The sequence below is a fragment of the Saccharothrix sp. NPDC042600 genome, assembly GCF_040647305.1.
GTDB lineage: Bacteria > Actinomycetota > Actinomycetes > Mycobacteriales > Pseudonocardiaceae > Actinosynnema > Actinosynnema mutabilis.
This window is the reverse complement of the sequence record NZ_JBEZBW010000007.1, coordinates 55762-108692: the sequence shown is the minus strand read 5'-3', so window position 1 is coordinate 108692 and position 52931 is coordinate 55762. Positions and strand designations below refer to the sequence as shown.

The following is a 52931-nucleotide window of genomic DNA, read 5'->3' as shown; positions in this document are numbered from 1 at the left end:
CTGGTACTACTTCCGCGCCCAGTTCCTCACCCAGGACGGCACCAACGCGTTCGGCTACTTCCACCCGGTCGGCCCGAACCCGAGCACGTCCTTCTGGGACTACATCTGCATGCGCACGTGGCTGGAGAACGCCTGCCAGTTCAAGTTGGAGGACACCGACGAGCGCGGCTGGTCGAAGTGGCTGATCCGCGCCGACGGCAACCACTTGGCCCTCAAGGCGACGTTCTGGTACTACCGCGCGTCGGCGTACACGGCGCGGTTCGCCATCGTGGACGGCTTGCTCTACAACGACTACAAGGGCGGCCCGGCGGGCGCGGTGTGGGACGAGACCCTCGTGAGCCCCGCCTACTACGTGGGCCAGAACCTCGGCGACCGCGTGAACCTCACGCAGTGCCAACTCGTCCCGGTGGGCGCCCAGGCCGAAGCCGCGGCGCCGGCCGCCGCCGGCGCGGTCACCCCTTCCTGAGCACCTCGATCACGGCGGGGTAGTCCGCGCCGCCGTGCCCGGCCGCCACGGCCCGTTCGATGAGGCTCTTCACGTAGGTCAGCAGCGTGGCGTCGACGCCGCGGTCCCGGGTCGCGTGGACCAGGTGGTCGGCGGCGGAGATCTGCATGTCCAGCCGGGCCTCCCGACTGGTGAAGTCGCCGCTGTCCACCTGGTCGGCCATCGCGGGCAGGAACGACGCCACGGTGCCGAGCATGCCCTGCGCCATGGGCAGGAACGCCTTGGCCGGCACGCCCTCCCGGTCCACCAGCGCGGTCGCGGTGAGGTAGCCGGTCAGGGCGGCGTACATGATCGTCAGCAGCGCGGTGTCGAACAGCGCCGCGAAGCCGGGGTCCTCGCCGACGAAGGTCGCGGTGCCCAGCGCTTGGAGGACGTCCTCGTGCTCGGCGTAGAGGTCCGCCGGGCCGGAGTAGAGGATCGTCGCCGCCGGTGTGCCCACGGCGGGCGGCGTGGTCATGATGCCGCCGTCGAGGTAGCGCCCGCCGCGCTTCCCGACCTCGGCGGCCATCTCGCGCGCCTGGTCCGGGGTGCCGGTGGTGAGGTTGACGACGACCTTGCCGGTGAGGTCGGCGGGGAGGGTCTGTTCGACGGCGCGGTAGTCGAGCACGCACACCACGACGATCGCGCCGGCGTCGACGGCCTCCGCCGCGGTGCGCGCGCGGGTCGTGCCTTCGGGGCCGGGGCGGTCCGATCGGGTCCACACGGTCGTGGGGTGCCCGGCGCGCTGGAAGGCGGTGGCGAGTGCCGTGCCCATCAGGCCGAGGCCCAGCACGGTCACCTTCTCTCGTTCGTTGGTCACGGCTTCATCGTCGGCGCGGGCGCTTAGACTGATCAAGTACGCACAAAATGGTGACCACTTACCTTTGTGTAACCGGGGGGCGGTTCAGCGGTGGTGCGGAAGCGGCCTTACGTGTGCGGGATCGACGCGGCGCTGGACGTGGTCGGCGGCAAGTGGAAGGTGCTGATCCTGTGGGCGTTGTCCACGGGCACCAAGCGGTTCGGCGAGGTGAAGCGGGAGCTGCCCGGGGTGAGCGTGAAGGTGCTCACCGAGCAGTTGCGCGAGCTGGAGGCCGACGAGATCGTGACGCGCCACGAGTACGACGAGATCGTGCCGCGGGTGGAGTACTCGCTGACGGAGTTCGGCCGGTCGCTCAACGAGGCGCTGGGGCCGTTGGGCGCGTGGGGCACCCGGCACCGGGCGCGCATCGAGTCGTTGCGGGCTAACGCTTGACCCGGGCGTCGTAGTCGCGGCGCGCCCGCTCCACGGCGTCGAGGTTGACCGACCACTCGGCGATGGTGGCGAACAGCGGCGCGAGGCTGCGCCCGAGGTCGCTGATCTCGTACTCCACGCGCGGCGGCACCTCGGCGTGGTAGGTGCGGGTGACGAGCCCGTCGCGTTCCAACTGCCGCAACCGCTGGGTGAGCACCTTGGGGCTGATGGTCGTGATCCGCCGTTCCAGCTCCACGAACCGCTGCCGGCCGAACTCGTTGAGCGCCCACAGGATCGGCGTGGTCCACCGGCTGAACACGAGGTCCACGACGGGGGCGATCGGGCAGGCGAGTTCGGGCGCGACGTCGCCGCGCAGTGTGTTCCCGGTCACTTCACCCGTCACTTTCCTCTAGGTACCTACTAACCCCAGGATAGTAGCTTCGCCCCTCGGAAGATCCAGGACGTTCGAGGGAGTCGAAGATGATCGTGGTGACCGGGGCGACGGGCAACGTGGGCAGGCCCCTGGTGGAGACCCTGGTGGCGGCGGGCGAGGAGGTCGTGGCGGTGTCCCGCGGGACCGGCCTCGACGGCGTCCCCCACCACCGCGCGGACCTGACGGACCCGGCGTCGCTCGCGCCGGCGCTGGCGGGCGCGTCGGCGGTGTTCCTGCTGACGTCCCCGGACTACCTGGGTTCCGGCGCGGCGTTCGGGGACGTGGTGGACGTGGTCCGGGCGGCGGGCGTGCGCCGGGTGGTGCTGCTCTCGTCGCAGGGCGTGGCGACCGGAAGGCACCCGGACGGCATCGAGGAGGCGGTGCGGTCGTCGGGTCTGGAGTGGACGGTGCTGCAACCGGGTGCGTTCTCCAGCAACGCTTTCCAGTGGGCGCACCCCATCAGCACGTCCCGCACGGCCGCCGCCCCGTTCGGCGACGTGGCCCTGCCGGTGGTCCACACGTCCGACATCGCGGACGTGGCGGCGGCCGCGCTGCGCTCCGAGTCCCACGCCGGCCGGTCGTACGTCCTGACCGGTCCGGCGGCGATCACGCCCCGGCAGCAGGTGGCGGCGATCGGTGAGGCGTTGGGCGAGCCGGTGGAGTTCGTGGAACTGAGCCGGGCGGAGGCGAAGGCGGGGATGCTGCGGCACATGCCGGAACCGGTCGTGGAGACGACCCTGGACCTGCTCGGCACCCCGACGCCCCTGGAGCAGTCGGTGAGCCCGGACGTGGAGTCGGTACTGGACCGCCCCGCCCGGCCGTTCGGGGACTGGGTGCGGCGCAACGTGGTGGCGTTCAAGTAACCGGCGAAGACCGTCACCACCAGCGGCCGATGGTGGTGACGTCCGCGCCGACCCGGCGCACGACCGTTCCGGCGTCGTGCAGGGAGCCGGTGAGGTTCGCACCGCGCAGGTTGGCGTCGGTGAGGTCGGCGCGGTTGAGGTCCGCGCGGAACAGCCGCGCGTCCTGGAGGTCGGCGACGATCAGGTTGGCGTCGCACAGTTCCGCACCGGCCAGGTTCGCCCGCACGAGGTGCGCGCGGGTGAGGTCCGCGTCGCGCAGGGAAGCCCGCGAGAGGTCGGCCCCGCTGAGGTTCGCGCGGGCGAGGTCGGCCCCGTCGAGCGCCGCGTAGCTCAGCCGCGCGTCGGCGAGGTCGGCGTCGGCGAGCGTCGCGCCGCGCATCGGCACCCCCGTGAGGCGGGCGGACCTGAGTTTCGCCCCGCGGAGGTCGACGTGGGCCAGCTCGGCGCCTTCCAGCTCGGCGTCGCTCAGGTCGGCCGCCGCCAGGTCCGCGCCACGCAGGCCGGCTCCACCGAACCGCACGCCCCGCGCCACGACCCCGCGCAGCACCGCGCCGTCCACCCGGGTGTGGGTGGCGTCGCTGCCGGTGAGCACCGCGCGTTCCAGGTCGGCGCGACGCAGGTCCGCGCCGACGAGGGTGGACCGCGAGAGGTCGGTGTCGGAGAGGTCGGCGGCGGCGAGGTTCGCGCCCTTCAGCCGCGCTCCGGCCAGACACGCCCCTGTCAGGTCAACCCTGGTGCCGGCGTCCTTGGTGGGATCACGGCGGCCCAGCACGCTCAACGCGGCCTGGATGTCGGCGGCCACCACCTCCGGGCACACCGTGGTGTTCGTGCGGATGAACGCCGACAGCACCTCGATGATCGTGGGCTGGTCACGCGGCGAGTCGAGGGCGAGCCGTTCCAGGGCGTAGATGCCGCCGAGTCGGGCCTGCACCCCATCGGGCCCCTGCTGCCCGAGCTGGTCGACCGCCTCGGTGTAGCGCTCGGTGAACTGGCTCTGCTCGGCGACCGCGTTCTGCCGGTGCGCCGCCGCGACCTGGTCACGGGTGGCGTTGAGCGACAACCCGGTGAAGACCACGGCGCCGACCGCGGTGATCGCGGTGACGGCCTGGGTGACAGCGGCCAGCCGTCCGGCCGTGCGCGCACGCCCACCGGACGCCTCCCGAGGGGCGCGTCCGGTGGCGCGCCGAGCGCGACGCGGGTGGCGTACCGCGATCGCGGGCCGTCGGGATGTGCTCACACAAGAGATATCGCGGTACGCGGCACCGTGCTACGGAGGAATCAGTCCGCTTAGGACCTCGATCGTGGCACGTCAACCGGCGATCGTGACGCCCGCCCAGTAGACCGGGGTGCCGGCGCGCAGCCCCCGGTGGTCGCGGATGACACCGAAGTCGCTGGTGAAACCGCTGCCGTCGGCCAGGACTCCCCGCAGGTGGAGCACGGTCTGACGGGCGGTCCGCCGGACCCCGACGACCTCCGGCCGAGTCTGTCCGGGTTCCCGGCCCATGTTCCGGGCGCTCTGGAGCAGGTTGCGGCAAGTCGCGTCGGCGGCGGCAAGGAACCGGCACAGGCCCAGGTGGTCACCGGACCGCGCCAAGCGGACCGCCTCGTCCAGCACGGCTTCGGCCTCGGCCCGGCTCGGCGGCTCCGCGGAGTCCCGGGCGAACGCCTCGTGGCCGCCCACCACCAACGGCACGCCGAGCAGCACGGCCAGCGCGCGCGAGCGCCGGCGGTTCCGCGGGTGACCCATCCGGAAACCGCCCTTCTACCGAGCCGTGCCTGGTGGGGCCGGTGGGGTTCGAACCCACGACCTGACGGATTATGAGTCCGCTGCTCTGACCAGCTGAGCTACAGCCCCCTGACGTGCGGTTCAGGAGAGTACAGATCAGCCGCCCCCGCGTCTCAGCAACCCGGCAGCACGTGACCAAGCTGTGTGCCGGCCGCTACGGGGCGCCGAGGTCCGACGGGCGGTAGCCGGTCGGGTAGCCGGGGTACGTGCGGTTGTCCGGGTCGTTGGTCAGGCGCGGGGTTCGGCGGGGTGGGAGGTGGCGGACGGCTCGGGCGCGCAGGCGCAGCGCCACGGGGGCCAGGCGGGTCACCAGCGCCGGGGCCGGGGTGAAGCCGAAGGACTCGATCATCCGGTCGTCCAGCATCGCCCGCACGGCCGTGGACGTCCACGCGCGCGGCAGCGGGTACCAGGAGCAGAACAGGTCCAGCGTGTACTGGCCGATCCGCCGGTTGGTGTCGCTGTAGCGGAACCGGCTCTCCTCGTACTCCCGCTTGAACGCCCGGAACCCCTCGTACGTGTCCGGCACGCCCCTGATCGCCATCCGGTCGCCCACGGCCCGGTAGAAGTGGTACGCGCCCAGCCGTTCCTGCTCGGTCAACGGCCGCCAGCCGAACCGGTCCAGCCAGTCGATCGGCTCGTACACGAACGTGGACAGCACGTACTTCATGTCGTCGTTGTCGATGTCGTACCGCCCGTGCAGCCGGTTGACCACCCGCAGCGCCTCCTTGCCGCGCGGCGAGTCGTAGCCGTGGTCCACCAGCTCGGCCATGAGCAGGGCCGTGTCGTCGTAGCGCTGCTGCGGTCGGTGCTCGAACTCGCCCGTCTCGGCCAGCAACCGCGAGATCGACGGCACGCAGTAGGTCTTGAACAGGGCGAACTCAAGGGACCGCACGTAGTCCCACGGGAACTCGTACCCCGACGACAGCCGCATGATGCGCTGGTGGTCGCGCTCGGGGTCAAGTGACTCGATCAGGCGTCGGTTGGCGAAGCGGTCCGGCATGGGGCGAAGCCTGCCGGCAGAAACCGGCCCCGAACGTGTGACAAACGGGTGACGCGCGGGTACCCCTGACCCATGAGACGACGAAACCCCAGGTCAGGTGACCTGGGGCTGCCATCGCGCTCCCCCAACTGGATTCGAACCAGTAACCCTTCGATTAACAGTCGAATGCTCTGCCGTTGAGCTATGGGGGAATGTTCGGTTGTCTCGGCCGGGCCTCTCGGCCCGACAGGACGTAACTCTAGCGCATGCGGAAGAGTGCTTGCGAACACCCCCCTCCCTTTTCCGGCAGGATGGGTGTGACCAGGCACGATGGGAGGAGAGGAGACCTCATGAAGGGCATCCTGCTCGGCGCGGCCGTCGGCTACGTCCTGGGCGCCCGGGCCGGCCGGGAGCGGTACGACCAGATCGTCCGCGCGTACCGCTCCCTCGCCGACCACCCGGCGGTCCAGGGCGCGGCGGGGATCGTCCGCGCGAAGGTGAGCGAGAAGACCGGCTTCGGGAAGCCCCGCCAGACCTCGAACGCCAACGGCCACCGCCGCGACCCGGTGATCCCCCGGGCCTGACCCCTCGGCCACCGGTCGAGGACCCGCCGCCCGCCGGGCGCACCCCCAAGGTGCCCGGCGGGCGTCTCGGCGTCAGCGGACGTGCGCGACCGCGAACACCCGCCGGAACGGGAACCACGTCGTGCCGTCCGCCCGCTGCGGGTAGGCCGCGCGCAGGAGGGGCGCCAGGCGCTCGCGGAACCCGGCCCACGCCACGTCGTCCAGGGCCGCGCGCACGGGCCGCAGAGCGGTGCCGGTGATCCACTCCAGGACGGGGTCCGCCCCGGTGAGCCGCTGGAGGTAGGTCGTCTCCCAGGCGTCCACGTCGGCCGCGCCCAACACCTCCGCGTACCCGGCCGGGTCGAGCACCGGCGACTCGCGCAGCTCCACGTGCGGGCACAGCTCCGCCGCCAACTCCCGCACGATCTCGTGCGACGGCCCCGCGAAGTTCCCCGGCACCTGCATCGCGAGCCACGCCCCGGACGGCAGCTCGGCCACCCACCGCCGCAGCAGCTCCTCGTGCCCCGGCACCCATTGCAGCACCGCGTTGGTCACCACGACGTCGGTGTCCTCGGCCGGCCGCCACGCGGCCACGTCCGCGACCCGCGCCGCCAACCCCCGCGCACGCGCCTCGGCGACCATCTCCGGCGACGAGTCCAGCGCCTCGACCTCCGCCGCCGGCCACCGCTCGGCCAGCGTCACGGTCAGGTTCCCCGGACCGCACCCCAGATCGACCACCCGACGCGGCGACCACGCCCCGACGCGCGCCACCAGCTCGTGGAACGGCCGCGCGCGGTGGTCGGTGAACGCCAGGTACTTGGCCGGATCCCACATGGAGGCACCCCCGAATAACAGTACGGACGTACGGACACCGTACGCCTGTACTGCTAGCGAGGGCTAGCCCCGCAGGGCGGCGATCTTGCGGGCCACCTCCGCCGCGATCCCCCGCAGCTGCTCGGTGTCCGCGCCGGCGTCCGGCCGGAACTGGAGCACGAGCCCCGACCCGGGCACCTTGCGCTGCACGAACCACGCCCGCAGGTCGTCCCGCCGCTCGCTGACCTTGATCGACCCGGTCACCCGCGCGTGCACGACCTCGGGCACCCTCCCCGGCGACTCCAGCGCGAACCGCACCGGGTCCAGGTCCCGCAGCACCACGGCGTCCCCGGCGTGGCCCTCCTCGACCGCCTCGACCACGCTGAGCGCGCCGCCGCGCCAGACGGCCTTGCTGACCAGGTGCCACCCGACGCGGCGCGGACCGGGCAGCCACAGCCCCAGCGAGGTCGCCACCAGGAACCCGTCGCCGACCACCGCCGACGCCAGCACGTGCTCGTCGCGCTCCAACACCCCGGTGAACCCGGCCGGCGCGCCCGACCCGAACAGCCGCCGCAGCACACCCCTCACAGCCCGCTCACCGCCTGCTCGCCGAGTTCCTTGTGGTAGGCCTCCAACGCGATCAGGTCGCCGAACAGCGCCCGGTACTCGTCGGCCTCCTCGACCGGCGACACCCGCCGCAGCCGCGACTTGATCTCCACGATCTGCGCGGCCACCAACAGCTGCTGCAACCGGGTCAGCACGCTCTGCACGTACCGGTACTCGTCCTCCGCCCGCACCTGCAACGGCTCGACGGCCAGCTCGGTCAGCACCGACCGCACGACCTGCTGGTGGCAGTTGCGGCTCACCGCGTCCACGAACGCCGGCCCGGACAGGCCGCCGGACGCGCCGCCCGCCTCGCGGATCGCCTGGTGCAGCGCCAGGTACACGGGGTGGGTGAAGGCCTCGTCGGGCAGCGAGTCGTAGTACGGCCCGGCCATCTCCGGCAGTTGCAGCGCGGACTTCACGGCCTCGCGCTGGTGCCACAGCCGGGGGTCGCGCGGGTCGGGCCGGGTCGGGCCGTCCACCTCGACGGCCAGGGCGCCCTGGTTCGGGTCCACCGGCCGCGGCCGGCCCTTCGCGGGAGCACGCCCGTTGGCGACCTCGCGGACCCGCTTGACCACGGTGGCCTCGTCGTCCCAGCCCACCCACCAGGCGAGCTTGGTCGCGTAACCGTCCCGCTTGGCGCGATCCTTGATCTGGGCGACGAACGGCACCATCTTCTTCAGCGCCTCGACGCGGCCGTCCACCGAGTCCAGGTCGTAGGCCAGCAACTGGGTCTTGATCGCGAACTCGAACAGCGGGGTGCGGCGCGCGACCAGGTCCCGCACGGCGACATCGCCCTTGGCCTGGCGCAACTCGCACGGGTCCATGCCGTCCGGCGCGATCGCGATGTAGGTCTGCGCGGAGAACTGCTGCTCGCCCTCGAAGGCCTTGAGCGCCGCCTTCTGGCCCGCCGCGTCGCCGTCGAAGGTGAAGATCACCTCGCCGTTGAGGTCGTCGTCGATCAACAGGCGGCGCAGCACGGTCATGTGGTCCGCGCCGAAGGCCGTGCCGCACGACGCGACCGCCGTCGGCACGCCCGCCAGGTGCATGGCCATCACGTCGGTGTAGCCCTCGACCACGACGGCCTGGCGGCGCTTGGCGATCTCCCGCTTGGCGAGGTCCAGGCCGAACAGCACCTGGGACTTCTTGTAGATCGGGCTCTCGCTGGTGTTGAGGTACTTGGCCTGGATCGGGTCGTCGTCGAAGATCCGGCGCGCGCCGAAGCCGACGACCTCGCCGCCGAGGTCGCGGATCGGCCACAGCAACCGGCGGTGGAACCGGTCGATCGGCCCCTGCCGGCCCTCCTTGGTCAGCTGCGCCTTGATCAGCTCGGTCAGCTCGAACCCGCGCCCGAGCAGGTGCTTGGTGAGCTTGTCCCAGCCGCCGGGGGCGAACCCGCAGCCGAACATCCGCGCGGCGGCCTCGTCGAACCCGCGCTGCGCCAGGAACTCCCGCGCCTGCACCGCCTCCGGGGACGCGAGCTGCTCGGCGTAGAACTCGGCGGCGGCCCGGTGCGCCTCCAGCAGCCGGGACCGGGTGCCCCGGTCGCGCTGGACGGTCGCCCCGCCGCCCTCGTAGGTCAGCTGGATGCCCGCGCGGTCGGCGAGGCGCTCCACCGCCTCCACGAAGCCGAGGTGCTCGATCTTCATCACGAAGGCGATCACGTCGCCGCCCTCGCCGCAGCCGAAGCAGTGGAACGTGCCGTGCGAGGGGCGGACGTTGAAGCTCGGCGACTTCTCGTCGTGGAACGGGCACAGCCCCTTCAACGCGCCACCGCCGGCGCGGCGCAGCGAGACGTGGTCGCCCACCACGTCGTCGATCCGGCTGCGCTCCCGCACCAGCGCGATGTCGCTGTCCCGGATTCGTCCTGCCACGTCGACCGAGTCTAGTGCCGGCAGACTGGGGGTCGTGACCGCCGCCGAAGAGACCCTCGCCGACGACTTCACCGGACACCGGTCGCACCTGGTGGGCGTCGCCTACCGGCTCACCGGCAGCGTCGCGGACGCCGAGGACGCGGTCCAGGAGGCGTGGCTGCGGCTGTCCGGCCTGCCCGACCGGGCCCGGGCGGAGATCGCCGACCTGCGGGCGTGGCTGACCACCGTCGTGGGGCGGATCTGCCTGGACCGGCTGCGCTCGGCGGCGGTGCGTCGCGAGAAGTACGTGGGCCAGTGGCTGCCCGAGCCCCTGGTCACGTCCTCGGAGGACGACCCGCTGGACGCGGTGGTCCGCGACGACGGCGTCCGCATGGCCGCGCTGGTCCTGCTGGACAACCTGACCCCGGAGCAGCGGGTGGCGTTCGTCCTGCACGACGCGTTCGGCGTGCCGTTCGACTCGATCGCCGCGACCCTGGGCTGCACGGTGGCCACGGCCCGCCAGCACGCCTCCCGAGGCCGCCGCGCCGCCGCCGTGTCGCCCCCGCCGCCACGCGTGGCCCTGGACGAGCAGCGGGAGGTCCTGGAGAAGTTCCTGGCGGCCCTGCACAGCGGCGACACCGAAGCGGTCATCAGCCTGCTGCACCCGGACGCGGTCGTGGTCGGCGACGGCGGCGGGAAGGTCCGGACGGCGGTCAACGTGGTCACCGGCCGCGACAAGGTCGCCCGGTTCCTGCTGGGTCTGCTGCGCAAGTACGGCGGTCTCGACCAGGGCGAGCCGGTCCTGGTCAACGGCGACCCGGGCCTGAAGTTCCGGGCCCGGCCCGACCTCGCCGCCCGGGTCAGCACGGTGGTGCTCAAGGACGGCAAGGTGGCCGCGTTCTACGACTTCGCCAACCCGGACAAGCTCAGGCACGTGGACTTCTAGGGCATCGGGACCCGGCACGCGTCGCCCGAGGTGAAGCCCTGGTCCACGATGCCCAGCGCCGAGTTCATGCGGGCCCGCATGTTCTCCAGGGCGATCAGGTAGGTCAGCTCCACCACGCCGTCGTGGCCCAGCCGCCGGTCCAGCTCCGCGACCTGCTCGTCGGTGACGGCGGTCGGGGTGTCGGTCATGGCGTCCACGTAGGCGAGGGCGAGCTTCTCGATCTCCGAGTAGCGGTCGCTGTTCGCGTGGTCGTGGATCTCCTTCAGCCGGTCGATGTCCAGGCCCGCGTGCTTGATCAACATCTTGCCGAAGTCCACGCACCACGAGCAGCCCAGCTTGACCGCGGTCGCGTAGACGACCAGTTCCCGCAGTTCCAGCGGCAGCACCCTGGCCGCGCGTTCGACGCCCATCTCGTGCCGCGCGCTGGCCATCATCAGCTTGCGGTGGTGCGCGGACACCGCGACCGGCTCCGGCACGGCGCCGAACTTGCGCTTGGAGAACCAGTACACGGCCTTGAGCAGCGGGCCGGCCTGCTTCGTGGTGACCGCCGGGATCCTGGGCATGTCCCCTCCTAGTCCTCAAGTGGTTGCACACCGGGGACGGGACAGCCGCCGGGAACGTGACACCCTCGGGTGCCCGGTCCCGGCGTGACGAAGGTCTCAGCCCCGATCAGGGCGCGGCGACCTGGGCCAGGAAGTAGATCGCGCCGGTGCCGGAGTGGCGCACCAGCAGCAGGTGCGGGCGGTCGACGCGGACGGTCCGGGCCGGCGGGTGCTCGACGATCGACGTGAGCCGCATCATCACCGCGGTGGCCGCCGCGCCCTCGAAACCCTGCTCGTCCACGCGCAGCACGGCTTCGTGCACGACCTCGTCCACGCACAGGCGCGGGTCCGGGCTCAGGCCGGTGAGGTCGGCGGCCGGGGTGAACACGGTCCGCACGCCGGTCGCGCGCAACGCGTCGCCGAGGGTCGTGCCGACCTTGAGGTCCAGCTTGGGCAGGAACAGCTCGATCCGCTGCCACTCCAGGGCGGCCAGGACGTCGGGCACGCCGTCGGTCGCGCCCAGGTCGGCTTCGGGCAGCAGGACGACGGCCTCGACGTCGCCGCGCGCGGGCACCGCCACCGCCTCCCAGCCGGCGGTCCGGGCGTACCGGAGGTTGGCCTCCAGCCGCATGGTCGGGACGTCGCCGGCGCCGCGGAACGGGCGCGGCACGGTGTCGTGCTCGGGGAACTCCTCGGTCCACGCGCACTTGAGGTAGAGGGCGTTCACCAGCGCCGACACCATGTCCGGTCGCACGGTGCCCGGTTCGAGCAGCTCGGGGATGAGGTCGCGGGTGGTGTCGGCGACGTCGGCGTTGATCAGCCGGCGGGCGCCCTCGGGGTCGGCGCGGAACGGCGCCGCGGCGACCTTCGCGCCCGGCCAGCCGGACAGGTCGACCAGGAAGCCCTCCTCCAGCGGCAGTTCGTCGCCGGCCCAGAGGGTGTTGGCGACGGCGAACTCCGCGTCGTCGCCGGGGGTGGAGGCCTGGAGCAGCTTGGCGTTGTCCGGTCCCAGCAGGGCGGTCAGCTCCTCCTGCGCGCGACCGCGCGCGGCGGCGGTGAGCAGGCCCAGCGCGCTGGCCACCGAGTACGGCGACCAGCACGCGTTGTGCCGCCGATCGGGCGCGATGGCGTCGTGGAGCCGGAGGGCGAACGTCAGGTGCGCTCGATCAGGCACTGGGTCTCCTTCACCGCTATGGGGTCGTCCGGGATCGGACGCTCGCCCGCGCCGCTCGTCGGTCCGAGCGGGCGGGGGTGGCGGGGTTCGCGGACGCCCGCCGACCCGTCGTCGGGATCGTCCCACCACGGGTCTTCCGGGAAGTCTCCCGCGAACACGGGGTCCCGGCTCGGTCTGCGCCACGGCCACGGTCGGCCCGGCGGTCGTGTGGACTCCTCGGCCATGCACCCGAGTGTGCCACCGGTCACACCGCCGCGGTGGGGCCTTCCGCCTTCCGCCTCAACCACACCGCGTGGCGTGCCAGGCGATGGCCTGGGCGTCGGTCAGCAGCGCCACCTGGTCGATGACCACGCGCAGCCGGGCGGCGTCGTCCGGCGCGGCCTCCCACGCCGGCAGGAAGGCCGGGTCCAGCGCGTCGGGCGCGCGGTCGAGCAGGCCCCACACCAGCCCGGCCACGAGTTCGCGTTGCCGCGCCTGCATCTCCAACCGCTGCGGGTCGCTCATCACGTACCGCACGGCGACCGCCTTGAGCAGCGCCACCTCCGCCGCGACGAGCTTCGGCACCACCAGGTCGGCGTGGTACCGCGACAACGGCCCGTCGCCGTACTCCTCACGGGTCGCGCCCACCGCCGCCGACGCGAACCGGCCGACGAGTTCGCTGGTGAGCCGTTTCAACGCGACCTGCGCCCGCAGCGAGCCGTCGTAGTCGGTGAGGTCGGCGATCACCGGCAGCGTCAGCAGTTCGGCCGCCGTGGCCTCCAACGCCGACACCGGCTCGTCGCAGAAGTGCTTGGCGGCCAACTCCGCGATCGCGGCCCGCTCCTCCGGATCCCCCAGCGAGGACAGGGAGATCCGGTGCGCCAGGACGCCGTCCTCCACGTCGTGCACGGAGTACGCGACGTCGTCGGCCCAGTCCATCACCTGCGCCTCCAGGCACCGCCGCCCGTCCGGCGCGCCCTCGCGGACCCACCGGAACACCGGGAGGTCGTCCTCGTAGACGCCGAACTTGACCTGTCCGGCGCGGCGCGGCCACGGGTACTTGGTGGCGGCGTCGAGGCAGGCGCGGGTGAGGTTGAGCCCCTTGGCGGTCTTGGGTTCCAGCCGGGTCAGGATGCGCAGGGTCTGGGCGTTGCCCTCGAACCCGCCGCAGGGACCGGCGAGTTCGTCGAGCGCGCGTTCCCCGTTGTGCCCGAACGGCGGGTGGCCGATGTCGTGCGCGAGGCCGGCGGTGTCGACGAGATCCGGATCACACCCCAGTTCCTCGCCGATGCCGCGGCCGATCTGGGCGACTTCCAGCGAGTGCGTGAGCCGCGTCCGGGGCACGCCGGTGACCTCGGCCCCCTCACCGGGTCCGACGACCTGCGTCTTGCCCGCGAGCCGGCGCAGCGCGGCCGAGTGCAGCACCCGGGCCCGGTCCCGCGAGAACGGCGTGCGCCGCTCGGCCCGGGAGCCGGGGACGGCGGCCTGCTTCGGACCCTCGGGCAGCAGACGGGCGAAGTCGTGTCCGGTGTAACCGCCGCTCATTCGTCCAGGGTAAGCGGCGACGACCTACAGCGTGATCCCGTCGAACACGTCCACCGGGGCCTTCATCAGGTGGTAGTACAGCAGCGCCCCGGTCTCGCGGCGGATGTAGAACAACTGCGTCTCCCGCGTCTGCACGTTCGGCCCGCTGCGCGTCGGCGACGTCCACGCGTCCAGGCCCTCGTCCTCGGCCATCGTGCGGGCGCGCAGCGAGTGCCACGGGTCGGACACGATCACGGCCGTCTTGAGCGACTTCGCCCGCGCCTGGACGCCCAGCGCCCGGATGCTGCCCAGGGTGTCCGTGCCCTCGCCGACCTCCAGGATGCGGTCGCCGGGCACGCCCTTGGCCTCCAGCCACAGCCGCCCGGCCTGGCCCTCGGTGTAGTTGTCGCCGGGCTGCCGGCCACCGGTCGTGGCGATGAACTTCACGACCCCCTGTTGGAACAGGCGGCGCGCGTGCTCCAGACGGGCCTCCAGCACTTCCGACGGGACCCCGTTGTACTGGGCGGCGCCGAGCACCACGGCCATGTCGGCGTGCGTGCGGTCGTCCTCGCGGGCCACCTGCCACACGCGGAACGCGGTACCGCCCACGACGAGGAACCCGACCACCAAGGCGCCGATGACGGTGCGCTGGACCAAGCGGCGGAGTCGGGCCAGGAAGGTCACGCGGACGATGATTCCACACCCGAACGTGTGCCTGCGAGGATCGCGGGATGCCCGCAGAGCAACCCACCATCCTCGCCACCTCCGGCGGCTACCGGGCCGGCCTGCGCACCAACATCGAGTTCGGTGCCCTGGTCCGCGAAGCCGTCGAACTGTCCGGGGCCACCAAGCCGAAGCTGTGCCACGTCGGCACCGCCTACGGCGACCAGCGCTGGTTCAACGCGGACGTCACCGAAGCCGGCCGGGTCGCCGGGTGGGAGGTCAGCCACCTGAACCTGTTCACCATGCCGCCGACCGACGACCTCGCCGGGTTCCTGCTGGAGCACGACGTCGTCTGGGTCGGCGGCGGCTCGGTCGCGAACCTGCTCGCCGTGTGGGCGGTCCACGGCCTCGGCGACGCCATGCGGCGCGCGTGGGAGGCGGGTGTGGTGCTCGGCGGCGTGTCCGCCGGGTCGATCTGCTGGCACGCGGGCGGCGCGACCGACTCGTTCGGGCCGGAGCTGCGGATCGTCACCAACGGGCTCGGGCTGCTGCCCTACGGCAACGGCGTGCACTACGACACCGAGGCGTTGCGGCGGCCGACGATCCACGCCGCCGTCGCCGCGGGCGAGCTGCCGCTGACGTACTGCACCGACGACGGCGCGGGCCTGCTGTACCGGGGCACCGAGCTGGTCGAGGCGTTGTCGGAGCGGCGGTCCGGCGGGGCGTACGTGGTGCGCCGGGACGACTCTTCAGCAACCGCACAGGAGGATCCGCTCGACATCCGCCGGTTGTGAAAACAACCCTGGGGAGTGTGGTGGGACGGTGGCGGCCGGCGGTCGCGGTGGGCGTGTTGTCGCTGGTTTGCGCGTGCACCGCCGCCGACCCCGTCCCCGCCGCGGTGGACGCGCCCGCGCCCCGCACGCCCGAGTCCGCCGCCGCACCGCCCACCGAGCCCGCCGCCGCCCCGGACCTCGCGGACGCGGTGACGCGGGCGGTGGCCGACACGGGGGCCGTCGACCTGGGACTGGCCGTGCTCGACCTGGCGACGGGCGTGCAGACCGGGTCCCGGGCCGACGTGCCGTTCCCGACGGCGTCGCTGAGCAAGCTGGTCGTCGCGGTGGACGTGCTGGGCGGCGACGTGACCGAGGAGGACCGCGACCTGCTGCGTCGGGCGTTGAGCGCGAGCGACGACGACGCCATGAACGCCCTGTGGACGCTGCGCGACGGGATGGGCGCGGTGGAGCGGGTGGCCGCGGCGGCCGGGTTGACCGCGACGCACGTGCCGGTGGACGCCGCGCAGTGGGGTGACGTGGAGACGTCGGCGGCGGACGTGGTGCGGCTGTACCGGTACGCCCTGACCGCGTTGCCGGAGCCGGAGCGGGACTTCTTCGTGGCGGCGCTGTCCAGCGCCCCGCGGACCGCGGCGGACGGGTTCGAGCAGGACTTCGGGCTGCTCGCGCCGGGCCTCGGGGCGTACGCGAAGCAGGGGTGGATGTGGTACCAGCCGGCCGAGCTGTACCTGCACAGCGCGGGCGTGGTGGCGGGGCGGTACGCGGTGGCGCTGCTCTCGGTGCAGAGCGGGGTGGACGAGGGCACGGCGCGCGACCACGTGACGGCCGTGGCGAAGTCCCTGGCGGCGGCCCTCGTGCCGCACGGGTGACGGCCTCCGGCCCCCGAGTCGATCGTCTCACGGGGCACCGACAAACCGGGGCGGGCGAGTTCCGGGCGGGCGACACTCGGGGCCGGCGAGTTCCGGGGCGGGCGAGACCCAGCGCCGGCGAGTCCTGAGGCGGGCGAGTCCCGGCGCGGGCAAGGCCCCGCGGCCGGCAAGCACCGCAGCCGGCAAGCCCTGCAGCCGGCAAGCCCGCGGCCCGCAAGCACCGCGGCCCGCAAGCCCGCGGCCGGCAAGCACCGCGGCCGGAGAGCCCCAGCGCCGGCGAGCCCGCGGCGGGCGGGTTTCGATCGCCGGTGAGTCCCGGGGCGGCGGGCCCGGGACTCGTGTCTCCTCGGCGTTACAGCCTGATCAGGTCCACCGTGCGGCCGGCGGTGCGGTGGTTGTCGGCCCACTGCTCGATGGCCTGGCGGCAGGCCTGGTCGAGGTGGCGCAGGCCGCTGAGGTCCACGCGCACGTGCTTGGCCGGCGGCAGGGCCTCCAGGGTGTCCAGCAGGCGGGGCAGGCGCAGGAACGTCGCGTTGCCGCGCAGTTCCACGTGCTCGTGGTCCTGCCCGTCCGGGGTGACGGTGACGGTCAGGCGGGACACGTCCCACGCCGTCTTCACCACGGCCGCCAGCAGGCCGGCCAGGGTGCCGGTCAGCAGGTCGGTCACCACGATCAGGCCCGCGGTCAGGACGAGGACGGCGGCCTCGGCGCGGTCGGTGCGGGCCAGGGCCAGCACCCGCCGTGGTTCGAGCAGCTTCCAGCCCGCCTGCACCAGGATCGCCGCGAGCACCGCCACCGGCACGAACGACAGCACGCCCGGCAACGCCACCACGAACAGCAGCAGCCACACGCCGTGCAGCACGCGGGACGCCTTGGTCCGCGCGCCCGCCCGGACGTTGGCCGAGCTGCGCACGATCACGGCCGTCATGGGCAGCGCGCCCAGCAGGCCGCACACCGTGTTGCCCACGCCCTGCGCGACGAGTTCGCGGTTGTAGTGCGTCCGCGGCCCGTTGTGCATGCGGTCGATCGCCGCCGCGCTGAACAGGCTCTCCGCCGACGCGACGAGCGCGAAGGTCACCATCGCGCCGAGCACGCCCGCGTCGAACAGCGAGAAGTCCACCGCCCGGACCACGTCGGACAGCGAGCCGACCCGGATGCGCGGCACCGGCAGCAGCAGGCCGATCGCGCTGGCCACGACCACGGCCACCAGCACGCCGGGCACCTTGCGGAACCGGGTCCGCTGCCACAACGCGGCCACCACCAGCGTCAGCACGCCCAGGGCCACGGCGTACGGACTGGCGGCCACCACCAAGCCCGGCAACCCGGCGAACTTCTCGGCCGTGCTCACCGGCACCGCCGCGCCCGCGAACGGGTAGAGCTGGCCGAGCACCAGGACCAGGCCGATGCCCGCGAGCATGCCCTGCACCACGGCGGGCGAGATGGCGCGGAACCAGCGCCCGAGCCGCAGCAGGCCCATGACGACCTGCAACAGCCCCGCGCCCAGGACGATCAGGCCCAGCGCGGCGATGCCGTGCGCGGCCACCGTGTCGGCGACCAGCACGGTCAGGCCCGCGGCCGGGCCGCTGACCTGCAACGAGCTGCCGGGCAGCAGGCCGACGACGATGCCGCCGACCACGCCGGTGACGATGCCCAGCTCGGCCGGGACGCCGGAGGCCACGGCGACGCCGACGCACAGCGGCAGCGCCACGAGGAAGACGACCAGCGAAGCGCCGACGTCGGGCCAGTAGGAGGACGTGCGCCGGTTCGTGTGCATGATCATCACGTCACGTGCTCCTGGAGCGGCAGGAGGCCGTCGGCGCCGCACGCCGAGACCTCGCCCGTCTCGATGTCGTAGAACCAGCCGTGCGTGCGCAGGTCGCCGGCGACGACCCGGTCCCGCACGAACGGGTAGTCCTCCAGGTTGCGCAGTTGGGCCAGCACGTGGCGGCGGCCCTCCTCGCGCAGGCCCGGCGTGGGCCGTTCCGTGCGGAACGGGGCGTGCGCGGCGAGCCAGCGCACCATGCTGGGCAGGTGGGTCAGGGCCTGCCGGTCGCCGTGCAGCGCGTCGACCGCGCCGCAGTGCGAGTGGCCGCACACGACGATTTCGGAAACGCCGAGTTGCACCACGGCGAATTCGACGGTGGCCATCTCCGCGGACGCGGCGCGCGGGTCGAAGGCGGGGATGACGTTGCCCGCCGTGCGCAGCTCGAACAGGCTGCCCGGTTCGGCCCCGGTGATGGCGGACGGGACGATGCGCGAATCCGCGCAGGTGATGAACAAAGCGGTCGGTGATTGGCCGGCCGCGAGCCTGCGCCCCGTTTCCGGGGACCGCCGCCGCGCATGCGTCCGGGCGTGCTGAACTAGGTGACGGAATTCCACGGGAATCCTCACAGGTCAGTAGTGGCTTGGGATGCGGTTGTGTGAGCGCTGGGAAGCGGTGGGATCAGTTCCGGAACACCTGGAGGACCGGCGGTGTCAGCCGGGTGTGCAGGTGGTCGGGCGCGTCGGCGCGCGGCGCCGGACGGGCGGCGTGGCCGGGCGTGCGACCGGTGGGCACGCGGTCCGGCGGGTTCGGGCGCTGCGCGGCGCCGTGCCGGTGGCCGGAGGACGCGCAGGTGCGGGGCTCGGGAGCCGACCGGCACTCGCGGTTGGGGTCCTCCTCGGACGGGGCGGGCAGGGCCGTGACGGGTTGGAGCCCGGCCACGACGTGGTGGACCGGGCCGGTCGGCGACGGGGTGAAGACGGCGAGGAGCGCCAGCAGTGCGGCGAAGACCGCGACACGCTTCATGACACCCCCCGATGAGTCGCTGCCTCCAGTTTCACAGCGCGGGGTGACATGCGCGTTAATGGCGGTGGGGCTTCGTCAGCTAGAGCAGGACATTCACTCTTATGACCGTGACGCAGGTCATTCGCAAATATGAAAACTACTCAGCGTGACGACCACTAGAGCTGTACGGCGGCGATGGTGAACGCGACGGCGGCACCCAGGCAGGTGATCGCGCGGACGTGGTTCGCCGGCACCCATTCCCGGAGGTATCGCGCCCAATACTCCGTCGTGCCGTGTTGTTCGAGCGCGTTGTTGCGCGGCACGTGGTAAGCGGCGGTGAGCACGATGCCGCCGAGCACGTAGAGGGCCGCGCCCACCCAGCCGGCCACCGTGCCGCCGAACGCCGCCGCGACCGAGACCGCCGCCGTGCCGAGGAACGCGGTGAGGAACACGGGGTTGAGGACGGCGACGTTGATCGCCCGCATCGCCGCGAGCCCCTCGGCCGGGGCGGCGCGGCGCAGACCGGGCATGACCATCGCCGAGAACGCGAAGAACACGCCTGCCATGAGCCCGCAGCCCACGGCCGCGATGATCGTCAAGGTGAACATGAACGACAGTCAAGTGGACGTGGGTGAGACTTTCCATCGCTTATCGGCTCGGATCCATGTCCGTCCGTCTACGCTGGGCGGGTGGACGCACTAGCCGGACTCCTGGACGGCCCTCGCGCGCGCGGGGCGTTCATCCTGCGCACCGTGCTGGACCCGCCGTGGTGCCTGCGCATCGAGGACCGCGCGCCGCTGTCCGTGGTCGCCTTCGTGCGCGGCTCGGGGTACGTGCTGCCCGACGGCGGCGAGCCGGTGCCGTTCCGCGAGGGCGACGTGGCGGTGATGCGCGGACCGGACCCGTACACGCTGGCCGGTGACCCGGGCACGCCGCCGCAGGCGGTGATCCACCCGGGCGAGATCAGCACCACGCCCGACGGCGCGCGGCTGTGCGAGCAGTGGAACCTGGGCGTGCGGACGTGGGGCGGCAACCCGGACGGGTCGGTCGTGCTGCTGTCGGGCACCTACCAGCTGGACGGCGAGGTCAGCCGTCGCCTGCTGTCCATCCTGCCGCCGCTGCTCGTGGTGCCGCCGACGGACCTGCCGCTGGTGCCGCTGCTGTGCGCGGAGGTGGCCCGCGACGAGCCGGGCCAGGAAGCCGTCCTGGACCGCCTGCTGGACCTGCTCCTGATCTCGGTGCTGCGCGCCTGGCTGTGCCGCCCGGAGGCCGACACACCCGGTTGGTACCGCGCCCACTCCGACCCGGTGGTGGGCCGTGCGCTGCGCTTGCTGCACGCCGACCCGGCGCGGCAGTGGACCGTGGAGTCGTTGGCGCGGGCGGCCGGGGTGTCGCGGGCGGCGTTGGCGCGGCGGTTCACGGAACTGGTCGGCGAGCCGCCGATGTCCTATCTGACCGACTGGCGGCTCACCTTGGCGGCCGACCTGTTGCGCGAACCGTCGGCAACCGTGGCGTCGGTGGCACGACAGGTCGGCTACAGCACCGCTTTCGCGCTGAGTACGGCGTTCAAACGGGTGCGCGGCATCAGCCCATCCGAATACCGCGCCACCGCCTAGCTCGGTTCGGCGGCGGCTCGAACCCCGGCCTGCCCGAAGACGCCGGCCTACGCCGCCGCGGACGCCGCCCGCCCGATGGTCTTCCACCTGTGGAACGAGTGGGGCCCGGACGGCGAACCGCGCCTGCCGGAACCCGCCCTGCTCGCGGCACGTCACGGCGGCGGCACGGTCGCCGACCGGTTCGTCTGGACGCCGCTGGGCGCGACCCGGCGCGCCCAGCGGTAGCGGCCGGTCAGCAGCCGATCAGGCGGGCCGCCAGGTAGGACTCCAACTGGTCCATCGACACCCGTTCCTGCGACATCGTGTCCCGTTCCCGCACGGTCACCGCGTGGTCGGTCAGGGTGTCGAAGTCGACCGTCACGCAGAACGGCGTCCCGATCTCGTCCTGCCGCCGGTAACGCCGCCCGATCGCGCCGGCGTCGTCGAACTCCACGTTCCAGTGCCTGCGCAGCGCCTGCGCCAGGTCCTTCGCCTTCGGGGACAGCTCGGCGTTGCGCGACAGCGGCAGCACCGCCGCCTTCACCGGGGCCAGGCGGCGGTCCAGGCGCAGGACCACCCGCTTGTCCACGCCGCCCTTGGCGTTGGGGGCCTCGTCCTCGGTGTAGGCCTCCAGCAGGAACGCCATCATCGGCCGGCCCACACCCGCCGCCGGCTCGATCACGAACGGCCGGTAGCGGGAGTTGGTCGCCTGGTCGAAGTAGGACAGGTCCACGCCCGAGTGGTTCGAGTGGGTGGACAGGTCGTAGTCGGTGCGGTTCGCGATGCCTTCCAGCTCGCCCCACTCCTGGCCGCCGAACCGGAAGCGGTACTCGATGTCCACCGTGCGCTTCGAGTAGTGCGACAGCTTCTCCGCCGGGTGCTCGTAGTGCCGCAGGTTCTCCTTGGAGATGCCCAGGTCGGTGTACCAGCGGGTGCGCTCGTCGATCCAGTACTGGTGCCATTCCTCGTCGGTGCCCGGCTCGACGAAGAACTCCATCTCCATCTGCTCGAACTCGCGCGTGCGGAAGATGAAGTTGCCCGGCGTGATCTCGTTGCGGAAGCTCTTGCCGATCTGGCCGATGCCGAACGGCGGCTTGCGCCGGGACGTGGTCTGCACGTTGAGGAAGTTGGTGAAGATGCCCTGCGCGGTCTCCGGGCGCAGGTAGTGCAGGCCCTCCTCGGTCTCCACCGGGCCGAGGTGGGTCTTGAGCAGGCCGTTGAACATCTTCGGCTCGGTGTACTGGCCGCGGGTGCCGCAGTTCGGGCACGGCACGTCGGAGACGTCGCCCTCGGCGACCTCCTTGCCGGTGCGCTCGGCGTACTCCTCGACCAGGGTGTCCTGGCGGAACCGCTTGTGGCACGAGTTGCACTCGATCAGCGGGTCCACGAACGCCTCGACGTGCCCGGACGCCACCCACACCTCGCGCGGCAGGATCACCGACGAGTCCAGGCCCACGACATCCTCGCGGCCCCGCACGACGGTGTTCCACCACTGCCGCTTGATGTTGTCCTTGAGCTCCACGCCCAGCGGGCCGTAGTCCCATGCCGACCTGGTGCCGCCGTAGATCTCGCCGCACGGGTACACGAACCCGCGGCGCTTGCACAGGCTGACGACGGTCTCGATGCGATCGGCTGCCACGGACACTCCATCGAAGGGGCGGGACAATCGGGGCTTGCCAGCCTAGTCCCCGGCCCGCGCGCTCCATCGGGCGACCGGGCCCCACCTGTGCCTACGCTGCGCGGGTGGCGGACGAGTTGCGCGTGATGTGGGACTTCGCCGACCTGCCGGGCACCGAGGCGCGGTTGCGCGCCCGCCTGGCGGAGCCGGTGGCCGACCCGGAGCGGGCCGAGGTGCTGACCCAGCTCGCGCGGGTCGAGGGCCTGCGCGGCGACACCGCGGCCGGACAGCAACTGCTGGCCGAGGCGGAGGCGCTGGCCCCGCCGGACTCGGCGGGCCGGGTGCGGGTGTTCCTCGAACGCGGCCGGCTGCTGCGCTCGGCGGGCGCGCCGGAGGAGGCGCTGCCGCTGTTCGTGGCGGCGTTCGTGCTGGCCTCGCACCTGGGCGAGGCGTTCCTGGCCGCCGACGCGGCGCACATGGCGGCCCTGGTGGACAACGTCGAGGAGTGGACCGCGCGGGGCGTGGAGGTCGCGTCGGCCTCCGACGACCCGCAGGCCCGCTACTGGGTGGGTCCGCTGCTGAACAACCTGGGCTGGGCGCACTACGAGGCGGGCCGGTTCGAGGAGGCGCTGGAGGCGTTCCGGGTCGCCCTGGCGGCGCGCGAGGAGACCTCCGACGAGGTGCACGAGATCGAGATCGCCCGGTACGCCGTGGCCAAGACGCTGCGCGCGCTGGGCCGCCCCGCCGAGGCCGCCGAACTGATGGGGCACGCCATCGCCGTCAGCCCGCCGGACGGCTGGTTCCACGAGGAGCTGGCCGAGGACTACGCGGCGATGGGCTGGCGCGCCGAGGCCGCCGAGCAGGCGACCAAGGCGTTGGAGCTGCTCGACGCCCACCAGCCGCCCGACCGGGTGGACCGGCTGCACGAGCTGGCTAGCGCGGCGCCGCCGGCCCCGCCGCCTCTCCCAGCCTGACCGTCCCCGCGTCCGAGGCCAGCAGGCTGGTCCTGACCTCGACGGACCCGTCCTCGGCGACGAGCAGGGGCTCGAACGCGGCCGGTTCGGCGACCGCCTCGGACAGCAACGGCACGACGTGCTCGCGCACCTCGAACGGCGACAGCGACCGCCGGTAGGCCACGACCGAGTCGAACGCGACGGTCAGCACGAACAGGTCCGGCACGTCCAGCGCCCGACCCACCTGCCCGCCCCGGCAGCCCGGCTGCGCGGTGAGCAGCTCCAGGGCCCTGGTGGCGCGCTGGGTGAACGCCGGCACGTCGGTTTCGGGGACGGTGAACCTGCACACGAGCAACACGGTGCAAGGATGCCACGGTGGCGGATTTCAAGCGGACCCTGATCCCCGGTCGCGGCCCGTTGGCGAAGGTGCCCGCGCCGGCGGTGTTCCTGCTGGTCCTGGCCCTGTTCGGGGCCGGTGTGTGGGTGCGCGGGCCGGTGGGCGCGGCGCTGCTCGGGGTGCTCGTGGTCGGCGTGGCGGCGTTGCTGGCGGTGACCTGGCGCTACCTGGAGCCCAGCGCCCGCGTGCTGCGCGTCCTGGTGCTCGCGGTGCTCGTGCTCGTCACCCTGTCGGTGCACTGACCGTAGTATTGGTGGTGAAAATCCATACCACGTGGGAGGCGCCGTGACGGTCGAAGTGCGGAGCGAGCACGTGCACTCCCCCACGCGCGGCGCGGCGCAACCGGTCCCGAACAAGCCCGCGCACACCCTGTCCGCCGCCGGTGACCTGCTGCGCGCGCTGGCCGCCCCGGTGCGCATCGCGATCGTGCTGCAACTGCGCGAGGCGGACCGGTGCGTGCACGAACTGGTCGAGGCCCTCGGCGTCGCCCAGCCGCTGATCAGCCAGCACCTGCGGGTGCTGAAGGCCGCCGGGGTGGTCCACGGGGAGCGCCACGGCCGCGAGGTCGTCTACCGGTTGGTCGACGAGCACCTGGCGCACATCGTCGTGGACGCCGTGGCCCATGTCGACGAAGGGCCGCGTGGTATCAACTCAGGAGGACTCGGGACGGAGGAACTGTGACGACGAGCGAGCGCCCCAACACGAACGTGCCGGGGTTGCGGTCCACCAAGCAGCGGACCGCGGTGTCCAAGCTGCTCGACTCGCTGGCAGAGTTCCGCTCGGCCCAGGAGCTGCACGAGGAACTGCGCAAGCGCGGCGAGGGCATCGGCCTGACCACCGTCTACCGGACGCTGCAGTCGCTGGCCGACGCCGGCGAGGTGGACGTCCTGCGCACCGACTCGGGCGAGGCCATCTACCGCCGCTGCTCGGCCCACCACCACCATCACCTGGTGTGCCGCTCGTGCGGCCGGACGGTCGAGGTGGAGGGCCCGGCGGTGGAGAAGTGGGCCGACCGGGTGGCCGCGGAGAACGGCTTCTCCGAGGTCAGCCACACGGTCGAGATCTTCGGCACCTGCGCGGACTGCTCCACCAAGCGCTAGCCCTCGTAGGTGTCCTCCGGGGGCGTGATGGGCTGGACCGCGCTGACCGTGAGGGTCGGCACGTAGGCGTTGTCCTTGGTCGCCGAACCCGCCACCACGCGACCGGTCGCCTCGATCCACTGGTCGTCCGGCAGCCCGGAGAAGTCCTGCCCGACCATCAACGCCTTCACCGGGGCGGCGTCCGCCGCACAGCACGAGATGGTCAGCCGCGCCAGGTAGACGTTGCTTCCCTTCCGCACGACGAACCCGGTCAGGCGCACGGTCCGGTCGTTGAGCGACCCCGAGTCGTCCCAGGCCGTGCGGGTGACGAACTCGCCGATGGTCAGGGGCACGACCTCGTCCGACGGCAGGGGCGCGAAGCCGTTGCTCGCCTTCGACTCCTGCGCGGCGTTGCGGTCCGAGCGGTTCACCGTGTCCGCGCCCAGCGCGGGTGGGCTGATCAGGAAGACCGCCAGCACCGGCAGGAGGAGCATCCACGGGCTGCGGGACGAGCCGTGCTCATGCCCCTCGTGGCCGTGGGACTCGTGCTCCGCCCCATCCCGGCCCCCGCGCAGGTCACGGGCGATGGACACCACCGCGAGCAGGATCATGACCGCGCCCGTGCCGATCAGCCACGGCTGCAGCGACTCCTTGACGTACCGCAGGTAGGTGCCGCTCAGAGCGAGCTTCAGGAGCGCCCCGCCCAGCAGCACCAACAGGATGTTCTGCGTTTCCCGCCTCATAGGAACACCGCTCCCGCCGCCAACGCGCTGGCGATCGCCACCACGAACGTCACCGGCGCGAACCGCGCCGCGAAACCCCGGCCGAACGTGCCCGCCTGCAACGCGATGAGCTTCACGTCCACCGCCGGCCCGACGACCAGGAAGACCAACCTCGGCAGCAGCGGCAACGCCGACATCGACACCGCGACGAACGCGTCCGCCTCGCTGCACAGCGCCAGCACCACGGCCAGCAACGCCATCACCAGCACGCCGAGCACGATCTGCGCGCCCAGCGTCTCCATCCACTCCGACGGCACCAGCACGTTGAACGCCGCCGCGAACACGCCGCCGAGCACCAGGAACCCGCCGGCCTCGACCAGGTCGTGCCGCGCGGTCTCGGCGAAGACCACCCAGCGGGACGTGCCGTCGCGGTCCGGCAACCGCCGCAGCGCGCGTTCCGCGATCCACTCGGCCTTGCCGAAGCGCACCCACAGCCACCCCATGACCACGGCCGTCAGCAGCGAGCCCAGGAACCGGGCGGGCACCATCAACGGCGCGTCGCGGAACGCCACGGCCGTCGAGACCAGCACGATCGGGTTCACCGCCGGGGCCGCGAGCAGGAACGACAGGGCGACCGCCGGGGCCACGCCCTGCTGCATCAACCGGCGCGCGACCGGCACCGACGCGCACTCGCAACCCGGCAGCGCCACGCCCGCCACACCGGCGACCGGCACGGCCAGCGCGGTCTTGCGCGGCAGCAGCCGCCGCAGGGCCGACGCGGGCACGAAAGCCGCGATCGCGCCGCTGATGAGCACGCCGAGCACGAGGAACGGCAGGGCCTGCACGCACACCGCGACGAACACCGTGGAGGCGGTGCGCAGGACCGGCGCGTCCAAAGCGGACACCAGCCAGTCCTGGAACACCAGGGCCACCACGAGCACCACGCAGAGCACCTCAAGCGAGGTGACGCGCAGCTTCGGCGGGGTGCGGCGCGGGCGCGATCCCCGGATCTCGCCAGTGATTGTCACTTTCGAGATGATGCCAGGAACACCCCGCGCCGCCGAACCCCACCTACGTCGGGTTTTCGACATCCTCCCGGAGCTCGGCGATGGTCGAGAGCACGTCCATCGCCGACCGCACCGGCAGCAGCGGCTCGACCACGGCCGACACGCCGATACCCTCGCCGACGACCTCCTCGGCCAGCGCAACGGCCTCGTCCCGCTCGTAGGGGCCGCACACGAACGACGCCCACTCCTCGCCCGCGGACGCCTCGAACGTGATCGCCCAGGGCAGACCCTCGACCTCGGAATCGTCGTCCGGCTCGTACACCATCACGCCGCCCATCAGGCACCGCCCTCCGCGCTCGCCAGCAGCTCCGCGCGCAGCTGGGACGCCGTCGACACGACCAGCATGAGCAGGGTGCTCAGCGGTTCGGGTTTGAGTCCTTCCGCGGGGAACGCGTACCGCAGGGTCACGTCCATCCCGCGCTCGGTGTGCACCACGCCGAGCGTGCCGAACAGGCCCTGACCGGCCCGTTCGGCGGCCGACACGGCCAGGTCGCGGTTCTCGGGCAGGTCCCACGCGACGACGCAGGTCAGGCTGAGCACGGTCAGGCCCTCGGCCAGCCGCATCGCCTGCACCGCGCACGGCACGTCGCCGTGCCGGAAGCTCAGCGCGCCGTCGTCGTCCACGTGCACCTCGTGGAACAGCTCCAGCGCCTCGCGGGCGCTCGTGAGCAGCTCACCGGTGACAGCGGCGTCCGCGGTGTCTTCGGAAGTCACGGGGTCTCCTCTTCGGGCTTGTCCACCGCGCCGCCGAAGCGGCGGTCGCGCCGGGCGAACGCCTCGCACGCGTTCCACATGTCCCGGCGGTCGAAATCGGGCCACAGGATGTCCTGGAACACCAGCTCCGCGTACGCCGACTGCCACAGCAGGAAGTTCGACGTGCGCTGCTCGCCCGACGGCCGGATGAACAGGTCCACGTCCGGCATCTCCGGCTGGTACAGGAACCGGTTGATGGTCCGCTCGTCCACCTTCTCCGGGTTGATCTCGCCGGCCGCCGCGAGCCGCGCGATCTCGCGGGCCGCGTCGCCGATCTCGGCCCGGCCGCCGTAGTTGATGCACATCGCGAGGTTGAGCACGTCGTTGTCCTTCGTGCGCTCCTCGGCGACCTCCAGCTCCTTGATGACGCTGCGCCACAGCCGCGGCCGGCGGCCCGCCCAGCGCACCCGGACGCCGAGCTCGTCCAGCTCGTCGGTGCGGTGGTGGATGACGTCGCGGCTGAAGCCCATGAGGAAGCGGACCTCCTCGGGGCTGCGCCGCCAGTTCTCCGTGGAGAACGCGTACAGCGACAGCCACTTCACGCCCATCTCGATGGCGCCCTTGGCGGCCTCGACCACGACGGCCTCGCCGCGCTTGTGCCCCTCGATGCGGGACAGCCCGCGCTGGTTGGCCCACCGCCCGTTGCCGTCCATGACGATCGCGATGTGCTGGGGCACGAACTCGGCCGGGATCGCGGGCGGCGTGGCGCCGGAGGGGTGCGGTTCCGGTGGCTTGGGAACGCGCTGGACGCGTTCGACCCGCCGTCGGCGGAGCATGGAGGGTCCTCTCGGGGTCTGGGTGGGGACTGCGGCAGGCTATCCGTCCGCCAGCGGGGCCTTGCGCTCGACCAACGGCAGCGAGCGCAACTGCCGCTCCAGGTGCCACTGGAGGTGCGCGGCGACCAGGCCGCTGGCCTCGCGGCGCGGCCCGTGCGGGATGCCGTCCACGACGTCCCACTCGCCGTGCAGCAGCGCGCCGAGCAAGCGGAGGGTGTCCTGGTTGGGTTGGGCGCTGCCCGGCGGGCGGCAGTTGTGGCACACCAGCCCGCCGGCGTGCACGTTGAACGCGCGGTGCGGGCCGGGGTCGCCGCAGCGGGCGCACTCGTGCACGGCCGGTGCCCAACCTGCGAACGCCATCGCCCGCATGAGGAACGCGTCCAGGATCAGCGACGGGTCGCGCTCCTTGGCCGCCAGTGCCCGGAGGGCGCCGGTGACCAGCAGGTACAGCCGCAGGACCGGTTCGCCCTCCTCGGCGGTGAGCCGGTCGGCGGTCTCCAGCACCGCGCACGCCGCCGTGTACCGCTGGTAGTCGTCCACCAGGTCCACGTGGAAGGCGTCGAGGGTCTGCACCTGGGTCACCACGTCCAGCGACCGGCCCGGGTAGAACTGCACGTCCACGTGGCCGAAGGGCTCCAGCCGCGCCCCGAACCGCGACGACGTCCGCCGCACGCCCTTGGCGACCGCGCGCACCTTGCCGTGCTTCTGGGTGAGCAGGGTGATGATCCGGTCCGCCTCGCCGAGCTTCTGCACCCGGAGGACCACGCCCGTGTCCCGGTACAGGTTGGCCATCAGAACCCGAGTCTACGGAGCTGCTTCGGGTCGCGCTGCCAGTCCTTGGCGATCTTGATGTGCAGGTCCAGGTAGACGCGGGTGCCCAGCAGCTTCTCGATGTGCCGGCGCGAGGTGATGCCGACCTGCTTCAGGCGCTCGCCCCGGTGGCCCAGGATGATCGCCTTCTGGCTGGGGCGCTCGACGAACACGTTGGCGTGGATGTCCACCAGGTCGTCCCGCCCCTCGCGGGGCAGCATCTCCTCCACCACGACGGCGATGGAGTGCGGCAGCTCGTCCCGCACGCCCTCCAGCGCGGCCTCGCGGATCAGCTCGGCGACCAGCGTCTGCTCGGGCTCGTCGGTCAGCTCGCCGTCCGGGTAGAGCGGCGGACCCTCGGGCAGCTTGCCGACCAGCAGGTCGGAGAGCGTGTCGACCTGGTAGCCGTCCTGGGCGGAGACCGGGATGAGGTCGGCGAACTCCATCACGTTCTGCAGCGCGAGGAGCTGCTCGGCGACCTGTTGCTGGCTGACCAGGTCGGTCTTGGTGACGATCCCGATGACCGGGGTCCGCTTGGCGATCTTCTGCAGTTCCGCGGCGATGAACTTGTCGCCGGGCCCCACCTTCTGGTCGGCCGGGACGCAGAACCCGACGACGTCCACCTCGGACCAGGTCTCGCGGACGAGGTCGTTCAGGCGCTGGCCGAGCAGCGTCCGGGGGCGGTGCAGGCCGGGGGTGTCGACCAGCACGAGCTGGCCGTCCTCGCGGTGCACGATGCCCCGGATGGTGTGCCTGGTCGTCTGGGGTTTGCTGGAGGTGATCGCGACCTTGGTCCCCACCAGCGCGTTGGTCAGCGTCGACTTGCCTGCGTTGGGCCGGCCGACGAAGCACGCGAACCCGGAGCGGTAACCATCCATCCCTCCATTGTCCCTGTGCCCGGGAAACCCGCCGGACCACCCCTGGGCCACTACGCCTTCGGCGGTGTGATGCGGTTGAGTTCCAGCACCTCGGGCAGCGGGCCGCCGTCGCGGAGCCACTTCTCCAGGTCGTCCATGATCGCGTCGTGCAGGACGAAGCCCAGCCACACCGGCTTCGCGCCCGCCGGCTTCACGACGATCACGTTCGAGTTCTCGCACGCGTCCAGGCAGTCGGCGGTGCGCAGGCGGACCGTGCCGCCCGACTGGGCCGCCACCGCGCGCAACCGCTCCAGCTGCGCCTCGTGGTCGTAGTCGGGGTGCTTCTTGGTGGTGCCGCAGCAGCAGCCGCGGCACACCGTGACGTAGTTGGTCACCGTCAGACTGTCTCCACCAGGGCACCGGACGCGTCCGCGCGCAGGACCGGGGCCGACGCGGTCAGGTCGCGGACGGCCGCCACCGAAGCCTCGTCCACCGCGTCCGACGCCGTCACCACGGCCGCCGCCTCCAAGCCCTCGGCGCCGCTGGACACCGCCGCCGCCACCGCCGCCTGCAACGCCGTGAGCCGCAGGGACGGCAGGGCCACCGTCGTCGCGGCGTAGGTGCGGCCGTCGGTGTCGCGGACCGCGGCCCCCTCCGAAGCACCCGTGCGGGCGCGGGCGGACCTCGCCAGGGTGATGATCTTCTGGTCCTCGGGGTCTAGCTCACTCACCTGGGGTCCCCTCGTCGTCGTCAGCGCCTGCCACCTGGCGGACCAGCACCGTCGTGATGCGCATCCGCCCGCGTTCGTCCTTGCCGCCCTCGGCCCGCATCCGCAGGCCCGCGATCTCCGCCTCCGTGCCGGGCAGCGGCACCCGGCCCAGGCGCTGCGCCAGCAGCCCGCCCACGGTCTCCACCTCGTGGTCGTCCAGCTCGGTGCCGAACAGCGCGTCCAGGTCGTCCACCGGCAGCCGCGCGCTCACCCGCACCGACCCGTCGGTCAGGTGCTCCACCGGCGGCCGGTCGTCGGTGTCGGACTCGTCGGTGATCTCGCCGACGATCTCCTCCAGGATGTCCTCGATCGTCAGCAGGCCCGCCGTGCCGCCGTACTCGTCCACCACGATCGCCAGGTGGTTGCGCGAGAGCTGCATCTCCCGCAGCAGGTCCGCGATCGGCTTCGAGTCCGGGATGAACGACGCCGGCTTCATCACGTCCGCCACGACCGTGCCGTTCGGCTGCTCGGCCAACGTCCGCCGCACCAGGTCCTTCAGGTTGACCACGCCGACGATGTCGTCCACGCTCTCGCCGATCACCGGCACCCGCGTGTACCCCGTCCGCAACGACAGCGCCAACGCCTGCCGCACCGACTTCGCCTGCTCGATCCACACGATCTCCGTGCGCGGCACCATCACCTCGCGCGCGATGGTGTCACCCAGCTCGAACACCGAGTGGATCATCTCGCGCTCGCCCTCGTCCACGACGCCGCGCTCCTGCGCCATGTCGACCAGCTCGCGCAGCTCGACCTCGGAGGAGAACGGCCCCTCGCGGAAGCCCTTGCCCGGCGTGATCGCGTTGCCGACCAGGATCAGCAGCCGCGACAACGGCCCCAGCACCCGCCCGAGCACCCGGATCGGCGCCGCCGCGATGAGGCTCACCGCGTACGGGTGCTGCCGGCCCAGGGTCCGCGGGCCGACGCCGACCAGCACGTACGACACGACCAGCATGCTTAGCCCGGCGACCAGCACGGCCACCCAGCCGGTGTCGACCAGCCGCAGGCACACGACCGTGACCAGCACGGTCGCCGACAGCTCGCAGCCCAGCCGCAGCAACAGCAGCAGGTTGACGTGCCGCGGCCGGTCGGCCAGCACCTGGATCAACTGCCGCGCGCCCGCCCGGCCCTGCCGCTGCAACGCCTCGACGCGCGCCCGCGACACCGTGCCCAGCGCCGCGTCCGCACCCGCGAACGCGCCCGCCGCCAGCACCAGCGCCACGGCCAGGACGATGAGGCTGGTGGAGTCCCCGATCACCACGGCCCCCGCGTCAGGCGTCCGGGTCGGGCCTGTCCGAGTCCTCCAGGCCCACCGCCCCGAGGAGCTTGGAGTCCGCCTCGCGCTGCGCGGACTTGCGCTCGGCCTCGGCGGTGGCCGTGCGGAAGTCGCCCAGGATGCGGTTCTGGAGGGTGAACATCTCGCGCTCCTCCGCGGGCTCGGCGTGGTCGTAGCCCAGCAGGTGCAGCACGCCGTGGACGGTCAGCAGGTGCAGCTCGTCCAGCAGGCTGTGCCCCGCCTTCTTGGCCTGGTCCTTGGCGAACTCCGGGCACAGCACGATGTCCCCGAGCAGCGCGGGACCCAGGCCCGTCGCGTCGGGGCGGCGGGCCGAGTCCAGCTCGTCCATCGGGAAGGCCATGACGTCGGTGGGACCGGGCAGGTCCATCCAGCGCTGGTGCAGGTCGGCCATCACGTCCAGCTCCACCAGCAGGACGGACAGCTCCGCCAGCGGGCTGACACCCATCCGGTCCAGCGCGAATCGGGCGGCGGCGACGATGGACGGCTCGTCCACGGTCACGCCCGACTCGTTCGCGATCTCGATGCTCACGGCGCCTATCGTCCCCGCCGGTGCCCCCGGGACCGCGCACCGGGTCCGGCGTGGCTCTGCCGGTCCTGGCCGAGGTCGCGTTCGTCCTGCTCGACCTGCCACTTCTCGTAGGCGTCCACGATGTCGGCGACCAGCCGGTGGCGGACGACGTCGTTGCTGGTCAGGACCGAGAAGTGGACGTCCTCGACACCTTCGAGGATGTCCTTGACGACCTTGAGCCCGGACCGCTGCCCACCGGGCAGGTCCACCTGGGTGATGTCACCGGTCACCACGATCTTGGACCCGAAGCCCAGCCGGGTGAGGAACATCTTCATCTGCTCGGGCGTGGTGTTCTGCGCCTCGTCCAGGATGATGAACGCGTCATTGAGCGTGCGACCGCGCATGTAGGCCAGGGGCGCGACCTCGATCGTCCCCGCCTGGGTCAGGCGCGGGATGGACTCCGGGTCGACCATGTCGTGCAGCGCGTCGTACAGGGGGCGCAGGTACGGGTCGATCTTCTCGTACAGCGTGCCCGGCAGGTAGCCCAGCCGCTCGCCCGCCTCGACCGCCGGCCGGGTCAGGATGATGCGGTTGACCTGCTTGGCCTGCAGCGCCTGCACGGCCTTCGCCATCGCCAGGTACGTCTTGCCGGTGCCCGCCGGGCCGATGCCGAACACGACCGTGTTCCGGTCGATCGCGTCGACGTAGTGCTTCTGGTTCAGCGTCTTCGGGCGGATCGTGCGACCGCGGCGGGAGATGATGTCCAGGCTCAGCACCTCGGCGGGCGACTCGCCGGTGCCCGCGGACAGCATCGCCACCGTGCGGCGGACCGTGTCCGGGCCGACCTCCTGGCCCCGGTTGGCCAGCGTCACCAGCTCGGAGAACACCCGCTCCGCGAACGCCACGTCGGCCGGCTTGCCGGAGAGGGTGATCTCGTTGCCGCGCACGTGGACGTCGGCGTCGAGCAGGTCCTCGGCGAGCCGGAGGTTCTCGTCGCGCGACCCGAGCAGGGCGAGCACCGCGCCGTCGGGCACGGCGAACTTGGACTGGGCGTCAGCCGCGGCGCCTGGCTGCGGCGTGGTGTCTGCGGTGTCGGCCACGTGGCCTCGGGCCTGCTTCCTGCGCGTTCGCGCCGAACTCGGTGTACTTGACCTACTGCCCCTCGATGCTAGCCGCCGGCACCGACAGTCCGCACCGGAGTAAGAAACCGGTGGACGGCCCCGGTGTACTCGTCGGTGTGACCGTCCTGCGCACCCTGACCCCGGCCGACGTGCCCGCCTGCCTGCAGCTCGCCGCCGACCGCGACTGGCCCCCGGAGGAGGCGAAGTGGCGCTTCCTGCTGCGGGTCGGCACCGGTTTCGGCCTGTTCGACGGCCCCCGCCTGGTCGCCACGACGATCATCACCCGGTTCGGTGACGAGCACGCGGCGGTGAGCATGGTGCTCGTGGCGTCGTCGCACGGCCGGCGCGGGCTGGGGCGGCGGCTGGTCGAGCACGCGCTGGAGCACGCCGGGACGCCGGTGGCGTCGCTGTACGCGACCCGGTTCGGCAAGCCGCTCTACGAGCGGCTCGGCTTCCGGTCGGTGGGCGTGGTGGGGGGCCACTTCGGGACCCTGGACGTGGCCGCCGCCGGCGTCAGCCGACCGCTGGCCGACGACGACCGGGAGGAGGTCGTGGAGCTGGACGCGGCCGTGTTCGGGGCGGACCGGTCGGCGATGTGGGAGCGGTACTTCGACTTCGCGCGGGAGGTCCGGGTGTCGCCGGACGGGTTCGCCGCGTCCTGGCGCAACACCAACCGCCTGATGCTCGGCCCGATCGTCGCCGGGTCGCTCGCCGAGGCGAAGGCCCTGATCAGCGACGTGGCCGACGGGCCGGCGCGGGTGGACGCCGGCGACCCGGAGCTGCGGGCGTGGCTGACCGGGCACGGCATGCCGGCCCGGTTCGAGGTGGACCTGATGGTGCGCGGACGGTTCAGCGGCGCCCGGGAGCGCCTGTGGGCGCCGCTGATGCAGGCCCTGGGCTAGGCGAGCGCGCCCAGTTCGCGACCGCCGAGCAGGTGCAGGTGGGCGTGGAAGACGGTCTGGCCGGCGTCCGCGCCCGTGTTGAACAGCAGGCGGTAGCCGCTGTCCGCGACGCCCTCGGCCTCGGCCACCTCGCCGGCGGCGCGGAAGAGGTCGTCCAGGACGCCCGGGGCCGCCTTGACCAGGGCGACCGCGTCCGGCGAGTGCAGCTTGGGCACCAGCACGACGTGCGTCGGGGCCTGCGGCGAGATGTCGCGGAACGCCGTGGTCGTCTCGGTCTCGTGGACGATGGTCGCCGGGATCTCGCCCTTGACGATCCGGCAGAACAGGCAGTCGGAGGACATGCCGGGCAGGCTAGCGGGCCAGGCGCAGCGCGGCGTCCCGGCAGACGGCCCACGCGGGGTGGCCGGCGTCGATCAGCTCCATGTGCCCGACGCCGGGCAGCACGACCAGGTCCGCTCCGCTGGAGGCCGCGAAGGCCTCGCTCTGGGCCACGGGCACGTCCTCGTCGTCGGTGCCGTGCACCAGCACCATCGGCTTGGCGATGGGCAGCAGGGCCGCGGGCGAGGCGTCCGCGTACCGCTCGGGCACCTCGTCGGGGGCGCCGCCCAGCAGTTCGGCGGCGCGCCGGGTGATCCGCGGGTGCTGGTGGAAGTCCAGGACGCCGGCCTGGGCGACGGCGCCGACCACGCGCGGGTGCCGGGCCGCCGCCCACACGGCCAGGTGGCCGCCCGCCGAGTGGCCCAGCGTCACCACGTCCGCGTCCAGGGCGTCGATGGCGGCCAGCACGTCCTCGCCGGTCGCGGGCCACCCGCCGCCGCCGTCCACGCGCCGGTACTCGACGTTGAACGCCCGCACGCCGTGCGCGGCCAGATCGGCGGCCAGTGGACGGCCCAGTTCGAGCCCGTAGCGCTGGTGCCAGAAACCGCCGTGGATGACGACGACAACGGGGAACGAATCACCGCCGGCCGGTGACGACAATTCACCGAACTGGCTCGGGTGGGTGCCGTAGGTGACACGCCGCAAGGAAACACCCTCCACAAAAAAGAGGGCCGCGTCGCGATGGGACCTGGGGGTCGCCCCACCGCGACGCGGCGACGCCGGACCGAGGGGGGAGGTGTCCGGCGAGTCTGCTCTGAAGGGCCGAATCCGACTAGACCAATGCAACCCCTCAGGCCATGAGGGTAACCCCTATTTCCGGCGTTCGCCAGAAGAACGCAACGCCCATTACCGCCAGCGATCGGTCAGCACACCCAGCGCACCCAAAGCCACCGCGGCGGCCGTGGAAGCTCGCAGAACGGTAGGGCCCAGTCGCACTACGTGCGCGCCTGCCTGCGTCAACGCCTTCAGCTCTTCTTCAGCTATGCCGCCCTCGGGTCCGACGACGAGCAGCACCTCACCCCCGCGGGGGAGGTCCACGGAGGCGATGCCCCCGGTGGCCGACTCGTGCAAAACCAATGCAACAGCAGCGGACTGCACCAAGCGGACCAACCCCGGTGTGCCGACGGGCTCGGCGACCTCCGGCACGCGGGCCCGCCGGGCCTGCTTCGCGGCCTCCCGCGCGGTGGCGCGCCAGCGTTCCAACGCCTTCGCGCCCCGCGGCCCGTCGTCCCACTTGGTGACGCACCGGGACGCCTTCCACGGCACCACGCCGTCCACGCCCGCCTCGGTGGCCAGTTCGACGGCCAGCTCGCCCCGGTCGCCCTTGACCAGCGCCTGGGCGACGACGACCCGAGGTGAAGGCTCCGGCACGACCCAGCGCTCGACCACGGACAGCCGCAGCGAGTCCTTCAACGCCTCGGTGACCACGCACCGCACCTGCGCGCCGGACCCGTCGGACAGCACCAGCTCCTCCCCCGCGCGCAACCGGCGCACGGTGGCGGCGTGCCTGCCCTCCGGACCGTCCAGGACGGCCTCGGACCCGGAGGGCAGCGCGGCGACCAGGAAGACCGGCAGCGTCACCGGTGCCCGCGCCCGGAGCGCAGCCGCGAGAACAGCCCGCCGCCGCCCTTGCCGTTGTGGGCCAGCGACGGCTCCTCCTCGCCGCGCGCCACGGCCAGTTCCCGCAGCAGCTCGGTCTGGCGGGCGTCGAGCTTGGTCGGCACCACGACCTCCAGGTGGACGTGCAGGTCGCCCCGCCCGTCGACCCGGCCGCTGGAGCGCAGCCGCGGCATGCCCCGACCGGTGAGCACCAGTTCGGTGCCGGGCTGGGTGCCGGGCTCGATCTCCAGCTCCTCCTCGCCGTCCAGGGTCTGCAACGGCAGGACCGCGCCGAGCGCGGCGGTGGTCATCGGGATGCGGACCGAGCAGTGCAGGTTCACGCCGTCCCGCTCGAACACCTCGTGCGGGATCTCCTCGACCTCGACGTACAGGTCACCGGCCGGGCCGCCGCCCGAGCCGACCTCGCCCTGGCCCGCGAGCCGCACCCGCATGCCCTCGGCGACGCCGGGCGGGATCTGCACGGAGATCGTGCGCCGCGACCGGACCCGGCCCTCGCCCGCGCACTGGCGGCAGGGGTCGGGGATGACCTCGCCGAACCCGCGGCACACCGGGCACGGCCGCGCCGTGACCACCTGCCCCAGGAACGAGCGCTGCACCGACTGCACCTCGCCGCGCCCGCCGCACGTGTCGCAGCGCACCGGGGACGTGCCCTCGGCGCAGCCGCTGCCCGTGCACACGTCGCACAGGATGGCCGTGTCCACGGTCAGCTCCCGGGACGCGCCCGCCGCGCACTCCTCCAGCGTCATGGCCAGCCGGATCAGCGCGTCCGAACCGGGCTGCACCCGGCTGCGCGGTCCGCGCGAGCTGCCGCCGGCCGCGCCGAAGAACGCGTCCATGATGTCGCCGAGACCGAACCCCGCGCCCGCGAACGGGTCGCGCATACCGCCGCCGCCCGGCTCCAACGGGTCGCCGCCCAGGTCGACGACCTGCCGCTTCTTCGGGTCCGACAGCACCTCGTAGGCGGCCGTCACCTCCTTGAAGCGGGCCTCCTCGTTGGGGTTGACGTCCGGGTGCAGCTGGCGCGCGAGCTTGCGGTAGGCGCGCTTGATCTCCTCGGGTGTCGCGTTCTTGGAGACCCCGAGCGTGCCGTAGTAGTCCCTCGCCACCGTGTGTCCTCCTGCGGGCGCGCTTGGATCACGCGCTCGCTCGCTTGCGAAACGTCTTGTGCGCCTTCGGTGTTCCCGGCTCAGCTTGAGGTGAGGATCTCCCCGACGTACCCGGCGACCGCGAGCACGGCCGCCATCGTCCCCGGGTAGTCCATCCGCGTCGGACCCACCACTCCCATGCCCCCGAGCAGCTTGTCCCGGCTGCCGTAGCCGATGGACACGACCGAGGTGCTGCGCATCTCGGCCGCCTCGTTCTCCTCGCCGATGTGCACCAGGACCGTGCCGGGGTCGCGGGCCGCGGCGAGCAGCTTGAGCACCACGACCTGCTCCTCCAGCGCCTCCAGCACCTGGCGCAGCGAACCGGGGAAGTCTGCCACGTTGCGCGTGAGGTTCGCGGTGCCACCCAGCACCAGTCGCTCTTCCGGGTGCTCGACCAGCGATTCGATCAGCACGGTGCTCACCCGCGTCACCGCGTCGCGCAGCTCGGCGGGCGCGTGGTCGGGCAGCTCGGCGACCTCGGCGGAGGCGTCCGCCAGGCGCTTGCCGACCATCGCCTGGTTGAGCAGGGTGCGCATGCGGGCGACGTTCTCCTCGGTGATGACGTCGCCGAGGTCCACGCTGCGCTGGTCCACGCGGCCGGTGTCGGTGATGAGCACCAGCATCAGCCGGGCGGGTGTGATGGCGAGCACTTCGAGGTGCCGCACGGTGGACCGGCTCAGCGTCGGGTACTGGATGACCGCGACCTGCCGGGTGAGCTGGGCGAGCAGGCGCACGCTGCGGCGCAGCACGTCGTCCAGGTCGTAGGCGCCGTCGAGGAAGCTGCGGATGGCCCGGCGCTCGGGCGAGGACAGCGGTTTGACCTCGCTGAGCCGGTCCACGAACAGCCGGTAGCCCTTGTCCGTGGGCACGCGCCCGGCGCTGGTGTGCGGCTGGGTGATGTACCCGTCTTCTTCGAGGGCGGCCATGTCGTTGCGCACGGTCGCGCTGGAGACGCCCAGGTTGTGCCGCTCGACCAGCGCTTTCGACCCGACGGGCTCCTGGTTGGAGACGTAGTCGGCGACGATGGCGCGCAGCACCTCGAACCGGCGCTCATCCGCGTTCACGCGCGTCACCTCCACATCGACGACCTGCTTCACCTCAAGTTTACGGAGGTCGGACGGGTAGTAGGGAAACTCCGTGGTGTGCGTTCGGCCGCCACCGATAGCTTCAGGTGTGCTCCGCCACATCCAGTCCGCACTGCGCGAGGCCGTCCGGGACGACGCGACCCGGGTCGGGCCGTTCCTGGTGCGGTTCGACGCCGACTCGGACAACGTGTATTCGAACTACGCCGTGCCCGAGGCGGACGCCGAGCCGACCGACGACGACGTGACCGAGTTGGTGGCGTTGTTCCGCGCGAGGAACCGCGTGCCGCGCCTGGAGTACGTGCGGCCGGTGCCCGCGCTCGACGCCGCGCTGGACAGGGCCGGGTTCACCGTTGAGCGCGAGTACCCGGTGATGGCCGTCGAACCCGATGAGCTGCGTGTGCCGGACGTGCCGGGGGTCGAGTTGGTCGAACCCGTCACCGACGACGACCTGGTCGCGGCCACGGACGTGCAGAACGCGGCGTTCGGTGTCGGGTCGTTGGTCCGGGAGGCGGCGATCCGGCGGCAGCGGTCGATGTCGGCCAAAGGGGCCGTGCTGTTGATGGCGCTGGTGGACGGGGTGCCGGCGGGGGCCGGACTGGCCACCGCGCCCCAGCACGGCCTCGCCCAAGTGGCCGGGATCGGTGTGTTGGCGCAGTTCCGGGGCCGGCGCATCGGGCAACTGATCACGGCTCGGCTCAGTGAGCGGGTGTTCGCCGCCGGGCACCGGCCGTTCCTGGAGACCGAAGCCGACCACAAGGTGGACCGGGTCTACGGGCCGCTGGGCTACCGGGTCGTCGGCCACTCGGCGGGCGTGTCGCTCACGTGAGCCGACCGCGTCAGGTGAGCCGGCGGACCACCGCGTCGGCCAGCAGGCGGCCACGGTCGGTCAGCACGCACCGGCCGGCCGCGAACGCCGGCTCCGAGAGCAGCCCGTCCCGCACCGCGGTCTCGGCCTCGGCGCGGCCCTCGTCGTCCAGCACGTCCACCGGCAAGCCGGACGCCAGGCGCAGCTCCAGCAGGATCCGCTCGACCCGCCGGTCCTCCTCCGACAGCACCTCCCGACCGGCCGCCGGGGAGGTGCCCGACGCCAGCAGCGCCGCGTACTTCGCCGGGTGCTTCACGTTCCACCACCGCACCCCGCCCACGTGGCTGTGCGCGCCCGGACCCGCGCCCCACCAGTCGGCCCCCTGCCAGTACAGGACGTTGTGGCGGCACTCCGAAGCGGCCGAGGCCGCCCAGTTCGACACCTCGTACCACCGCAGGCCCCGGGCGGTCATCGCGGCGTCGATCAGCTCGTACTTGTCGGCCAGGACGTCGTCGTCGGGCATGGGCAGCTCGCCGCGTCGCACCCGCCGGGCCAGGGCCGTGCCCTCCTCCACGATCAGCGCGTACGCCGACACGTGGTCCACGCCCGCCGACCCCACGGCCTCCAGCGACGCCTTCAGGTCGTCCACCGACTCGCCCGGCGTCCCGTAGATCAGGTCCAGGTTCACGTGGTCGAACCCGGCGGCCCGCGCCTCGCGCGCGGCCGCGACCGGGCGGCCCGGGGTGTGGCCGCGGTCGAGCACCGCCAGGACGTGCCGGGCCGCCGACTGCATGCCCAGCGACACCCGCGTGTAACCAGCGTCACGGATGGCCGCGAAGAACTCCGGCGAGGTCGACTCGGGGTTGGACTCCGTAGTGACTTCCGCATCACCCGCGAGCCCGAACGACGAGCGGACGGCGGCGAGGACCGAGGCCAGGCCGGACGCCCCGAGCAGTGACGGTGTGCCACCGCCGACGAACACGGTGTCCACCGGCGGCGGGCCGCCCAGCACGCCGGCGGCCAGGTCCAGCTCGCGCCGCAGGCCCTCCAGCCACGACTCCGGCGAGGCGGAAGTGCCCAGCTCACCGGCGGTGTAGGTGTTGAAGTCGCAGTAGCCGCAGCGGGTCGCGCAGAACGGCACGTGCACGTAGAGACCGAACGGTCGGGTGCCGAGACCCGCCAGGGCGGTCACGGGCAGTGAGCCGTCCGGGGGCGCGGGATCGCCGGTCGGCAGAGCGGAGGGCATGGCCCCATCCTCCCACCTAGCAGGACGGCGGACCCCGTCCCACCATGCGGATGGCGGTGGACCACGGGGTGGACGCGTGGCACGCTGCAAACCATGACGTCGAACGGAGTGCGCCTGGTGGTCCGCCGCCACGTGGACTTCCGTCGTGTCTCCAGCGCGATGTGCCGCCGCTCGGCATAGCCCGCGCCCGACTCATGTTCCCGTCGGCGCCGGGTGCGCTGACGAGACCCCCACCACAGCACCACCGGGACTCGCACGCGCACCAGCGCCCCGAAACCCGGAGGACGAGATGGTCCCCCCGACGACGACACCCCCGCGCCCGAAGCAGCGCCGGGGTGAGGGGCAGTGGGCGCTGGGCTACCGCGAGCCGCTGAACCCCAACGAGCGGAGCAAGAAGGACGACAACCCGCTCAACGTCCGGTCTCGGATCGAGAACATCTACGCCCGCGGCGGGTTCGACTCGATCGACCCGGCGGACCTGCGGGGCCGGTTCCGCTGGTACGGCCTCTACACCCAGCGCAAGCCCGGCATCGACGGCGGTCGCACGGCCACCCTCGAACCCGAAGAGCTGGACGACGAGTACTTCATGCTGCGCGTCCGCATCGACGGCGGTCGCCTCACCACCGGCCAGCTCGCGCTGATCGGCGAGCTGTCCCAGACCTACGCGCGCGACACCGCCGACATCACCGACCGGCAGAACGTCCAGTACCACTGGATCCGCATCGAGGACGTCCCCACCATCTGGCAGAAGCTGGAGGCGGCGGGCCTGACCACGATGGAGGCCTGCGGCGACAGCCCGCGCGTCGTGCTCGGCTCGCCGGTCGCCGGCATCGCCGAGGACGAGGTGGTCGACGGCAGCCCCGCGATCGACGAGATCCTGCGCCGCTACATCGGCGACCCGCGCTTCGCCAACCTGCCGCGCAAGTTCAAGACCGCGATCTCCGGCCTGCCCGACGTGGCGCACGAGATCCACGACGTGGCGTTCGTCGGCGTGGACCACCCCGAGCACGGCCCCGGCTTCGACCTGTGGGTCGGCGGCGGCCTGTCCACCAACCCGATGATCGCCAAGCGGCTGGGCACGTGGGTGCCGCTGGACGAGGTGCCGGACGTGTGGGAGGGCGTGATCAGCGTCTTCCGCGACTACGGCTACCGCCGGCTGCGGCACCGGGCGCGGATCAAGTTCCTGGTCGCCGACTGGGGCCCGGAGAAGTTCCGCCAGGTGCTGGAGGACGAGTACCTCAAGCGCAAGCTGATCGACGGCCCCGCGCCCGAGGTGCCCGACATCCCCCGCGACCACATCGGCGTGCACAAGCAGAAGGACGGCCTGTGCTACGTCGGCGCGGCCCCGATCGCGGGCCGGGTCACCGGGTCCACGCTGGTCGAGGTGGCCAAGGTCGTGGAACGGGCCGGGTCCACGCGGGTCCGGCTGACGCCGCAGCAGAAGTTGGTCGTGCTGGACGTGCCCGAGTCGGAGGTCAAGGCGCTCCAGGCGGACCTGGCCAAGCTCGGGCTCCAGACCGAGCCGTCGCCGTGGCGGCGCGGGGTCATGGCGTGCACCGGCATCGAGTTCTGCAAGCTCGCGATCGTGGAGACCAAGGCCCGCGCGGCGGACCTGGTGTCCACGCTGGAAGCCCGGCTCGCCGACGTCGTCGACGGGGTCACCGCCCCGATCTCGGTGCACATCAACGGCTGCCCGAACTCGTGCGCCCGCATCCAGACCGCGGACATCGGGCTCAAGGGCCAGATCGTCACCGACGCCGACGGCAACCAGGTCGAGGGCTTCCAGGTGCACCTGGGCGGCGGCCTGGGCCTGGACGCCGGGTTCGGCCGCAAGCTGCGCGGCCACAAGGTGACCGCGGACGAGCTGTCCGGGTACGTCGAACGGGTCGTGCGCAACTTCGTGGCGCAGCGCAAGGACGACGAGCGGTTCGCCCAGTGGGTCGCCCGAGCCGACGAGGCGGACCTGAAGTGAGCGAGCGCGCGACCCCCTTCTACTGCCCGTACTGCGGGGACGAGGACCTGCGCCCGCAGGAAGAGCCGAGCTACTCGTGGCTCTGCGCCTCGTGCCGCCGCGTCTTCACCGTCAAGTTCGTGGGTCTAAATCTCCCGCGTGAGGCCCGCTCGCGGGGCCGAACCGATGACACGGAGGTTCAGCGATGACCGCACCCGCCAGGGTCGAGGAACTGAAGGTGATCGCCGAGGCCGCCTCGGTGGAACTGGCCGACGCAGGCGCCGAGGAGGCCCTCGCGTGGGTCGCCCGCACGTTCGGCGACAGCTGGATCGTCGCGTCGAACATGCAGGACGCGGTGCTGATCGACCTGGCCACCAAGGTCAAGCCGGACGTGGACGTGCTGTTCCTGGAGACCGGCTACCACTTCGCGGAGACCATCGGCACCCGCGACGCGGTGGACCTGGTCTACCCGGAGGTGCGGATCGTCAACGCCGCGGCCGAGCAGTCGGTGGCCGACCAGGAGGCGCAGTTCGGCCTGCTCAACCGGACCGACCCGAACCGCTGCTGCCAACTGCGCAAGGTCATCCCGTTGCAGCGCACGCTGGCCAACTACGACGCGTGGGTGACCGGCGTGCGCCGCGTGGACGCGCCCACCCGGGCCAACACACCGATCGTGCAGTGGGACGACCGCAACGGGCTGGTGAAGGTCAACCCGATCGCGCCGTGGTCGGACGAGCGGTTCAACGCCTACATCGCCGAGCACGGGATCCTGGAGAACCCGTTGGTGCAGGAGGGTTACCTGTCCATCGGGTGCGCCCCGTGCACCTCGAAGCCGCTGCCGGGCCAGGACCCGCGCAGCGGTCGCTGGGCCGGTACCTCGAAGACGGAATGCGGGTTGCACGGATGAGCGTGGGCACAGCTCTGGACACGTTGGGACGCCTGGAATCCGAGGCGATCCACATCTTCCGCGAGGTCGCGGGCGAGTTCGATCGGCCGGTGATCCTGTTCTCCGGCGGCAAGGACTCGACGCTGCTCCTCCACCTGGCGGTGAAAGCGTTCTGGCCCGCGCCGGTTCCCTTTCCCCTCCTACATGTCGATACCGGACACAACTTCCGGGAGGTCATCGACTTCCGCGACCGCACGGTCGAGAAGTACAACCTGCGCCTGGAAGTGGCGAGCGTCCAGGAATACATCGACGACGGAAGGCTTTCCGAGCGCCCGGACGGCACTCGGAACCCCTTGCAGACCGTGCCCCTGCTGGACGCGATCACCACTCACAGGTTCGACGCCGTGTTCGGCGGCGGACGCCGTGACGAGGAGCGCGCCCGGGCCAAGGAGCGCATTTTCAGCCTGCGCAACGCCTTCGGCCAGTGGGAGCCGCGGCGGCAGCGTCCCGAATTGTGGAACCTCTACAACGGGAGGCACCGTCCGGGGGAACATGTGCGGGTATTCCCGCTCTCCAACTGGACCGAGCTGGACGTCTGGCACTACATCGCGCGGGAGGGGATCGAATTGCCGTCGATCTACTACGCGCACCAGCGCGAGGTTTACCTGCGTGATGGCATGTGGCTGGCGGAAGGCCCGTGGGGCGGCCCGCGCGAAGGCGAGCAACTCGTGAGCAAGACCGTGCGGTACCGGACCGTGGGTGATGGTTCGTGCACGGGCGCGGTGGAGTCGGACGCGGCGGACATCGAGGCGGTCATCGCGGAGGTGGCCGCGTCGCGGTTGACCGAGCGCGGCGCGACCCGGGCCGACGACCGGCTGTCGGAGGCCGCGATGGAGGACCGCAAGCGGGAGGGCTACTTCTAACCATGAGCGACCTGTTGAGGCTGGCCACCGCGGGCAGCGTGGACGACGGTAAGTCCACGCTGGTCGGCAGGCTGCTCTACGACACCAAGTCGGTGCTGGCGGACACGCTGGACGCCGTGCACCGGGCCAGCGCCGACCGCGGCCTGGCCACCCCGGACCTGTCGCTGTTGGTCGACGGCCTGCGCTCGGAACGCGAGCAGGGCATCACGATCGACGTGGCCTACCGGTACTTCGCCACCCCGAAGCGTTCTTTCGTGCTGGCCGACACACCCGGGCATGTCCAGTACACGCGTAATACCGTGACCGGAGCGTCCACGGCGCAGCTCGGTGTTCTCCTGGTGGACGCGCGCAAGGGTGTGGTGGAGCAGACGCGCCGCCACGCCGCCGTGCTCGCGTTGCTGGGGGTGCCGCGCTTGGTCCTCGCGGTCAACAAGATCGACCTCGTGGACTACGACGAGGTCACGTTCTCCCGCATCGCCAAGGAGTTCACCGCCCACGCCACCGCCCTCGGCTTCCCCGAGGACGCCGTGGTGGAGATCCCGGTGTCCGCGCTGGCCGGGGACAACGTCGTGGAGCGGTCCGACCGGACGCCCTGGTACGACGGGCCGACCCTGTTGGAGCACCTGGAGACCGTGCCGGTCGAGTCGGACCCGCACGACGCGCCGTTCCGGTTCCCGGTGCAGTACGTCATCCGGCCGCGCACCGCGGAGCACCCGGACTACCGGGGCTACGCCGGCCAGGTGGCGGCGGGCACGGTCCGCGTCGGCGACGAGATCACCGTCCTGCCCTCCGGGCTGCGCAGCACCGTCGAGAAGATCGACACGTTCGACGGGCCGCTGGACGAGGCCGCCGCGGGCCAGTCCGTGACGCTGCTGCTGGCGCACGACCTGGACATCGCGCGCGGCGACCTGATCGCGGCCGGCGACGCGCCGCGGGTCACCGACGAGTTCGAGGCCACCGTGTGCTGGCTGGCCGAGAAGGCGCTCACGCCGGGCGCCCGGGTGCTGGTCAAGCACGGGACCCGGACCGTCCAGGCGATCGTCACCGAACTGCGCAACCGCTTCGACGAGCAGAAGCTCGCGAGCACCGAGAGCCCGGGTTCGTTGGGCCTCAACGAGATCGGCCAGGTCTCGGTCCGCACGGCCGAGCCTGTCCCCGTCGACGACTACACGCGGGACCGCCGCACCGGCGCGTTCCTGGTCATCGACGCGTCAGACGGCAGCACGCTGGCCGCAGGCCTGGTCGGGGCGCCGCTGCCGGAGCTGGACGGCGTGGACAGCTGTACCGAGGGCGGGAGCACCGCCCAGGACAGCCACGCCCTCGTCTCTCCCGGTCCCTGACCCAGAAAGGCCTTACGCCGCCGTGAGCAAGCGCAGCATCCTGACCAAGTCACTGGCCACACTGACCGCTTTCCTAGCACTCACCGCCTGCTCACGGGCCGATCGCGGCGGCGACGCCGCGAACGCGCCGGCCGAGGGCAAGGGGCCCGCCGCCGAACTGCGGCTGGGCTACTTCCCCAACGTCACCCACGCCGCCGCCCTGGTCGGCGTGGAACAGGGCCTGTTCGCCAAGGAGCTGGGCAGCGCCAAGCTCACCACGCAGACCTTCAACGCCGGTCCCGACGCGGTCAACGCGCTGCTCGGCGGCTCGCTGGACGCCACGTTCATCGGGTCGGGCCCGGCGATCAACGCCTACGCCAAGTCCAAGGGCGAGGCGATCCGGCTGATCTCGGGCGCCACGTCGGGCGGCGCGCAGCTCGTCGTCAAGCCGGAGATCGGCTCGGTGAACGACCTCAAGGGCAAGGTCATCACCACGCCGCAGCTGGGCAACACGCAGGACGTGGCGTTCAAGAAGTGGCTGTCCGACCAGAAGATCGCCATCGGCGCGGGCGCGGACCAGGTCAACGTCACCAACACCGAGAACGCGCAGTCGCTCGACCTGTTCAAGAAGGGCGACGTGCAGGGCGCGTGGGCGCCGGAGCCGTGGTCCTCGCGGCTGGTGCTCGACGCGGGCGCCAAGGTGCTGGTGGACGAGAAGACCCTGTGGGAGGGCGGCAAGTTCCCGACCACCGTGCTGCTGGTGCGCACGCAGTTCCTCAAGGACCACCCGCAGACCGTCGAGGCGCTGCTCAAGGGCCACCTCGCGGCGACCGACTTCGCGTCGAACAACAAGGTCGAGGCCAAGAAGGTCGTCAACGAGGCCCTGAAGAAGCTGACCGGCAAGTCGCTGGGCGAGCCCGTGCTGGACCGGGCGTTCGACAACATCGAGCTGACGCTGGACCCGCAGGCCAAGTCGTTCCCGCAGCTGGCGAAGGACGCGGTCACCGCGGGCGTCGCCAAGGAAGCCGCGGACGTCGCCGGGCTGGCGGACTTCACGCTGTTGAACAAGGTGCTCACGGCGGCGGGCAAGCCGACCGTGGACACCGCCGGGCTGGACAAGAAGTAACTCGGGGAAGGCAGGCACACCATGACCGCCACGCTTGAGTCCGCCGTTCCGTCCACTGTGGACGCAGCTGTCACCCTGTCCGCGGTGCGCAAGACGTTCGGGCACGGACCGAACGCGGTCACGGCGCTCGACGGCGTCGACCTGCGGGTCGCGCCGGGCGAGTTCGTGTGCCTGCTGGGCGCGTCCGGCTGCGGCAAGTCCACCTTGCTCAACCTGGTCGCGGGCCTGGACGCGCCCACCTCGGGGTCCATCACGCTGACCACCTCGCGGCCCGCCGTGATGTTCCAGGAGGCCGCGCTGATGCCGTGGCTGACCGCCGCGCGCAACGTCGAGCTGCCGCTGCGGCTCGCGGGCGTCAAGCGCGGCGCCCGCCGGGAGAAGGCCGGCGAGCTGCTGGAGCTGGTGCGGCTGGCCGAGGCCGGGCACAAGCGCCCGCACGAGCTGTCCGGCGGCATGCGCCAGCGCGTGGCGTTGGCGCGCGCGCTGGCGTCCACGCTGGGCAGCGCCGAGGAGGGCACGCCCGGCCTGCTGCTGATGGACGAGCCGTTCGCGGCGCTGGACGCCATCACCCGCGACGTGCTCCAGGCGGAGCTGGTGCGGGTGTGGCGGGAGACCGGGACGGCGATCGTGTTCGTCACCCACGACGTGCGCGAGGCCGTGCGCCTGGGCCAGCGGGTCGTCCTGCTGTCCTCGCGGCCCGGTCGCGTGGTGCGCGAGTGGTCCACCGTGGACGTGGACGAGCCCGCGCTGGTCAAGGACATCACGAGCCGGCTGCGAGAGGTGATCAGTGGCCACGCCGCAGCTTGACAACGACCTGGCGGCGGTCGGCGCGGGCCTGGACGCGCTCGACGCGCCGTCGCAGGAGCAGCGCCCGTCGCTGGGCAAGCGCTTCGTCCGCACGGCCCTGCCGCCGCTGATCGCGTTCGCCCTGCTGCTGGGCGTGTGGCAGGCGCTGTGGGCGGCGGCGTTCTGGCCGGAGTACCAGCTGCCGTCGCCGGCGGCGGTGTGGGCGGCGGTGGCCGAGGCGGTGGAGACGGGCCGCGCGTTGGACGTGCTGTGGACGTCGGTGCACCGCGCTGTCCTCGGCTTCCTCACCGCCGTGCTCATCGCCACCCCGCTGGGGCTGCTGATCGCCAAGGTGCGGGTGGTCCGGGCGGCCATCGGGTCCCTGCTGACCGGTCTGCAGTCGCTGCCGTCGGTGGCGTGGGTGCCGGCGGGCATCCTGTGGTTCGGCGCGACCCCGTCCACCATCTACTTCGTGGTGCTGATGGGCTCGGTGCCGTCGATCGCGAACGGCCTGGTGTCGGGCGTCGACCAGATCCCGCCGCTGCTGCCGCGCGTCGGGCAGGCGCTCGGCGCTGGTCGGCTGGCGGCGGCTCGGCACATCCTGCTGCCGGCGGCCCTGCCGGGGTACCTGGCCGGGTTGAAGCAGGGGTGGGCGTTCTCGTGGCGGTCGCTGATGGCGGCGGAGATCATCGCCACCTCGCCCCAGTTGGGTGAGGGCCTGGGGCAGTACCTGCACAACGGGTCGTCGTTGAACGACATCTCGATGGTGATCGCGGCGATCTTCCTGATCCTGTTGGTGGGCATCGGGATCGAGCTGCTGGTGTTCCGGCCGTTGGAGCGGGCGGTGCTGCGGGCACGCGGCCTGTCGGGTGCGCTGTGACCGCTTTGGTGGCCGTGGCGCACGGCAGTCGCGATCCCCGTTCGGCGGCGACCGTGCACGCGTTGTTGGACGTGGTCCGGGCTCTGCGCCCCGCGTTGGACGTGCGGGCGTCGTTCCTGGACCTGTCCGCGCCGAGGTTGGGCGACGTGCTGCGCGGCGTGGTGGGCGACGGGCACCGGTCGGCGGTGGTCGTGCCGTTGTTGCTGGGCAAGGCTTTTCACGCGCGGGTGGACGTGCCGGGCGCGGTCGCCGAGGCCCGGTTGCCCTCGTTGGACGTGACGATCGCGGACGTGCTGGGACCGTCGCCGTTGCTGGAGTCGGCGGCGTTGCGCCGGTTGGCGTCCATCGGGGTGCGGTCGCACGACCGGTCGCTGGGCGTGGTGTTGGCGGGCGCCGGGTCTTCCCACGAGCCGGCCAACGCGGCGGTGCGCTCGATCGCCGCGCGGTGGGCCGCCGGGTCCGGGTGGGTCGGCGTGGAGGCGGCCTTCGCGGCCATGGCCTCGCCGGACGTGCCCGCGGCTGTCGAGCGGTTGAGGGAGCGGGGGGCGCGGCGGATCGCGGTGGCTTCGTGGTTCCTGGCCCCCGGGTTCCTGCCGGACCGGGCGGCGCGGTTGGCGGGGACGGACCTGGTGGCACCGCCGTTGGGCGCGGACCCTGAGGTGGCAGAACTGATCTTGCATCGCTTCGAAGCCGCGCGCGCCGCCGACCTGGTGACACGATCCGCCTAGGCGACTTCACGCGGAACGCGCGGCTTTGGCCGCGCAGCGGCGTGCTTTTGGTTCGGGCTCCCAGCCACAAGGGGCCTTCGTGTTCCCCACCGTATGACCTGCCCGAAGGGCTACCACAGATTGCCGGGGTCGGGCCAAAAAGTTTGCGAGGAACGAGCAAAGTTTTTCGACCGACCCCGGCAATCTGTGGTTGGCTCCGCCAGGTCATGCGGTGGGGAACACGCAGGCCCTTCCCCCCCACTGGAGGCCTCCCGGCCGCTTTTGTCTTTAGAGCGCTTCGCGCGTGCGCGAAGCGCTCTCAAGCGCGGAGCGCGTTCATCCTTGGTTAGCGCGGAGCGCGTTGCGTTTAGACCCGCGAAGCGTGGGCTTGAGAGCGCAAGCGTCACTCGCAAAGATTAAAAGAGCCTCGCCGGCGGGCGAGCCACCAAAGATGACACAACTGCCAAAGCGGGGGCTTCTTGCTTGTGCCATCTCCGCATGGCCCGGCAAAGCCAACCACAGATTTCCCGGGTGCCGCTAAATTTTTTTGCTCGTTCCTCACAAAAAAATTCGGCTGCACCCGGGAAATCTGTGGTAGCCCTTCGGGCGGGCCATACGGAGATGACACAAGCAAGAAGCCCAGCTTGGGTTGTGTCCTCTCCGGTGGACTGCCCGGCCTGGATTGATCAGGCCTGTGGTGGGTTGTCGTCTACTGCTTTGATCAGTTGGGTCATGACCTTCAGGGTTGTTTTGAGGTCGTCCAGGTCTACCTGGGCGGAGACCCTGTTGGTGAAGTTGTGTTGGGCCGCTCGGAGGCTTTCGATGGCTTTGTAGCCGGCTGCGGTGGGGCGGAAGAGTTTGGCTCGGCGGTGGGCTGGGTTGGGCAGGTATTCCGCCAGGCCCTTTTCTACCAGCAGGTCGGCTATGCGTTGCACGCTTTGGCGGGTCAGGCTCATTTCTCGGGCTATGCCGGACACCGGGAGGGGGTCTTTGAGGACCGCGCCCAGGACTTGCCACCACGCTGCCGTGAGGCCCACCGGTTTGGTCATCACCTCTGCGGCGTCCAGGAAAGCGCCGTAGAGGCGGAAGGTGCGCATGATGACGTCGGTCAGCACGTCTCCCGCCTCCGTGCGCGGCTCCACTGTCATGACGCCGCGGCCATGAGCTTTCCGAACCACTGCGGGTCGCCCGTGCTGAACAGGCCGTACCACGCCTCCAGGACGGCGGGCTCGTAGACGTCCAGCTCGGCCAGGATCTCGCGGGCGAACTCCAGGGCGCTGTGGGCGCCGGCGGTGATCAGGCCGTTCTCGCGGACTGCGCGTTCCTGGCGGTAGTGCCCGGCGCCGGCGTAGGTCTCCACGGATTGCAGTTCTTCCAGCATGTTGCCGGTGTGCGGGCGGTCGTTGAGCAGGCCCTCCGCGGCCAGGCCGATCGTCGCTCCGCAGATCGCCGCGACCGGCACGCCGGCGGCCAGCCAGCGGCGGGCGGCCTGGGCGAACTCCGCGTTGCCGCCGTCGGCCCAGGAGTCGGCGCCGGGCAGGAGGAGCAGTGCGCTGTCGGACGGGTCGATGTCGGCCAGCGCCAGGTCCGGGGTGATGGTCAGGCCGCCCATGCTGGTGATCGGGTCGCGGGTCAGGCCGACCGTGCGGACCCGGTAACGGCCCGGGACCTTCTGGAACGACGGGTCGTTCAGGCGGGCCGTGGCGTAGCCGAACTCCCAGTCGGCGAGTGCGGGGTAGAGCGCGAGGTGGACCGTCTTCGTCGTCATGACAGTATCCTGTCATCTTGACAGTGTCCTGTCAATCGGACGCCCTGGTTAGAGTGCGCCCATGGCAGACGAGCTGGTCCACTACGAGGTGCGGCGTGGCATCGCGACGATCACGCTGGACTCCCCCCACAACCGCAACGCCCTCTCCGCGCAGCTGCGCGCCGAGCTCACCGGGCACCTGAAGGCGGCGGTCGGGGACGACGCCGTCCGGGTCGTCGTCCTGACCCACACCGGGCCGGTGTTCTGCTCGGGCATGGACCTCAAGGAGGCCGGCGGGGCGAGCGCGTCCCAGCAGGGGGTCAACGAGTTCCCCGCGATCCTCGAACAGCTCTGGACCAGCCCGAAGCCGGTCGTCGCCCGCCTGGCCGGACCGGCGCGGGCCGGGGGTGTCGGGATCGTGGCGGCGTGCGACATCGCGGTGGCGGTCGAGTCGGCGACGTTCGCGTTCAGCGAGGTCCGGATCGGTGTGGTGCCCGCGGTCATCTCGGTGACGGTCCTGCCCCGCTTGCTGCCGCGCGCGGCGCACGAGCTGTTCCTGACCGGTGAGACGTTCGACGCCGGGCGGGCCGTGGCGATCGGGCTGGTGAACTCGGCCGTGCCGGCTGACGGGCTGGACGCCGAGGTCGCCCGGTACACGGACATGCTGGCGCTGGGCGCGCCGAACGCGCTGGCGGCCACCAAGCGGATGTTGCAGCAGGAACGGTCGAGCAACCTGGGTGAGGTGTTCGCGGACATGCTGGAGCTGTCCGCCAAGCACTTCGGTGGCCCCGAGGGTCAGGAAGGCATCGCCGCGTTCGTGCAGAAGCGCAAGCCGAGCTGGGTGCCGACCGGCGACTAGCCCTGGTACTCGACCCGGAACGGGCGGGGGCCGTCGGCGGTGGCGGCTTGGGCGTCGGCCAGCACGGCCGCGACCGAGGCGTCACCGCCGGTCCAGACCAGGACGTGCTCGCCCTCGGGCAGCCACGACAGGTCGGTCAGGCAGTCGTAGAGCGCGTCCAGGTTCTGCCCGTAGTGGTCCGGGAACTCCATCGCCTCGCCGATGGCCGCCAGAGCCGCGCTCTTGGTCCGCGCACCGGGCCGCGCCACGTAGCGGTGCCGGATCATCCGGTCACGTCCACGACGACGAACGACTCGTAGTGGTCACCGGTGTAGTAGACCTCGCGCTCGCGGCCGGTCACCAGTCGGCGCGCGCCGCGGTCGTCGCTGCCCGGCGTGGGCACCGTGTACTCGCGGTAGTAGTCGCCGGACTTCGCGGGCAGCCGCTTCTCGCGGTTCTGGAACGTCACGCCGTCGTTGCGCGGGTACGGGAACGGGCCGCCGCGTTCGATCAGCTCCCACGTCGCCTTGGCCTCGCCGGGCAGGCTGGTCAACGCCTTGACCGGCAACCCGGACGCGGCCCCCGGCACCCGGTCCGGCTTGCCCGCCGACGCCGTGCCGGACCCGGCCGCGCCCTTCGTGGTGGCGGAGGTCGTGGTGGGCGGGGGCTCGGTGGAGCCGCCGAGGTCCTTCGCGAAGTAGCCGATCACGACCAGCGCGATCAGGCCCACCAACGCGACGGTGAGGCGCCGTGCGGGAGTCACGGTGGCCAGCCTACGAAGGCGTGCCCGCCTCCACCTTCTCGGGCTCGGCCGCCGGGGGCACCTTGGGCACCGGGTTGAACCGGCCCGCGGCCTGGTCCACGACCCGGTCGATCAGCCGCGCGACCCCCAGGGACGCGGGCAGCAGCACGGCCATGACCAGCGCGAACTGGAACGGGAACGGGAGTTGGGCGAGCCACAGCTCGACCCCGTCCCACCACTGCGCGAAGGCTTCCAGCACGCCACCGAGCCTACTGCCGTGACGTGGTTCACCGCACAGGACTCCCTACCTATGGGTAAGTTGCCGTCATGTTCGCCGTCTACGCAGCCGAGCCGAGCCCGCAGGACCCCCTCGCCGCACTGCGCGTGGGTGACCGCCCCGATCCCGAGGTGCCGGACGGCTGGGTCCGCGTCGGCGTGAAGGCCGCGAGCTTGAACATGCACGACCTGTGGACGTTGCGGGGCGTGGGCATCAAGGCGGACAAGTTCCCCATGATCCTGGGCTGCGACGGCGCGGGCGTCCTGGACGACGGCACCGAGGTCGTCCTGCACTCGGTCATCGGCGACCCGGCGTGGACCGGCGACGAGACCCTCGACCCGGGCCGCACCCTGCTCACGGAGAAGTACCAGGGCACGTTCGCCGAC

At 72.0% G+C, this 52931-nt stretch carries 67 protein-coding genes, 2 tRNA genes and 1 pseudogene (2 of these 70 only partly in view); 26 read left to right on the top strand and 44 right to left on the bottom strand.

Translation table 11 applies throughout. From position 1 onward, the window contains the following. A protein-coding gene (locus AB0A74_RS08130) for a hypothetical protein (RefSeq protein ID WP_358248145.1) crosses the window boundary here: on the top strand, positions 1 to 466 show its 3' portion. The gene continues 107 nt to the left of window position 1, outside the view; 466 of the gene's 573 nt are visible here — the last part of the coding sequence; the start codon falls outside the window, past its left edge; it ends in the stop codon at positions 464 to 466. On the opposite strand, the gene AB0A74_RS08125 is transcribed toward AB0A74_RS08130, so the two are convergent. Further along, on the bottom strand, positions 453 to 1304 hold the full coding sequence (locus tag AB0A74_RS08125) for an NAD(P)-binding domain-containing protein (RefSeq protein WP_358248144.1): 852 nt from the start codon (positions 1302 to 1304) through the stop codon (positions 453 to 455). The genes AB0A74_RS08130 and AB0A74_RS08125 overlap by 14 nt on opposite strands. A 90-nt stretch (positions 1305 to 1394) precedes the next feature. Between AB0A74_RS08125 and AB0A74_RS08120 the strand changes: the two genes are divergently transcribed. Continuing rightward, the gene (locus AB0A74_RS08120; protein ID WP_358248143.1) at positions 1395 to 1736 is read left to right on the top strand and encodes a helix-turn-helix domain-containing protein; all 342 of its coding nucleotides are present in this window, start codon (positions 1395 to 1397) and stop codon (positions 1734 to 1736) included. On the opposite strand, the gene AB0A74_RS08115 is transcribed toward AB0A74_RS08120, so the two are convergent. After that, the gene (locus tag AB0A74_RS08115; protein WP_358248200.1) at positions 1726 to 2091 is read right to left on the bottom strand and encodes a helix-turn-helix domain-containing protein; all 366 of its coding nucleotides are present in this window, start codon (positions 2089 to 2091) and stop codon (positions 1726 to 1728) included. The two genes, AB0A74_RS08120 and AB0A74_RS08115, sit on opposite strands and share 11 nt — an antisense overlap. Before the next feature lie 104 nt (positions 2092 to 2195). Between AB0A74_RS08115 and AB0A74_RS08110 the strand changes: the two genes are divergently transcribed. Then, positions 2196 to 3011 carry an NAD(P)H-binding protein gene (locus AB0A74_RS08110; protein ID WP_358248142.1) on the top strand — a complete coding sequence of 272 codons (816 nt, stop codon included), beginning with the start codon at positions 2196 to 2198 and terminating at the stop codon, positions 3009 to 3011. Positions 3012 to 3024: 13 nt separating this feature from the next. Here AB0A74_RS08110 and AB0A74_RS08105 read toward each other — a convergent pair whose 3' ends face one another. The 5 genes from AB0A74_RS08105 to AB0A74_RS08085 all read right to left on the bottom strand — a co-directional run bounded on the left by AB0A74_RS08105 (position 3025) and on the right by AB0A74_RS08085 (position 5988). Then, a complete protein-coding gene (locus AB0A74_RS08105) occupies positions 3025 to 4248 on the bottom strand; it encodes a pentapeptide repeat-containing protein (RefSeq protein ID WP_358248141.1) in 1224 nt (407 codons plus the stop codon). A gap of 72 nt (positions 4249 to 4320) precedes the next feature. Next, positions 4321 to 4758: a hypothetical protein gene (locus tag AB0A74_RS08100; protein ID WP_358248140.1), complete on the bottom strand. Its 438-nt coding sequence runs from the start codon at positions 4756 to 4758 to the stop codon at positions 4321 to 4323. A 30-nt stretch (positions 4759 to 4788) separates the two neighbouring features. Then, a tRNA-Ile gene (locus tag AB0A74_RS08095) sits at positions 4789 to 4866 on the bottom strand. Between the two features lie 85 nt (positions 4867 to 4951). Continuing rightward, positions 4952 to 5797 carry an oxygenase MpaB family protein gene (locus tag AB0A74_RS08090; RefSeq protein WP_358248139.1) on the bottom strand — a complete coding sequence of 282 codons (846 nt, stop codon included), beginning with the start codon at positions 5795 to 5797 and terminating at the stop codon, positions 4952 to 4954. Between the two features lie 119 nt (positions 5798 to 5916). Next, positions 5917 to 5988, bottom strand: a tRNA-Asn gene (locus tag AB0A74_RS08085). Between the two features lie 138 nt (positions 5989 to 6126). Between AB0A74_RS08085 and AB0A74_RS08080 the strand changes: the two genes are divergently transcribed. Beyond that, positions 6127 to 6360 carry a hypothetical protein gene (locus AB0A74_RS08080; RefSeq protein WP_358248138.1) on the top strand — a complete coding sequence of 78 codons (234 nt, stop codon included), beginning with the start codon at positions 6127 to 6129 and terminating at the stop codon, positions 6358 to 6360. 72 nt (positions 6361 to 6432) lie between these two features. Here AB0A74_RS08080 and AB0A74_RS08075 read toward each other — a convergent pair whose 3' ends face one another. From AB0A74_RS08075 to dnaG, 3 genes are all read right to left on the bottom strand, one after another. Next, positions 6433 to 7173: a trans-aconitate 2-methyltransferase gene (locus AB0A74_RS08075; protein WP_358248137.1), complete on the bottom strand. Its 741-nt coding sequence runs from the start codon at positions 7171 to 7173 to the stop codon at positions 6433 to 6435. Positions 7174 to 7236: 63 nt separating this feature from the next. Then, positions 7237 to 7740 (bottom strand): hypothetical protein, encoded by a 504-nt coding sequence (locus AB0A74_RS08070; protein WP_358248136.1) that lies wholly within the window; start codon positions 7738 to 7740, stop codon positions 7237 to 7239. Beyond that, on the bottom strand, positions 7737 to 9629 hold the full coding sequence (gene dnaG, locus AB0A74_RS08065; protein WP_358248135.1) for a DNA primase: 1893 nt from the start codon (positions 9627 to 9629) through the stop codon (positions 7737 to 7739). The genes AB0A74_RS08070 and dnaG overlap by 4 nt, the downstream gene beginning before the upstream one ends. Before the next feature lie 34 nt (positions 9630 to 9663). On the opposite strand from dnaG, the gene sigJ reads away from it, so the two are divergent. Further along, the gene (gene sigJ, locus AB0A74_RS08060; RefSeq protein ID WP_358248134.1) at positions 9664 to 10554 is read left to right on the top strand and encodes an RNA polymerase sigma factor SigJ; all 891 of its coding nucleotides are present in this window, start codon (positions 9664 to 9666) and stop codon (positions 10552 to 10554) included. Here the strand turns inward: sigJ and AB0A74_RS08055 are convergent. The 5 genes from AB0A74_RS08055 to AB0A74_RS08035 form a co-directional block, all read right to left on the bottom strand. Continuing rightward, positions 10551 to 11117 (bottom strand): carboxymuconolactone decarboxylase family protein, encoded by a 567-nt coding sequence (locus AB0A74_RS08055; RefSeq protein WP_358248133.1) that lies wholly within the window; start codon positions 11115 to 11117, stop codon positions 10551 to 10553. The genes sigJ and AB0A74_RS08055 overlap by 4 nt on opposite strands. Before the next feature lie 106 nt (positions 11118 to 11223). Further along, positions 11224 to 12270, bottom strand: a complete 1047-nt coding sequence (locus AB0A74_RS08050) for a serpin family protein (RefSeq protein WP_358248132.1) — start codon at positions 12268 to 12270, stop codon at positions 11224 to 11226. Then, entirely contained in the window at positions 12249 to 12494 is a 246-nt protein-coding gene (locus AB0A74_RS08045) for a hypothetical protein (protein WP_358248131.1), read from the bottom strand. The genes AB0A74_RS08050 and AB0A74_RS08045 overlap by 22 nt, the downstream gene beginning before the upstream one ends. Before the next feature lie 55 nt (positions 12495 to 12549). After that, positions 12550 to 13794, bottom strand: coding sequence for a deoxyguanosinetriphosphate triphosphohydrolase (locus AB0A74_RS08040; protein ID WP_358248130.1), 1245 nt, complete (start codon positions 13792 to 13794; stop codon positions 12550 to 12552). A 24-nt stretch (positions 13795 to 13818) separates the two neighbouring features. Beyond that, on the bottom strand, positions 13819 to 14457 hold the full coding sequence (locus AB0A74_RS08035; RefSeq protein WP_358248129.1) for a YdcF family protein: 639 nt from the start codon (positions 14455 to 14457) through the stop codon (positions 13819 to 13821). A 47-nt stretch (positions 14458 to 14504) separates the two neighbouring features. Here AB0A74_RS08035 and AB0A74_RS08030 point away from each other — a divergent pair, with 47 nt between their 5' ends. Both AB0A74_RS08030 and AB0A74_RS08025 read left to right on the top strand, forming a co-directional pair. Continuing rightward, the gene (locus AB0A74_RS08030) at positions 14505 to 15230 is read left to right on the top strand and encodes a peptidase E (RefSeq protein WP_358248128.1); all 726 of its coding nucleotides are present in this window, start codon (positions 14505 to 14507) and stop codon (positions 15228 to 15230) included. A gap of 17 nt (positions 15231 to 15247) precedes the next feature. Continuing rightward, on the top strand, positions 15248 to 16096 hold the full coding sequence (locus AB0A74_RS08025; protein ID WP_358248127.1) for a serine hydrolase: 849 nt from the start codon (positions 15248 to 15250) through the stop codon (positions 16094 to 16096). 352 nt (positions 16097 to 16448) lie between these two features. Here AB0A74_RS08025 and AB0A74_RS08020 read toward each other — a convergent pair whose 3' ends face one another. The 4 genes from AB0A74_RS08020 to AB0A74_RS08005 form a co-directional block, all read right to left on the bottom strand. After that, positions 16449 to 17876 (bottom strand): SulP family inorganic anion transporter, encoded by a 1428-nt coding sequence (locus AB0A74_RS08020; protein WP_358248126.1) that lies wholly within the window; start codon positions 17874 to 17876, stop codon positions 16449 to 16451. Next, on the bottom strand, positions 17876 to 18376 hold the full coding sequence (locus tag AB0A74_RS08015) for a carbonic anhydrase (RefSeq protein WP_358248125.1): 501 nt from the start codon (positions 18374 to 18376) through the stop codon (positions 17876 to 17878). Before AB0A74_RS08015 ends, AB0A74_RS08020 begins: the two co-directional genes overlap by 1 nt. A gap of 163 nt (positions 18377 to 18539) precedes the next feature. Continuing rightward, positions 18540 to 18884 (bottom strand): hypothetical protein, encoded by a 345-nt coding sequence (locus AB0A74_RS08010; protein ID WP_358248124.1) that lies wholly within the window; start codon positions 18882 to 18884, stop codon positions 18540 to 18542. Between the two features lie 155 nt (positions 18885 to 19039). Continuing rightward, the gene (locus AB0A74_RS08005; RefSeq protein WP_358248123.1) at positions 19040 to 19471 is read right to left on the bottom strand and encodes an anthrone oxygenase family protein; all 432 of its coding nucleotides are present in this window, start codon (positions 19469 to 19471) and stop codon (positions 19040 to 19042) included. An 81-nt stretch (positions 19472 to 19552) separates the two neighbouring features. On the opposite strand from AB0A74_RS08005, the gene AB0A74_RS08000 reads away from it, so the two are divergent. Both AB0A74_RS08000 and AB0A74_RS07995 read left to right on the top strand, forming a co-directional pair. Continuing rightward, a complete protein-coding gene (locus AB0A74_RS08000; protein ID WP_358248122.1) occupies positions 19553 to 20479 on the top strand; it encodes an AraC family transcriptional regulator in 927 nt (308 codons plus the stop codon). Positions 20480 to 20554: 75 nt separating this feature from the next. Further along, the gene (locus AB0A74_RS07995; RefSeq protein ID WP_358248121.1) at positions 20555 to 20704 is read left to right on the top strand and encodes a hypothetical protein; all 150 of its coding nucleotides are present in this window, start codon (positions 20555 to 20557) and stop codon (positions 20702 to 20704) included. 7 nt (positions 20705 to 20711) lie between these two features. On the opposite strand, the gene AB0A74_RS07990 is transcribed toward AB0A74_RS07995, so the two are convergent. Continuing rightward, a complete protein-coding gene (locus AB0A74_RS07990; RefSeq protein WP_358248120.1) occupies positions 20712 to 22097 on the bottom strand; it encodes a glycine--tRNA ligase in 1386 nt (461 codons plus the stop codon). 104 nt (positions 22098 to 22201) lie between these two features. On the opposite strand from AB0A74_RS07990, the gene AB0A74_RS07985 reads away from it, so the two are divergent. Further along, positions 22202 to 23050, top strand: coding sequence for a tetratricopeptide repeat protein (locus tag AB0A74_RS07985; RefSeq protein WP_358248119.1), 849 nt, complete (start codon positions 22202 to 22204; stop codon positions 23048 to 23050). Here the strand turns inward: AB0A74_RS07985 and AB0A74_RS07980 are convergent. Beyond that, complete coding sequence (locus tag AB0A74_RS07980) at positions 23010 to 23387, bottom strand: antibiotic biosynthesis monooxygenase (protein ID WP_358248118.1); 378 nt, start codon at positions 23385 to 23387, stop codon at positions 23010 to 23012. The genes AB0A74_RS07985 and AB0A74_RS07980 overlap by 41 nt on opposite strands. Before the next feature lie 17 nt (positions 23388 to 23404). Between AB0A74_RS07980 and AB0A74_RS07975 the strand changes: the two genes are divergently transcribed. The 3 genes from AB0A74_RS07975 (at position 23405) to AB0A74_RS07965 (ending at position 24526) form a co-directional block, all read left to right on the top strand. Then, positions 23405 to 23668: a hypothetical protein gene (locus AB0A74_RS07975; RefSeq protein WP_358248117.1), complete on the top strand. Its 264-nt coding sequence runs from the start codon at positions 23405 to 23407 to the stop codon at positions 23666 to 23668. 70 nt (positions 23669 to 23738) lie between these two features. Continuing rightward, positions 23739 to 24107, top strand: a complete 369-nt coding sequence (locus AB0A74_RS07970; RefSeq protein ID WP_358248199.1) for a metalloregulator ArsR/SmtB family transcription factor — start codon at positions 23739 to 23741, stop codon at positions 24105 to 24107. Continuing rightward, a complete protein-coding gene (locus AB0A74_RS07965) occupies positions 24104 to 24526 on the top strand; it encodes a Fur family transcriptional regulator (RefSeq protein WP_358248116.1) in 423 nt (140 codons plus the stop codon). Before AB0A74_RS07970 ends, AB0A74_RS07965 begins: the two co-directional genes overlap by 4 nt. On the opposite strand, the gene AB0A74_RS07960 is transcribed toward AB0A74_RS07965, so the two are convergent. The 12 genes from AB0A74_RS07960 to AB0A74_RS07905 are packed head-to-tail and all read right to left on the bottom strand — an operon-like array spanning position 24523 to position 33161. Beyond that, positions 24523 to 25248 carry a TIGR03943 family protein gene (locus tag AB0A74_RS07960; protein WP_358248115.1) on the bottom strand — a complete coding sequence of 242 codons (726 nt, stop codon included), beginning with the start codon at positions 25246 to 25248 and terminating at the stop codon, positions 24523 to 24525. The two genes, AB0A74_RS07965 and AB0A74_RS07960, sit on opposite strands and share 4 nt — an antisense overlap. After that, entirely contained in the window at positions 25245 to 26255 is a 1011-nt protein-coding gene (locus AB0A74_RS07955) for a permease (RefSeq protein WP_358248114.1), read from the bottom strand. The genes AB0A74_RS07960 and AB0A74_RS07955 overlap by 4 nt, the downstream gene beginning before the upstream one ends. A gap of 43 nt (positions 26256 to 26298) precedes the next feature. After that, positions 26299 to 26571, bottom strand: coding sequence for a hypothetical protein (locus AB0A74_RS07950; RefSeq protein ID WP_358248113.1), 273 nt, complete (start codon positions 26569 to 26571; stop codon positions 26299 to 26301). Next, the gene (locus AB0A74_RS07945) at positions 26571 to 27008 is read right to left on the bottom strand and encodes a YbjN domain-containing protein (RefSeq protein WP_358248112.1); all 438 of its coding nucleotides are present in this window, start codon (positions 27006 to 27008) and stop codon (positions 26571 to 26573) included. Before AB0A74_RS07945 ends, AB0A74_RS07950 begins: the two co-directional genes overlap by 1 nt. Beyond that, positions 27005 to 27823 carry an isoprenyl transferase gene (locus tag AB0A74_RS07940; RefSeq protein WP_358248111.1) on the bottom strand — a complete coding sequence of 273 codons (819 nt, stop codon included), beginning with the start codon at positions 27821 to 27823 and terminating at the stop codon, positions 27005 to 27007. Before AB0A74_RS07940 ends, AB0A74_RS07945 begins: the two co-directional genes overlap by 4 nt. A 39-nt stretch (positions 27824 to 27862) precedes the next feature. Continuing rightward, positions 27863 to 28615: a DNA repair protein RecO gene (gene recO, locus AB0A74_RS07935; RefSeq protein ID WP_343938941.1), complete on the bottom strand. Its 753-nt coding sequence runs from the start codon at positions 28613 to 28615 to the stop codon at positions 27863 to 27865. Next, positions 28615 to 29511, bottom strand: a complete 897-nt coding sequence (gene era, locus AB0A74_RS07930; protein WP_121222161.1) for a GTPase Era — start codon at positions 29509 to 29511, stop codon at positions 28615 to 28617. Before era ends, recO begins: the two co-directional genes overlap by 1 nt. 50 nt (positions 29512 to 29561) lie before the next feature. After that, the gene (locus tag AB0A74_RS07925; RefSeq protein WP_358248110.1) at positions 29562 to 29885 is read right to left on the bottom strand and encodes a (2Fe-2S) ferredoxin domain-containing protein; all 324 of its coding nucleotides are present in this window, start codon (positions 29883 to 29885) and stop codon (positions 29562 to 29564) included. A 2-nt stretch (positions 29886 to 29887) separates the two neighbouring features. After that, on the bottom strand, positions 29888 to 30220 hold the full coding sequence (locus AB0A74_RS07920; RefSeq protein WP_358248109.1) for a cytidine deaminase: 333 nt from the start codon (positions 30218 to 30220) through the stop codon (positions 29888 to 29890). Then, positions 30213 to 31514, bottom strand: coding sequence for a hemolysin family protein (locus AB0A74_RS07915; protein ID WP_358248108.1), 1302 nt, complete (start codon positions 31512 to 31514; stop codon positions 30213 to 30215). Before AB0A74_RS07915 ends, AB0A74_RS07920 begins: the two co-directional genes overlap by 8 nt. Before the next feature lie 13 nt (positions 31515 to 31527). Further along, positions 31528 to 32082 carry an rRNA maturation RNase YbeY gene (gene ybeY, locus AB0A74_RS07910; RefSeq protein ID WP_358248107.1) on the bottom strand — a complete coding sequence of 185 codons (555 nt, stop codon included), beginning with the start codon at positions 32080 to 32082 and terminating at the stop codon, positions 31528 to 31530. Positions 32083 to 32087: 5 nt separating this feature from the next. Continuing rightward, a complete protein-coding gene (locus AB0A74_RS07905; protein WP_358248106.1) occupies positions 32088 to 33161 on the bottom strand; it encodes a PhoH family protein in 1074 nt (357 codons plus the stop codon). 137 nt (positions 33162 to 33298) lie between these two features. On the opposite strand from AB0A74_RS07905, the gene AB0A74_RS07900 reads away from it, so the two are divergent. Continuing rightward, on the top strand, positions 33299 to 34084 hold the full coding sequence (locus AB0A74_RS07900; RefSeq protein ID WP_358248105.1) for a GNAT family N-acetyltransferase: 786 nt from the start codon (positions 33299 to 33301) through the stop codon (positions 34082 to 34084). On the opposite strand, the gene AB0A74_RS07895 is transcribed toward AB0A74_RS07900, so the two are convergent. The 5 genes from AB0A74_RS07895 to hrcA all read right to left on the bottom strand — a co-directional run bounded on the left by AB0A74_RS07895 (position 34081) and on the right by hrcA (position 38291). Beyond that, positions 34081 to 34425, bottom strand: coding sequence for a histidine triad nucleotide-binding protein (locus AB0A74_RS07895; protein WP_358248104.1), 345 nt, complete (start codon positions 34423 to 34425; stop codon positions 34081 to 34083). The genes AB0A74_RS07900 and AB0A74_RS07895 overlap by 4 nt on opposite strands. 10 nt (positions 34426 to 34435) lie before the next feature. Next, on the bottom strand, positions 34436 to 35107 hold the full coding sequence (locus AB0A74_RS07890) for an alpha/beta fold hydrolase (protein ID WP_358248103.1): 672 nt from the start codon (positions 35105 to 35107) through the stop codon (positions 34436 to 34438). Between the two features lie 201 nt (positions 35108 to 35308). Then, positions 35309 to 36043, bottom strand: coding sequence for a 16S rRNA (uracil(1498)-N(3))-methyltransferase (locus AB0A74_RS07885; RefSeq protein ID WP_358248102.1), 735 nt, complete (start codon positions 36041 to 36043; stop codon positions 35309 to 35311). Next, positions 36040 to 37188, bottom strand: a complete 1149-nt coding sequence (dnaJ, locus tag AB0A74_RS07880) for a molecular chaperone DnaJ (protein WP_358248101.1) — start codon at positions 37186 to 37188, stop codon at positions 36040 to 36042. Before dnaJ ends, AB0A74_RS07885 begins: the two co-directional genes overlap by 4 nt. Positions 37189 to 37268: 80 nt before the next feature. Then, positions 37269 to 38291, bottom strand: coding sequence for a heat-inducible transcriptional repressor HrcA (hrcA, locus tag AB0A74_RS07875; protein ID WP_358248100.1), 1023 nt, complete (start codon positions 38289 to 38291; stop codon positions 37269 to 37271). A gap of 109 nt (positions 38292 to 38400) precedes the next feature. Here hrcA and AB0A74_RS07870 point away from each other — a divergent pair, with 109 nt between their 5' ends. Then, complete coding sequence (locus AB0A74_RS07870) at positions 38401 to 39138, top strand: GNAT family N-acetyltransferase (RefSeq protein ID WP_358248099.1); 738 nt, start codon at positions 38401 to 38403, stop codon at positions 39136 to 39138. Between the two features lie 10 nt (positions 39139 to 39148). Here AB0A74_RS07870 and hemW read toward each other — a convergent pair whose 3' ends face one another. Continuing rightward, entirely contained in the window at positions 39149 to 40363 is a 1215-nt protein-coding gene (gene hemW, locus AB0A74_RS07865; protein WP_358248098.1) for a radical SAM family heme chaperone HemW, read from the bottom strand. A 289-nt stretch (positions 40364 to 40652) separates the two neighbouring features. On the opposite strand from hemW, the gene AB0A74_RS07860 reads away from it, so the two are divergent. The 9 genes from AB0A74_RS07860 to AB0A74_RS07820 are packed head-to-tail and all read left to right on the top strand — an operon-like array spanning position 40653 to position 48962. Next, positions 40653 to 42335 (top strand): nitrite/sulfite reductase, encoded by a 1683-nt coding sequence (locus AB0A74_RS07860; protein WP_358248097.1) that lies wholly within the window; start codon positions 40653 to 40655, stop codon positions 42333 to 42335. After that, the gene (locus AB0A74_RS07855; protein WP_358248096.1) at positions 42332 to 42523 is read left to right on the top strand and encodes an Insertion element protein; all 192 of its coding nucleotides are present in this window, start codon (positions 42332 to 42334) and stop codon (positions 42521 to 42523) included. The genes AB0A74_RS07860 and AB0A74_RS07855 overlap by 4 nt, the downstream gene beginning before the upstream one ends. Then, the gene (locus AB0A74_RS07850; RefSeq protein ID WP_358248095.1) at positions 42520 to 43221 is read left to right on the top strand and encodes a phosphoadenylyl-sulfate reductase; all 702 of its coding nucleotides are present in this window, start codon (positions 42520 to 42522) and stop codon (positions 43219 to 43221) included. Before AB0A74_RS07855 ends, AB0A74_RS07850 begins: the two co-directional genes overlap by 4 nt. Beyond that, positions 43218 to 44123: a sulfate adenylyltransferase subunit CysD gene (cysD, locus tag AB0A74_RS07845; RefSeq protein WP_358248094.1), complete on the top strand. Its 906-nt coding sequence runs from the start codon at positions 43218 to 43220 to the stop codon at positions 44121 to 44123. Before AB0A74_RS07850 ends, cysD begins: the two co-directional genes overlap by 4 nt. 2 nt (positions 44124 to 44125) lie before the next feature. Further along, positions 44126 to 45463 carry a GTP-binding protein gene (locus AB0A74_RS07840; protein WP_358248093.1) on the top strand — a complete coding sequence of 446 codons (1338 nt, stop codon included), beginning with the start codon at positions 44126 to 44128 and terminating at the stop codon, positions 45461 to 45463. Between the two features lie 37 nt (positions 45464 to 45500). Then, positions 45501 to 46568 (top strand): ABC transporter substrate-binding protein, encoded by a 1068-nt coding sequence (locus AB0A74_RS07835; protein WP_358248198.1) that lies wholly within the window; start codon positions 45501 to 45503, stop codon positions 46566 to 46568. A gap of 21 nt (positions 46569 to 46589) precedes the next feature. After that, positions 46590 to 47375: an ABC transporter ATP-binding protein gene (locus AB0A74_RS07830; protein WP_358248092.1), complete on the top strand. Its 786-nt coding sequence runs from the start codon at positions 46590 to 46592 to the stop codon at positions 47373 to 47375. Continuing rightward, complete coding sequence (locus AB0A74_RS07825; protein ID WP_358248091.1) at positions 47356 to 48234, top strand: ABC transporter permease subunit; 879 nt, start codon at positions 47356 to 47358, stop codon at positions 48232 to 48234. Before AB0A74_RS07830 ends, AB0A74_RS07825 begins: the two co-directional genes overlap by 20 nt. Next, on the top strand, positions 48231 to 48962 hold the full coding sequence (locus AB0A74_RS07820; protein WP_358248090.1) for a sirohydrochlorin chelatase: 732 nt from the start codon (positions 48231 to 48233) through the stop codon (positions 48960 to 48962). Before AB0A74_RS07825 ends, AB0A74_RS07820 begins: the two co-directional genes overlap by 4 nt. 665 nt (positions 48963 to 49627) lie before the next feature. Here AB0A74_RS07820 and AB0A74_RS07815 read toward each other — a convergent pair. Continuing rightward, positions 49628 to 50056, bottom strand: coding sequence for a MarR family transcriptional regulator (locus tag AB0A74_RS07815; RefSeq protein WP_358248089.1), 429 nt, complete (start codon positions 50054 to 50056; stop codon positions 49628 to 49630). 29 nt (positions 50057 to 50085) lie between these two features. After that, positions 50086 to 50709, bottom strand: a complete 624-nt coding sequence (locus tag AB0A74_RS07810; protein ID WP_358248088.1) for a type 1 glutamine amidotransferase family protein — start codon at positions 50707 to 50709, stop codon at positions 50086 to 50088. 61 nt (positions 50710 to 50770) lie between these two features. Here AB0A74_RS07810 and AB0A74_RS07805 point away from each other — a divergent pair, with 61 nt between their 5' ends. Beyond that, the gene (locus tag AB0A74_RS07805; protein WP_358248087.1) at positions 50771 to 51547 is read left to right on the top strand and encodes an enoyl-CoA hydratase-related protein; all 777 of its coding nucleotides are present in this window, start codon (positions 50771 to 50773) and stop codon (positions 51545 to 51547) included. Here the strand turns inward: AB0A74_RS07805 and AB0A74_RS07800 are convergent. From AB0A74_RS07800 to AB0A74_RS07790, 3 genes and pseudogenes are all read right to left on the bottom strand, one after another. Beyond that, positions 51544 to 51777 (bottom strand): annotated as a pseudogene (locus AB0A74_RS07800) (barstar family protein); the annotation flags it as partial. The gene AB0A74_RS07805 and the pseudogene AB0A74_RS07800 overlap by 4 nt on opposite strands. Before the next feature lie 32 nt (positions 51778 to 51809). Further along, positions 51810 to 52289 (bottom strand): ribonuclease domain-containing protein, encoded by a 480-nt coding sequence (locus AB0A74_RS07795; RefSeq protein ID WP_358248086.1) that lies wholly within the window; start codon positions 52287 to 52289, stop codon positions 51810 to 51812. A 10-nt stretch (positions 52290 to 52299) separates the two neighbouring features. After that, positions 52300 to 52527 (bottom strand): hypothetical protein, encoded by a 228-nt coding sequence (locus AB0A74_RS07790; protein WP_343935955.1) that lies wholly within the window; start codon positions 52525 to 52527, stop codon positions 52300 to 52302. A 68-nt stretch (positions 52528 to 52595) separates the two neighbouring features. Between AB0A74_RS07790 and AB0A74_RS07785 the strand changes: the two genes are divergently transcribed. Further along, positions 52596 to 52931: the start of a zinc-binding dehydrogenase gene (locus tag AB0A74_RS07785; protein ID WP_358248085.1), read on the top strand. The gene runs 630 nt beyond the window's last position; the window shows 336 of its 966 coding nt (coding positions 1–336); the start codon lies at positions 52596 to 52598; its stop codon lies off the right edge, out of view.

Excerpts from the sequence above, each read along its gene's own strand:
- AB0A74_RS07960 (WP_358248115.1), bottom strand. The coding sequence starts at position 25,248 with ATGAGGCGGGAAACGCAGAACATCCTGTTGGTGCTGCTGGGCGGGGCG.
- AB0A74_RS07895 (WP_358248104.1), bottom strand. The coding sequence starts at position 34,425 with ATGTCCTCCGACTGCCTGTTCTGCCGGATCGTCAAGGGCGAGATCCCG.
- AB0A74_RS08055 (WP_358248133.1), bottom strand. The coding sequence starts at position 11,117 with ATGCCCAGGATCCCGGCGGTCACCACGAAGCAGGCCGGCCCGCTGCTC.
- AB0A74_RS08100 (WP_358248140.1), bottom strand. The coding sequence starts at position 4,758 with ATGGGTCACCCGCGGAACCGCCGGCGCTCGCGCGCGCTGGCCGTGCTG.
- AB0A74_RS08075 (WP_358248137.1), bottom strand. The coding sequence starts at position 7,173 with ATGTGGGATCCGGCCAAGTACCTGGCGTTCACCGACCACCGCGCGCGG.
- AB0A74_RS08005 (WP_358248123.1), bottom strand. The coding sequence starts at position 19,471 with ATGTTCACCTTGACGATCATCGCGGCCGTGGGCTGCGGGCTCATGGCA.
- era (WP_121222161.1), bottom strand. The coding sequence starts at position 29,511 with ATGGATGGTTACCGCTCCGGGTTCGCGTGCTTCGTCGGCCGGCCCAAC.
- AB0A74_RS07840 (WP_358248093.1), top strand. The coding sequence starts at position 44,126 with ATGAGCGACCTGTTGAGGCTGGCCACCGCGGGCAGCGTGGACGACGGT.
- AB0A74_RS07810 (WP_358248088.1), bottom strand. The coding sequence starts at position 50,709 with ATGACGACGAAGACGGTCCACCTCGCGCTCTACCCCGCACTCGCCGAC.
- AB0A74_RS07850 (WP_358248095.1), top strand. The coding sequence starts at position 42,520 with ATGACCGCACCCGCCAGGGTCGAGGAACTGAAGGTGATCGCCGAGGCC.
- hemW (WP_358248098.1), bottom strand. The coding sequence starts at position 40,363 with ATGCCCTCCGCTCTGCCGACCGGCGATCCCGCGCCCCCGGACGGCTCA.
- AB0A74_RS07830 (WP_358248092.1), top strand. The coding sequence starts at position 46,590 with ATGACCGCCACGCTTGAGTCCGCCGTTCCGTCCACTGTGGACGCAGCT.
- AB0A74_RS07940 (WP_358248111.1), bottom strand. The coding sequence starts at position 27,823 with ATGCTCCGCCGACGGCGGGTCGAACGCGTCCAGCGCGTTCCCAAGCCA.
- AB0A74_RS07995 (WP_358248121.1), top strand. The coding sequence starts at position 20,555 with ATGGTCTTCCACCTGTGGAACGAGTGGGGCCCGGACGGCGAACCGCGC.
- recO (WP_343938941.1), bottom strand. The coding sequence starts at position 28,615 with ATGGCCAACCTGTACCGGGACACGGGCGTGGTCCTCCGGGTGCAGAAG.
- cysD (WP_358248094.1), top strand. The coding sequence starts at position 43,218 with ATGAGCGTGGGCACAGCTCTGGACACGTTGGGACGCCTGGAATCCGAG.
- AB0A74_RS07860 (WP_358248097.1), top strand. The coding sequence starts at position 40,653 with ATGGTCCCCCCGACGACGACACCCCCGCGCCCGAAGCAGCGCCGGGGT.
- AB0A74_RS08030 (WP_358248128.1), top strand. The coding sequence starts at position 14,505 with ATGCCCGCAGAGCAACCCACCATCCTCGCCACCTCCGGCGGCTACCGG.
- AB0A74_RS07950 (WP_358248113.1), bottom strand. The coding sequence starts at position 26,571 with ATGGGCGGCGTGATGGTGTACGAGCCGGACGACGATTCCGAGGTCGAG.
- AB0A74_RS07805 (WP_358248087.1), top strand. The coding sequence starts at position 50,771 with ATGGCAGACGAGCTGGTCCACTACGAGGTGCGGCGTGGCATCGCGACG.
- AB0A74_RS08040 (WP_358248130.1), bottom strand. The coding sequence starts at position 13,794 with ATGAGCGGCGGTTACACCGGACACGACTTCGCCCGTCTGCTGCCCGAG.
- AB0A74_RS08090 (WP_358248139.1), bottom strand. The coding sequence starts at position 5,797 with ATGCCGGACCGCTTCGCCAACCGACGCCTGATCGAGTCACTTGACCCC.
- AB0A74_RS08010 (WP_358248124.1), bottom strand. The coding sequence starts at position 18,884 with ATGAAGCGTGTCGCGGTCTTCGCCGCACTGCTGGCGCTCCTCGCCGTC.
- AB0A74_RS08080 (WP_358248138.1), top strand. The coding sequence starts at position 6,127 with ATGAAGGGCATCCTGCTCGGCGCGGCCGTCGGCTACGTCCTGGGCGCC.
- AB0A74_RS08045 (WP_358248131.1), bottom strand. The coding sequence starts at position 12,494 with ATGGCCGAGGAGTCCACACGACCGCCGGGCCGACCGTGGCCGTGGCGC.
- AB0A74_RS08110 (WP_358248142.1), top strand. The coding sequence starts at position 2,196 with ATGATCGTGGTGACCGGGGCGACGGGCAACGTGGGCAGGCCCCTGGTG.
- AB0A74_RS08020 (WP_358248126.1), bottom strand. The coding sequence starts at position 17,876 with ATGATCATGCACACGAACCGGCGCACGTCCTCCTACTGGCCCGACGTC.